The organism is Bacillus sp. z60-11 (assembly GCF_046464135.1).
Lineage (GTDB): Bacteria > Bacillota > Bacilli > Bacillales > Bacillaceae > Bacillus > Bacillus sonorensis_A.
Map to the genome: position 1 here is coordinate 1 of NZ_JBIYSN010000003.1, position 57,671 is coordinate 57,671.

Below are 57,671 nucleotides of genomic sequence, written 5' to 3' on the forward strand. Positions count from 1 at the left end.
ACTTTCGTCCATTGCGGAAGATTCCCTACTGCTGCCTCCCGTAGGAGTCTGGGCCGTGTCTCAGTCCCAGTGTGGCCGATCACCCTCTCAGGTCGGCTACGCATCGTCGCCTTGGTGAGCCATTACCTCACCAACTAGCTAATGCGCCGCGGGTCCATCTGTAAGTGATAGCCGAAGCCATCTTTTATGATTGAACCATGCGGTTCAATCAAGCATCCGGTATTAGCCCCGGTTTCCCGGAGTTATCCCAGTCTTACAGGCAGGTTACCCACGTGTTACTCACCCGTCCGCCGCTAACCTCAGGGAGCAAGCTCCCATCGGTCCGCTCGACTTGCATGTATTAGGCACGCCGCCAGCGTTCGTCCTGAGCCAGGATCAAACTCTCCATGAAAAGTTTGATAATGACTACGCACACTCGCATGTGCGATTTATAAAAATGAATTAACAGGTACGTTTTGTCTTGTTTAGTTTTCAAAGAACTTCGTTGCCTCTCTCAAGGCGACCACTTAAATATAACATTTAATAGACAAGCGGTCAACACTTTTTTTCGAAAAGTTTTTATTAGCTTTTATATAAGCGACCAAGAAGTATTATAACACATGATGCATTTATCGAAAAGACCTTATAACGAATAAGGCAATAAAAAAATGCAGCCCGCAGGCTGCATTTCATTTATGATTCATCCGCTTCATTTTCTTCTGATTCAGTCGCGGCTTCTTCTTCATCTTTTTCGACTAAGGCTACTGTCGCTACATGCTCCTGTTCACCCAATCTAATGAGGCGAACCCCCTGTGTTACACGGCCGGTAATGGAAATATCGTTAATATCCATCCGGATGATCACTCCGCTGGCGGTGATGATCATCAAATCTTCTTCTCCTCTCGTTGCTTTAACTGTCACAAGAGAACCGTTGTTTTCCGTGATTTTGCAGGTTTTCAGCCCTTTTCCTCCACGGCTTTGAGTTCTGTACTCAGAAGCAGGTGTCAGTTTTCCATACCCTTTTTCCGTGACGATCAATACATGAGAGTCTTCTTCTAAAATCTCCATACCGACAACCATATCATCATCTGTCAGTGTGATTCCTTTCACACCGGCTGCGGTTCTTCCCATCTGCCTTACATCGGTTTCAGGGAATCTGATGAGCAGACCGTTTTTCGTTCCGATAATGATTTGTTTATTCCCATCAGTCAGACGCACGGCCATCAATTCATCTTCATCGCGGAGACTTAAGGCAATCAAGCCGTTGTTGCGGATATTTGCGAATTGAGACAGCGGCGTGCGCTTGGAGATGCCGTGTTTTGTCGTAAAGAACAGGTATGACTCTTCATCAAACTCGGACACCGGGATAATCGCGTTGATCCATTCCCCTTTTTCTACTTCCAGCAGGTTAATGATCGGAATTCCCTTTGCCGTTCGGCCGAATTCAGGAATTTCATATCCCTTGGCACGGTATACCTTCCCTTTGTTTGAGAAGAAGAGAATCGTATCATGCGTAGATGTGGAGATCAGGTGCTCAACGAAGTCATCTTCGTTTGTCCCCATACCTTGAATTCCTTTTCCGCCCCGTTTCTGGCTGCGGTAAGTAGAAGAAGGAAGACGTTTGATGTATCCGTTATGAGTCAATGTGACAACGATGTTTTCTCTCGTAATGAGATCTTCGTCTTCAATGGTTTCAAGGCCTGATGTCACGATCTCTGTACGGCGTTCATCATTAAAACGCTCTTTAATTTCCGTCAGTTCCTCACGGATGATTTCAAGAACTTTTTCTTCGTCCGCTAAGATCCCTTTCAATTCTGCGATCAGTTTGATTAAGTCTTGGTATTCCTCTTCAATTTTTTCGCGCTCCAGTCCTGTTAACCGCTGAAGACGCATGTCCAAAATGGCTTGCGCTTGTTTTTCGGTCAATGAGAATTTCTCGATTAACCCGTTTTTCGCAATTTCAGCCGTTTGTGAATTTCTGATTAAGGAAATGACTTCATCAAGATGATCAAGAGCGACTCTTAAGCCTTCGAGAATATGGGCTCTTGCTTCGGCTTTGCGAAGTTCGAATGCCGTACGCCTTCTGATCACGACTTTTTGATGATCGAGATAATGCTCGAGACACTGCTTTAAACTCAAGACTTTCGGCTGTCCATCGACGAGCGCTAAAAGATTGATCCCAAATGATGTTTGAAGTGCCGTCTGCTTGTACAAATTATTTAACAGAACATTTGCATTTGCGTCTCGTCTCAGCTCGATGACGATCCTCATGCCGTTTCGGTCTGATTCATCACGGAGATCTGTTATCCCTTCGATTTTCTTATCGCGGACAAGATCGGCGATTTTTTCGATCAGTTTCGCTTTATTCACCTGATAAGGTATTTCCGTAATAATGATGACCTGTTTGCCGGAGGATGTTTCTTCGATTTGAGCCTTTGCCCGAATCGTGATCGAACCTCTTCCTGTTTCATAAGCTTTGCGGATTCCGCTTCTGCCCATGATCAGCCCTGCTGTCGGGAAATCCGGTCCCGGAATGATGTCCATCAACTCCGGAAGCGTGATTTCAGGGTTTTTACTGACGGCTAAAACCCCGTCAATAATCTCACCAAGCTGATGTGGCGGGATATTCGTCGCCATACCTACCGCAATCCCGGCAGCTCCGTTGACCAGCAGATTTGGAAATCTGGCAGGCATGACAACCGGTTCTTTTTCAGACCCGTCATAGTTGTCCTGATAATCGATCGTATCTTTATTAATGTCTCGCAGGATTTCCATGGATATTTTCGACATTCTTGCTTCTGTATAACGCATGGCCGCAGCGGAGTCGCCGTCGACAGAACCGAAGTTTCCATGGCCTTGAACAAGCATATACCGATAGTTAAAATCCTGCGCCATTCTGACCATGGCTTCATAAACGGCAGAGTCACCATGCGGGTGATATTTACCGATGACTTCGCCGACGATCCGCGCCGATTTTTTGTATGGCTTGTCACTTGTCATCCCAAGGTCGTTCATCGCGTACAATATTCTTCTATGCACCGGCTTCAGACCGTCCCTTACATCCGGAAGGGCCCGCGAAACAATAACACTCATGGCATAGTCTAAGAAAGACGTGCGCATTTCCTGACTGATATTGATTTCCTGGACTTGGGGCTTTTGTTGTTCACTCATTAAAAAACCTCCCTGGAGAATATACATGAGTTGTGTGGGAGTAGAATTGCATTTATACTCTTCAACGAATTAGGCTATTCTCCATTATATCAATAATCTTAATTTTATACACATTAAATTGCGGGAATGTTATAGGATCCGCCTGCTCATATTCTAGAAAAGACCTTATTTCAGGTTGAGTGAAAATAAGGTCTTATCTGCATTAGATATCCAAGTTCTTTACATAACGTGCATTTTCTTCAATGAAGTTCCGCCGCGGTTCCACTTTGTCTCCCATGAGCATTTCAAAGGTTTCATCAGCATCAATCGCGTCTTTTAGCGTCACTTGAAGCAATGTTCGCGTTTCAGGATCCATCGTCGTTTCCCACAGCTGTGTCGCGTTCATTTCTCCCAACCCTTTATAGCGCTGAAGTCCAGGCTTAGGGGTTTGCGGAAGCTCTTTTAAAATGTCTTCGAGCTGCTGGTCGTTATACGCATATTCGACGCGTTTGCCCTGCTGTATTTTGTAAAGCGGCGGCTGTGCGATGTAGACATATCCCTGCTCAATAATCTGCCGCATGTAGCGGTAGAAAAAGGTCAAGAGCAGCGTTCTGATGTGGGCGCCGTCGACATCGGCATCCGTCATGATGACGACCTTATGATAACGCGCTTTTTCAAGGTTGAAATCTTCGCCGATTCCCGTACCAAGCGCAGTGATCATTGACCGGACTTCATTGTTGGACAAAATTTTATCAAGACGGGCTTTTTCGACGTTTAAAATTTTACCTCTAAGCGGTAAAATCGCTTGGAAATGACGATCCCGGCCTTGTTTAGCTGAGCCGCCCGCCGAGTCACCCTCAACGATATAGAGCTCGGAAATCGACGGATCTTTAGAAGAACAGTCGGCCAGTTTACCAGGCAGATTGGAGACTTCCAGAGCGCTTTTTCGCCGCGTCAGTTCGCGCGCTTTTTTGGCCGCCATCCGCGCTCTTGCCGCCATGACCCCTTTTTCAACGATTTTTTTCGCCGAATCCGGGTTTTCCAGCAGGAATGTTTCCAATGCTTCTGAAAACAAGGCGTCTGTTATCGTGCGGGCTTCAGAATTGCCGAGCTTTGTTTTCGTTTGCCCTTCAAATTGCGGATCCGGATGTTTGATGGAAATGATCGCTGTCAACCCTTCACGGACATCTTCACCGCTTAAATTCGGATCGTTTTCTTTGAAAATCCCATTCTTTCTGGCGTAATCATTGATGACGCGGGTCAAGCCTGTTTTAAACCCGGCTTCATGCGTTCCGCCTTCATACGTATGAATGTTATTGGCAAATGAATAGATGTTGCTTGTGTAGCTGTCATTGTACTGGAGCGCTACTTCGATCGTGATGCCGTCTTTTGATCCTTCAATGTAGACAGGCTCCTCATGGATCACTTCCCGTGAGCGGTTTAAGTGCTCAACATAGCTTTTAATTCCGCCTTCATAGCAATACTCATTCTTCCGTTCTTTTCCTTCGCGCGTATCTTCAATCGTGATTTTGACGCCTTTTGTCAAAAAGGCAAGCTCACGAACGCGAGTGGCAAGTGTATCGTAGTCATATTCGATTGTTTCTGTGAATATTTCCGGATCAGGAGCGAAGTGTGTGGTCGTTCCCGTTTTATCGGTCTCGCCGATCACCTTCAAATCAGCTTTTGGAACGCCCCGTTCAAATTCTTGATAATGGATCTTTCCGTCCCTGTAAACCGTTACATCCAACTCGGTTGAAAGGGCGTTAACGACAGAAGCCCCCACGCCGTGCAAACCGCCGGAAACCTTATATCCGCTTCCGTCGAATTTACCTCCGGCGTGCAGGACCGTCATGATGACTTCGACAGCCGGACGGCCCATTTTTTCATGGATGCCGACCGGGATGCCCCGCCCGTTGTCTTTTACCGTGATGCTGTTATCTTTCTCAATGACAACATTGATTTCAGTGCAGTAACCGGCCAAAGCTTCATCGATGCTGTTATCGACGATTTCCCATACGAGATGGTGCAGACCTTTGCCGCTTGTTGACCCGATGTACATTCCCGGTCTTTTTCGAACGGCTTCCAATCCCTCTAGAACCTGTATCTGATTTTCATCATAATTGTTATGCTGTTCCATTGCCACGCACATTCACCTACACTTTTCTCAAAACTAATAAATTTATAGTAAAGATTCTTTAAGAATCGTTTTCCGGCTTGGATTGCGCCCGTTTTTTCAACGTGCCTGAGGCTAAAGGAGAAAAATAAATCGATTGCACTGTGACAACAATTGATTTCGGTGTTCCGTTGGAAGAGACAATCCGCTTTTTTTGTTTCGTCAAAAATTCATCAACAATCGGAGATGCCTTTGCCTTATAATCAAAAATTGCCACAATTTCACGTGTTGAGACCACAAAGTCATCACCTAAATGGATATACAATCCCTCACCCCATTTTTCTCAGTCCAATAGCGTGCCATTTTCTACACGAAAGATAGCTGCTTCATTTAAGGTTTTATGGTCAATTCCATCAACGCTTGTCGTTGTTACGAATGTTTGAACGCGGCCTTGAATGGTGTGGAGCAGGTGGGACTGCCGGTAGTCATCCAGCTCTGATAATACATCATCCAAAAGCAGAATCGGGTATTCCCCAATCTCTTCCTGAATCAAATCGATTTCCGCCAATTTGAGCGACAATGCGGTCGTCCGCTGCTGACCCTGTGAACCGTAAGTCTGCACATCCCGTCCATTGACATAAAAAAGAACATCATCCCTGTGAGGTCCTGAAAGGGATACTCCCCGGTCTATTTCTTTATCTCGCAATTTAGAAAACGCTTCTTGATAACTATTGATCATTTTCGACAAATCAGGCGAATCTGATACGTGAAGAGATGTATGATACTTCAAGGTCAGTTCCTCCAGCCCTCTTGAGATTCCGGAGTGGATGGGCTGCGCCCACTTTTCGAGCTGATCGACAAACTGAAGGCGTTTGATCACAACCTTTGCTGCAAATTCCGCAAGCTGTTCCGTCAGCACGTCAAGCATCGTTTGATCGGTTTGTTTTCGCGTTTGAAGCTGCTTCAAGAAATGATTTCGCTGTGAAAGGATTTTTTGGTAAAGGGAAAGGTCATGAAGATAGACTGGTGATACTTGGCCGATTTCCATATCGAGAAACCTTCTTCTGACCTGAGGGCTTCCTTTTACAAGGTTCAAATCCTCCGGTGCAAACATAATCGTGTTAACAGCCCCGACGTACTGGCTCAGCTTTTGCTGCTCAATATGATTGACCTTGCCTTTTTTTCCTTTTTTGGAAATCACGAGCTGGATGGGAACAGAACCGTTTTTTTTCATGACCCTGCCTTCTATTTTAGCATAGTCTTCATCCCATCGTATGAGTTCTTTGTCATTTGAAGTTCGATGGGATTTTGCCATCGCAAGCACATAGATCGCTTCCATCAAATTTGTTTTGCCCTGGGCGTTTTCTCCAATAATCACGTTCACTTTGTTTTCAAATTGGAGCTCAAGGCGCTCATAGTTACGGTAAGATGATAATGTAAGATTTTGGATATACAATCAATATCACCTGCTTTAGCCGCCGACTTGAAAAGAACCGAACCCTTCAATCGTCACGACATCTCCGACATATAATTTCCGGCCGCGGCGGTTATCGGGCTCACCATTGACAAGCACCTCATATTCCGACAAAAACCATTTTGCCATTCCGCCTGATTGAATGACATCAGCCAATTTCAGAAACTGACCGAGTGTAATCATGTTCGTATCAATAGCCACCGTCTTTGTCATGTTATCGACCTCTTTCATATCACTAATATCTAATTGTACTAAAAAACAGGGAAAGAAGGAAAGGGGAAACTTGCGGCATCAAAAACAGGGCGAGCGAGAACAGCTTTTCTCCCATGAAATAAGAGAAAAGCTGCCGGACATATCCGGCAACTTTCCCCAGTTTTCAAATTAATAGGTCCGGACTGGAAGAATTAACTGAACGATCGAATCATCGTTCGGAGTGCGGATCAGAAAAGGTCTCATCGCGCCTGTGAAGCTGACATGAATGTCCTCTCCTTCAAGAACTTTCAAGGCATCCAGCATATACTTCGGACTAAACGATATTTTTAAGTCTTCCCCTTCAATTTGCTCGGCATTCACCGTTTCGACAACCTTTCCGATTTCCGGAGAGTTTGAAGAGATTTCGATGGACTCATTGGCGGACGCGGAAAGTTTCACCACGTTATTCCTTCCTTCTCTCGCCAAGAGCGATGCTCTGTCGATCGCCTGGAGGAATTCCTTCGTATTGACCACAAGGTTTGTTTTACTTTCCTGCGGAATCAGGCGGTTTGTATCTGGATAATTTCCGTCAAGCAGCCTTGAGAAGAACAGCACGTTTTTCGTCTTAAACAGCACTTGTGTTTCAGTGATGACGATGTCGACAAGCTCCTGGTGATCATCGAGAATCTTGCTCAGCTCGGTCAAGCTTTTTCCCGGAATGACGACATTGTATGAACTGTCTTCACTGATATCGAGCTTCGCTTTTCTAAGTGCGAGACGGTGGCTATCCGTCGCAGTGCATATTAATTCACCGTCGGCAACGGTCCAGTTTACACCTGTCAAGATTGGGCGTGTTTCTGAGGTGGACACTGCAAAAACCGTTTGTCTGATCAAATTTTTTAGCAGGTCAGTCGGAATTTGAAAAGCATGGTGCTCCTCGATTTGCGGTAAAAGCGGATATTCGCTCGCATCCAGGCCGTTTAAGTTAAATTCCGCTTTTCCTGAACGGATGATCGTCAAATATTGATTTTGGACCTCGATTTCCACCGTTGACATTGGGAGTTTTTTAACGATTTCGCTGAAAAAACGCGCTTGAAGAACGATGCTTCCCGGCTGTTCGATTGTGACGATTTCCAAATCTCCGTCTTCTTTAGGGATGAACGATTCGATCGAGATATCCGAGTCGCTTCCTGTAAGGGAAACCCCTTCATCAGAGGCAACGATTTTAATACCGGTTAAAATCGGGATCGTTGTTCTTGAAGAAACGGCCTTTAACACATCTTGGACACTTTCGACTAAACGGTCTTTTTGAATTGTAAATTTCATAATCATCCTCCTTACGGAATCTATAATTATTATGTTTTTAAAAAATAGCAGAAGTACTAGTAGGGGCTGTGGATTTGTGGATAAGTGTTAAAAACGAACGGAAACACAGCCTATCCACATGTGGACAGACTGTGTAAGACCATGTTTGAGTTATTCACACTTTCCCACAGAACATTATCTGAGCTGCTCTTTAATTTCTTTAATCTGCTGCTGAAGCTGTTCATCCTCGTTCAGCAGTTTCGATATTTTTTCATGGGCATGGATGACCGTCGTATGGTCGCGCCCGCCAAATTCTTCGCCGATTTTAGGAAGCGAGGAATCTGTCATTTCTCTTGATAGATACATAGCGATCTGCCGCGGAAATGCCACGGATTTTGTCCGTTTTTTCGCCTTGAAATCTTCCAGCTTAATATTAAACTGCTGGCCGACAACCCTCTGAATGTCTTTGATCGTGATGACCTTCGGCTTTGAGGAAGGAATAATATCTTTCAAAGCTTCGGCAGCCAAATCGGCATTGATGTCTTTATTGATCAAAGAAGAGTATGCGACAACCCGGATTAAAGCCCCTTCAAGCTCTCTGATATTGCTGTCGATCTGATTGGCAATATAAAGCATGACTTCATTTGGGATGTCAAGTCCTTCTGCTTTCGCTTTCTTTCTTAAAATGGCGATTCTCGTTTCCAGGTCAGGAGGCGTAATATCTGTGATTAGTCCCCATTCAAAACGGGATCGCAAACGGTCTTCAAGCGTTGGGATCTCTTTAGGCGGCCGATCGCTCGAAATCACGATTTGCTTCGTTTCTTCATGCAGCGTATTGAACGTATGGAAAAATTCCTCTTGCGTCTGTTCTTTTCCAGCTAAAAACTGAATATCATCTATCAAAAGAACGTCGACATTTCTGTAGCGATTGCGAAAATCGACAGCCTTATTGTCACGAATCGAGTTGATAAATTCATTTGTGAATTTTTCAGAAGACAAATAGACGACTTTTGCAGACGGATTATGATCGATGACATAATGGCCGATCGCATGCATCAAGTGCGTTTTTCCAAGTCCGACTCCCCCATATATAAACAGCGGATTGTACGCTTTCGCAGGCGCTTCAGCAACGGCTAAAGACGCGGCGTGGGCAAATCGGTTTCCTGAACCGATAACGAAAGTGTCGAATGTGTATTTGGGATTCAGCATATTTTGCGGAAAGTCGGCAGGTTCTTCTTTCGACATTTTTTTGATAGGAGACTTTGGCATGAATTCTTCTTCATTTTGATTCTGAGGTATGACAAATTTGATGTTCAATTCTTCTCCGGTCAGATCGTAGATCGTCTCGGCAATCAAGTGAAGATAACGCGACTCGAGCCAGTCTCTTGCAAACTCGTTCGGAGCGGTGATGATCAGCGTGTCCCCCTGTAAGGAATGAGCCTTTGTCGACTTCATCCATGTTTCGAAACTGGGCTTGCTCAATTTCTTTTCGATCTGCCCAAGGGCTTGACTCCAAAGATCCGAAATGTTTTTCATAATGGCGGTTCGTCCCTCCTTTTCCGGCGGTATTTGCTCGTTCAGACTGTTATAGAACACAAAAAAAGAGCAAATGGATGGCTCCATTCGTGAATGAAATGTTGAAAACATATAATATAGTAGAAAAACGTCTTTTCGACACCATTCACAAGATGTGGACAATTTCCTTCACACCCTGTGAAAAATCTTTCCACAAGTTATCCACAGTTTGTGGATAATGGTATAGCAGCCAATTTGTTATCAAGAGTTAAAACACAAATATAATATCAGAATAAGCGAGACGTTGCAATGGTTGACAGGAACTTATCCACACTCTATACAAACTGTTGAAAAAAGTTTGTCCACAAGGGTTAGTTTTGTGAAGATGTTGTCGATAATGGTTGTGGATAGAAAAAATAAGGCGAAAGATATCCACATCGGTTATTTTTCGATGATCAAGTCGACATTTCCCGCTTCCAAAAAAATCTTTTAAGCTAAAAATGAGGAAAAATGAAAATAAGCTTTCGGAGTCGATCCATCTGTGTTATCCTATTATGGTGCAAAAAGAAATGTATGAGTGAAGTTGACAATGAACTGCTCATCCAAATATAATAAATTAGACTGTCTTTAACAGCTATTCCTCGAGGGAGGTGTCATACATGAAAAGAACATTTCAACCAAATAACCGTAAGCGCAGCAAAGTTCATGGCTTTCGCAGCCGCATGAGTTCTAAAAATGGACGTCTTGTATTAGCACGTCGCCGCCGCAAAGGAAGAAAAGTATTATCAGCTTAGGCCACTGAATAATGTCAGTGGTCTTTTTTACATAAAGGAATGACCAGGCCTTTTTTGCCAGCTTGTTATCGGAGTGAAGGAAGAGATGAAAAAGCGAAATCGATTAAAAAAAAATGAAGATTTTCAAAAGGTATTTAAAAAAGGCAAATCGATGGCAAACCGGCAGTATGTTTTATATGTGCTTCACCAGCCTGAAGCGAAGGAGTTTCGGGTCGGGCTGTCGGTCAGCAAAAAAATCGGGAACGCCGTCGTGCGCAACCGGGTAAAACGGCTGATTCGCCAGGTCATCCAAGAAGAGCGGGATCAATTAAAACAGGAAAATGACTATATCATTATTGCGAGAAAACCCGCTGCTGATTTGACATATGAAGAAACAAAGAAAAGTCTGCAGCATCTTTTCAGAAAGTCATTTGTGTACCGAAAACAATCGAATAAGCCATCATAACCCGATTATATAAGGGAGAGTTCAGACATTTTTAAGCGCTTCCTTTTGGTTGAAAAATGTCGGCGCCCATTTTAGGGGGAAAGATGATAAAATACGAGAAAGTATGTCTTTTTAATGTTCATAACCGAATGAAAAAAACGGTTGAAGAATGAAGATTTAGGAGGAAATGTTGTTGAAGAGGCGAATTTTATTATTATTCAGTATGATCGGCGTTCTCGTGCTGTTAGCTGGATGTACGCAAATCAACCAGCCGATCACTGCAGAGAGTGAAGGATTTTGGAACAGCTACATCGTTTATCCTTTGTCACAGCTGATTACGTATGTTGCCAATTTGATGAATGAAAATTTCGGGCTTGCAATTATCATCGTCACGCTCTTAATCAGACTTTTGATTTTGCCGCTGATGATCAAGCAGACAAGAAGCTCAAAAGCGATGCAGGCGCTGCAGCCTGAAATGCAAAAACTTCGCGAGAAATACAGCTCAAAAGATCAGAAAACACAGCAAAAACTTCAGCAGGAAACGATGGCTCTCATGCAGAAGCACGGCGTGAACCCGCTTGCGGGATGTTTCCCTATTTTAATTCAAATGCCGATCTTAATCGGATTCTATCATGCCATTATGAGAACGCGGGAGATCGCAGAGCACAGCTTTTTATGGTTTGACCTGGGAGAGCGTGATCCATATTTCATCCTGCCGATTCTGGCGGGGGTGTTCACTTTCATTCAGCAAAAGCTGATGATGGCCGGAAACGCTCAGCAAAATCCGCAAATGGCGATGATGCTTTGGCTGATGCCGATTATGATCGTCATATTTGCCATCAATTTCCCGGCGGCTCTTTCTCTGTATTGGGTAGTCGGAAACTTGTTTATGATTGCTCAAACCTTCTTTATCAAAGGACCTGATTTGAAGGCGGAGAGGCAGGAAGCGACAGCCGGAGGAAAAAAATCCGGAGGGAAGAAAAAGTGAAGGAACTGACTGCTACTGGACGTACCGTCGATGAAGCAGTGCAATCCGGGCTTAAACAGCTGGAACTCCAAGCAGACGATGCTGAAATCGCCATAATCGATGAAGGCAAAAAGGGATTATTCGGCATTTTCGGACATCAGCCTGCAGTTGTCAAAATTCGAGAAAAAATAGATCCTGTAAAAGAAGCGAAACAGTATTTGGAAAATGTTGTGAAGAACATGGGGATAGAAGCGCAGGTGACGGCGACAGTTGAGCCGAAAAAGGTCACCTTCCTGTTAAAAGGTGACAAAACGGCGCTTTTGATCGGAAAAAGAGGACAAACGTTAAACGCTCTTGAAACGTTGACACAGCTTGTCATCAACCGGCACTCCGACCGCTATATTCATGTGGTAGTCGATGCTGAAGGGTACCGTGCAAAGCGGAAGGAAACCTTGGCGCAGCTGGCCATGAAGCTGGCCGATCAGGCGAGAAGGCAGAAAAAAGACATTCATCTTGAACCGATGCCTTCCAGTGAGCGCAAAGTGATCCATGACACGCTTTCGGGCTATTCCAGTGAAATTGAAACGTATTCAACCGGTGAAGATCATAACCGTCACCTCGTCATCTCATATAAAAAATAACATGAAAACCGAAGTTCTGAAAAACGGGACTTCGGTTTTTTGTATTGTCAAAAATGATTTATGCTGCGCCTGTCGGTTTAAGTTCCTTATTTTTAGGTGTAAGCTGTTGATGAAAAACAAATTTAATTGTTATTCACATGTGGATAAGTTAAAGTAAGTAATGGTGGCTTTCTGCAGTTGTGGATAACGATTCAAGTCACTTTCACTTCAATTGAAACTATGTTATCTTTAAATTTTGATTACAATAAAAGTTTTTATCCATTTATGATGTTTGGAAGATGATCCGTCAAATGGGGATAATAGATAAAGGAATGAAAAAGAGAGGTGAAAGCCATGGATACAATCGCTGCGATTTCAACGCCGATGGGTGAAGGAGCGATTGCGATCGTACGGATGAGCGGCCCTGAAGCGATTTCGATTGCCGATAAAGTATATCAAGGCCCGAGCGGAAAACGTTTGCGCTCTGTTGATTCACATACCATTAATTACGGCCATATTGTCGATCCGGAAACGGAAAAGGTCGTTGAAGAAGTCATGGTTTCCGTATTAAAAGCGCCGAAAACTTTCACAAGAGAAGATATCGTGGAAATCAACTGCCACGGCGGAATCGTGACGGTCAATCAAGTGCTCCAGCTTGTCTTAAGAGAAGGAGCGAGACTTGCAGAGCCTGGAGAATTTACGAAAAGAGCCTTTTTAAACGGAAGAATCGACCTTTCCCAGGCTGAGGCTGTTATGGATCTGATCAGAGCCAAGACGGACCGCGCGATGAATGTCGCCATGAATCAGATGGAAGGAAGGCTTTCTTCACTGATCAAACGATTGAGAGCCGAGATTCTTGAGACATTGGCGCATGTTGAAGTAAATATTGACTACCCGGAATACGATGATGTTGAAGAAATGACGCACAACATGCTGATTGAAAAGGCGACAAAAGTCAAAAAAGAGATCGAAGCGCTCCTTACGACATCAGAACAGGGTAAAATATTAAGAGAAGGCATTTCAACGGTGATTATCGGGCGGCCGAATGTCGGCAAATCATCGCTGTTAAACAGCCTCGTCCATGAAACGAAGGCCATTGTAACGGACATCCCCGGTACGACGAGGGATGTCATTGAAGAATACGTGAATGTCAGAGGCGTGCCTCTGCGTCTTGTTGATACAGCGGGAATCCGTGAGACAGAGGATATCGTCGAGCGCATCGGTGTCGAACGCTCCAGACAGGTGTTAAAAGAAGCGGATCTGATCCTGCTCGTCCTCAATTACAGCGAGCCTTTGTCAGAAGAAGATGTCAAGCTTTTCGAAGCGACGAAGGGGATGGATTTGATCGTCATCGTCAATAAAACCGACCTCGAGCAACAGCTCGATCTCGACCGTGTCGCGGAATTGGCAAGCGGCCGTCCTGTCGTCACGACGTCGCTGTTGAAAGAAGAAGGAATTGACGAGCTTGAGGAAGCGATTCAATCGCTGTTTTTTACGGGGGCGATCGAGAGCGGCGACTTGACATATGTCAGCAACACAAGGCACATCTCGCTTTTGCATGAGGCAAAGCGCGCCATTACCGACGCACTTGAGGGAATTGAAAACGATGTCCCGATTGATATGGTGCAAATCGATTTAACAAAATGTTGGGAAGTACTAGGGGAGATCATTGGCGACGCTGTACACGAAAGCCTGATCGACCAGCTCTTTTCCCAATTTTGCTTAGGAAAATAAAGGAGGAACAAAGCATATGGGCTATGTAGCAGGCCAATATGATGTTATTGTCGTCGGCGCCGGACACGCCGGTGTTGAAGCGGCGCTGGCATCAGCCAGACAAGGCGCCAAAACGCTTGTCTTAACCATCAACCTTGATATGGTTGCTTTCATGCCGTGTAATCCGTCTGTCGGCGGCCCCGCGAAAGGGATTGTCGTCCGCGAAATCGACGCGTTGGGCGGAGAAATGGCTAAAAATATTGACAAAACCCACATTCAAATGAGGCTGTTAAATACGGGGAAAGGCCCGGCCGTAAGAGCCCTTCGTGCACAGGCCGACAAATTCCAATACCAGCATGAAATGAAAAAAACGCTTGAAAACGAACCGAATTTGACATTGCTGCAAGGGATGGCTGAACGCCTTTTGATTGAAGACGGCGAATGCCGCGGGATTATCACCCAAACCGGTGCGGAATACCGTTCCAAAACGGTTGTCCTGACGACAGGGACATTTTTGCGGGGAAAAATTATTCTCGGCGACCTGTCTTATTCAAGCGGACCGAACAACCAACAGCCCTCTATTAAGCTGTCTGAACATCTCGAAGAGCTCGGATTTGACCTAGTCCGCTTTAAAACAGGCACACCGCCGCGGGTTAACAGCCATTCAATCGACTACAGCAAAACGGAAATCCAGCCTGGTGATGAAGTGCCGCGGGCCTTTTCCTATGAGACGGTCGAATACATTACAGACCAGCTGCCTTGCTGGCTGACGTATACGAGCCCGGAAACACATGAGATCATCGATAACAATCTGCACCGTTCACCGATGTATTCCGGAATGATCAAAGGAACGGGGCCGAGATACTGCCCGTCCATTGAAGACAAAGTCGTCCGCTTTAACGACAAACCGAGACACCAAATTTTTCTCGAGCCGGAAGGACGCAACACACAGGAAGTCTATGTCCAGGGATTGTCAACAAGCCTTCCTGAAGATGTACAGAAAAAAATGCTGTCAACCATACCGGGACTTGAAAACGTGCAGATGATGCGTGCCGGGTATGCGATTGAATATGATGCGATCGTACCGACACAGCTTTGGCCGACACTGGAAACGAAAAAAATACCGGGACTGTTCACCGCGGGACAAATCAACGGCACGTCAGGATATGAAGAGGCGGCCGGACAGGGAATCATGGCCGGCATTAATGCGGGCCGCAAAGCGCTTGGCAAAGAGGAAGTCATTCTCAGCCGCTCTGATGCCTATATCGGCGTGCTGATTGACGACCTTGTCACCAAGGGAACGAACGAACCATACCGGCTGTTGACTTCCCGCGCGGAATACCGCCTGCTTCTGCGTCATGACAACGCCGACCTGCGCCTGACGGAGATCGGCTATAAAGTCGGTCTGATTTCTGAAGAGAGATATCAAAAGTTTCAGGAGAAAAAAGCGGCCATTGAAGCAGAGAAAAAACGCCTGCATTCTGTTATTATCAAACCGTCCAAGGAAAATCAGGAATACATTCGCTCACTTGGCGGAAGCGAGCTGAAGGACGGCATCCGCGCCACCGATCTCATCAAGCGGCCGGAAATGAATTACGAAACCGTTACAGCGCTTGCACCGGCGGAAGAAAAAGTCCCCGCCGACGTGGCCGAACAGGTTGAAATTCAAATTAAGTATGAAGGTTATATTGAAAAATCCTTACAGCAGGTCGAAAAGCTGAAGAAAATGGAGAACAAAAAGATTCCTGACAGAATCGACTATGATGCGATTAAAGGCATTGCGACCGAAGCGCGTCAAAAGCTAAAAGAGGTCAGACCGCTGTCAGTTGCACAAGCCTCAAGGATTTCCGGTGTAAACCCTGCTGATATTTCGATTCTGCTTGTTTACCTTGAACAGGGCCGGATCGCCAAGGTTGCGGAATAGAAAGGATGACGGCATGAACATTGAGCAATTTACAGCCAGCCTGAAGGAGAAAGGCATCTCCCTTTCCCCCTTCCAGCTGGAGCAGTTTGAAACCTATTATGAATGGCTTGTTGAATGGAATGAGAAGATGAACTTAACGTCCATTACTGCGAAAAAAGAAGTGTACTTAAAGCATTTTTACGACTCGATCACCGCTTCTTTTTATGTTGATTTCAACAAGCTGGACAGTTTGTGTGACGTTGGGGCGGGCGCCGGGTTTCCCAGCCTTCCGATCAAGATCTGTTTTCCTCACCTTCACGTGACAATCGTCGATTCATTAAACAAGCGTATTCAATTTTTAAACGAGCTTTCCGCTGCTTTAAAATTGGAAAGCACAGCTTTTTACCATGACCGTGCGGAAACATTCGGGAGATTGAAAGACAAGCGGGAAAGCTTTGACATTGTAACAGCCAGGGCGGTCGCACGGCTTTCCGTTCTCAGTGAGCTTTGCCTGCCGCTCGTCAAGAAAAACGGTTTATTCGTAGCCTTAAAAGCAGCTTCCGCCGAAGAGGAAATAAAGACGGGCAAAAAAGCCATAAAAGCGCTGGGCGGCCAAATTGAAGCCGTACATTCCTTTCAGCTGCCGATCGAAGAAAGCGACAGAAACATCATTGTCATTAAAAAACAGTCGCAGACACCGAAGAAATTTCCAAGAAAACCTGGAACACCTAATAAATCTCCTATTGAAGGTTAAAATATTCGTTTTCTTCAAAATTCGCGGTGACACAGAAGGAAAATTCATGAGAAAATAGAATTATAAAAATGGCAGTGTTTAAAGGTGGTGTAGGTACATGAAGCATTCATTCTCTCGTCTCTTCGGCATTGGTGAGAAGGAAGAAGAAGCAGAGATTAATGAACATGATACGAATAAAGAAGAAATTCAAGATATACCAGTAGGCGATATTATTCCTAACCGTTTTCAGCCGCGCACCATTTTCTCTGAAGAAAAAATTCAAGAATTAGCCGCAACCATTCATACACACGGCATCATTCAGCCGATTGTCGTCAGAAAAACAGAGCGTGAAGGACAATATGAACTGATTGCAGGAGAGCGGCGTTGGCGGGCGGTTCAAACGCTCAATTGGGAGAAGGTTCCCGCCATTATCAAAGATTTTTCAGATACAGAGACGGCTTCTGTCGCACTGATTGAAAACCTCCAACGGGAGGAATTGTCTTCGATTGAAGAAGCGCATGCATATGCAAGGCTGCTTGAGCTTCATGACTTGACCCAGGAAGCCCTCGCACAAAGGCTGGGCAAAGGGCAGTCCACGATCGCCAACAAACTCAGGCTGTTAAAGCTTCCGGAAGAGGTTCAGGAAGCGATTTTAAAAAAAGAAATTTCCGAGCGTCACGCCAGAGCGCTCATCCCGTTAAAACAGCCCGAACTCCAGGTTAAGCTGTTAAGCGAGGTCATTGAAAAGAATTTAAATGTTAAACAAACCGAAGACCGTGTCGTCAAAATGCTTGAACAGGGCAAACGAAAGCCTAAGCCAAAGAGAAAAGCGTTCAGCAGAGACGCGAGAATCGCGATGAATACGATCCGCCAGTCCCTGTCAATGGTCGAAGACAGCGGCGTCAAACTGAATACAGAAGAAGAGGAATTTGAAGAATACATTCAGTTTACGATCAGGATACCGAAATAAAAGCTCTAAAGGGAGCTTTTATTTTTTTTTTGAAAGAAAATATCCAGAAAGGGAGCAGCTATGGAATATTATCAAAAATATCGTTCATTGCTACTATCAATTGCTTATCGGATGATTGGAACATTTCAAGATGCCGAGGATATGGTGCATGATTTATTCGCTGACCTGCAGGAGAAAGATATCAGTCAAATGGATCATGTTCAGTCCTATTTGACAAAATCGATCACAAACCGCTGCATTAATTTTTTGAACTCAGCCCGGAACAAACGGGAAATGTATGTCGGAGAGTGGCTTCCTGAACCGCAGGTGACACTCTCTGAGGAGAACCCGGCTGTATTCATTGAAAAAGAAGAAATGGTTTCCTATGCGTTCATGGTGATGATGAGCCGGCTCAATCCTGTAGAAAGGGCGGTGTTCATGTTCAGGGATGTGTTTGGCTATCAGTATAAGGAAATATCGTCCATTATTGAAAAATCGGAAGCGAGCTGCCGGAAAATCTACAGCCGGCTGAAACATAAATTGGGCGGAGAAGTCTCTGTTTTATCCAAACCGAATAAAGAACAGGAGCTGGCAGAGCTGTTTATCCATTCAGCAAAAACAGGGAATTTTGCAGAGTTTTCAAGAAGAGTGGCAGAAGAGGCGATATTATTTACGGACGGCGGCGGAAAAGTGCGCAGCGCCTTAAGACCAATCTATGGCAGAAGTCGAATCTCTGCTTTCTTTACGGGAGTGGTCAAAAAAGGGAGCTTTTCAGGCCGTTTTATTTCCGCCGATATCAATGGACAAAACGGTGTGCTGATCACACGGAACAACCGCCCGGTTTACGCTCTATGTTTTGCCTGGGATCCTGAAGGGCATGCTGTCAAACATATTTATATCGTTTCCAATCCGGATAAACTAAAACGCATCATAATATAGTGTTTTTTGTCACAAACCGAACGCCTCATTTGTTATATAAATGAATCAGCAAAGGAGGAATTGATATGGAAACGAGATTTTTAATGGAAAAAGTAAATCCGGCGGGCTATGCCGGTATGGTTGAGCTTGAAAAAGCACAGGCCTCTTCAAGCCTTGATCCGGTGTTAAAAGAGCTTATCAAAATCCGCGCGTCACAATTAAACGGGTGCGCCTTCTGTCTGAATATGCATACGAAGGATGCGCGGCAAAACGGAGAGTCAGAACAGAGGATATACGCTCTCAACGCTTGGCGTGAAGCCCCTTTTTACACGGAAAAGGAGCGGGCCGTATTAGCCTTGACCGAAGCTGTAACAACAATTGCAGATGCCGGGCTGCCGGATGATATCTACAACGAAGTAAGGGCTCATTTCAGCGAAAGCGAAACGGCTGAAATTATCATGGCGGTCGTGACGATCAATGCTTGGAACCGCATCGCCATTGCCACCCGGAAGATGCCTGCAGCCGATTAAGCGACAGCCCCTGAAGCATGAGATGTTTCAGGGGTTTTTTTATCCTTTTTTAATTATATTAAAATAATTTTTATATTATTTTCATTTCGTCAAAATTCCCTTTTATTTTACATGGATGTCAACATATGCAGAATAGACAAAACAAAAATTCAAAAAAAGCAAACGTCTGATTCTTTTTTTGTTAAAATAGAGAAATGAGAGAAACTTGTTCAATGTGAAAGTAGGTGACATTGTGGGGAAAATTATTGCGATCACAAACCAAAAAGGGGGCGTTGGCAAAACAACAACCTCTGTTAACCTCGGAGCTTGCTTGGCTTATATCGGGAAAAGGGTTTTGCTAGTCGACATAGACCCGCAAGGAAACGCAACAAGCGGAATCGGCGTAGAAAAAGCTGATGTCGATCACTGTGTGTACGATATATTAGTAGATGATGCAGATGTCAAAGATGTCATCAAAACAACATCTGTAGAAAACTTGGATGTCATTCCTGCAACGATTCAGCTTGCAGGTGCAGAAATTGAACTGGTTCCGACCATTTCCCGGGAAGTGCGATTAAAGCGGGCTTTGGAATCCGTCAAACAAAATTATGATTTTATGATCATTGACTGTCCTCCTTCACTTGGATTGCTGACAATCAATGCACTGACGGCTTCAGATTCTGTCGTGATCCCTGTTCAATGTGAGTATTACGCTTTAGAAGGATTGAGCCAGCTGCTTAATTCGGTGCGGCTCGTCCAAAAACATTTAAATACCGATCTCATGATTGACGGCGTATTGCTGACAATGCTCGATGCAAGAACAAATTTAGGCATACAGGTCATTGAAGAAGTGAAAAAGTATTTCCGCGATAAAGTATACAAAACGGTGATTCCTCGGAACGTCAGACTTAGTGAAGCACCGAGTCATGGAAAGCCGATTATTTTATATGATCCGCGTTCCAGGGGAGCGGAAGTCTATTTAGATTTAGCAAAGGAAGTGGCTGCGAATGCCTAAAGGTCTCGGAAAAGGGATTAATGCACTGTTTTCAAATGTTGATTTATCCGAAGAGACGGTTGAGGAAATCAAGCTGCACGATTTGCGGCCCAATCCTTATCAGCCAAGAAAAACGTTTGATGACCAATCGTTAAAAGATTTAAAGGAGTCCATTTTACAGCATGGAGTATTGCAGCCCATTATCGTTCGAAAGTCTATCAAAGGCTATGACATTGTAGCCGGAGAACGCCGCTTTCGAGCTGCTGAAAAAGCCGGTTTAGAAACGATTCCTGCGATTGTCCGAGAGCTGTCAGAATCCCTGATGATGGAGATTGCCCTACTGGAAAATCTTCAGCGTGAAGACCTGTCTCCGCTTGAGGAAGCCAAAGCGTACGAATCTTTGCTAAAACATCTTGATATGACACAAGAACAGCTGGCGAAAAGGCTTGGAAAAAGCCGACCTCACATCGCCAACCATTTGCGATTGCTGACGCTGCCTGAAAAGGTTCAGAAGTTAATTGACAACGGTACATTATCAATGGGGCATGGACGAACGTTACTGGGGCTGAAAAATAAGAAAAAGCTCGAGCCATTGGTTCAAAAGGTTGTATCGGAACAGCTGAACGTCCGTCAGCTTGAAAAGTTGGTTCAACAGCTGAATGCTGATGTTCCACGTGAAACAAAGAAGCCGAAACAAGCAAAAGATGCCGTCATTAAAGAGCGGGAGTCATACTTGCAAAATTACTTTGGAACACCTGTCACCATTAAAAAGCAAAAGAAAAAGGGCCGAATTGAAATCGAATTTTATTCAAATGAAGATTTGGACCGCATTCTTGAACTTTTATCAGAAAAAGAGTCATAAAGTGCAAAAACCATCTGAATGGATACAGATGGTTTTTTTCGTGTTACATTCTTCCTGTCATCCGCTGAATCGGTGTGACATGGCGCTGATGCCACCCTCCTGCTTTCTCCAGATGTGATAAACCTTCGGCGAGAACAGTTGCCATACTCATGACAAGATTGAGACGGGTATTTTGCAAAACAAAATATTCCATAAAACCGCTGACATTGACTATCCCGTTGATGTGTATATCGCCGACTTCCGGCAAGCTTTTTTGGACGCCGGCTCCGGGCTTTAAAGGTCCTTTGCCGATTTGAAAAGAACCGACGCTTTTTGTCCGTCCCAGACAAGCATCAATGGCGATGATATAAGGGTTGTCATGCTCCAGGTAAATGTTCTCCAGCTTCTCATTTAAGTTGACGGCATGAACCGGATCAGCCAGTGTTCCATAAACGTGAAAACGAGCCGGCTGTTTGGCGGCAAGCTTCATGCCAACGAGAGGACCGAGAGAATCACCTGTTGAGCGGTCTGTGCCGATACAAACGACGACAATGGGCCGTCCGGCTGCCTCTTTTAAATAAACGCTAAGAACTTTCTCAATTTGTTTTACTGCCAACGGATCTGAATGAGAGATGTATTCTTTTATCGGTTCTTGAGAGAAAATCCCGCCTTTGCGATTCATAGGTTCACATCCTTGTCATCGTGGTAACAGCATTGCTTTGGTGTGTTTTTTAGTAATCAATGGTTGTTTACAGTATATCCAGCAGTCTCTTTTTTTATGCTTTGGATGTTTTGTTATATCAATATAATTAAAAGTCTCTTGCAAAAAAACACTTTCGGCGAATTCATGAATTTTTATCAAGTAAGGACAATATAGTGTCAGTGAATGCGTAAACAAGCATTAAAAACTGCTGCTGATGGGGTGAAAAATCGTGTGGAGAGCCGGAATGAAGTGGATGCTTCTCATTTTAGGAAGCTTAATAGGCGCAGGATATGCATCCGGCCAGGAGATATGGCAGTTTTTTGGTGATGAAAGCGGACTGGCTATCCTCCTGTTCACGATGATGTTCAGCCTGTCGACTTATATTGTCATGAGGATCAGTTATGAAGAAAAATCGGTGCATTTTCTGCCCGTTCTGGAAAAATTGATCGGACCGCTCCTGGCGAAAGTATATGATTTTTTGATCATCCTCTACTTGTTTACGACGACGATTGTGATGATTGCCGGCGGGGGTGTCACACTGCAAATATTCCATATTCCTTTTTGGGCCGGTGTCATCTTATTTTCACTGTGTGCCGGATTGCTTTTTCTATGGGGAATCAAAGGGATTTTATCGGTCAACAGCTACTTGATTCCGGTTTTGGTTGCGGGGCTTTTGTACGTGCTGATTTCCTTTCAAACAGCTCACCACCAGCCATGGCTTCTCAACCTAAACCAGCAGTATAACTGGCCCGCCGGCATCGCGTTCGCTTCCCTCAACATTTTATCCGTCGTGGCCGTGTTATCTGCGGTCGGAAAAGAAATCAAAGGAGTCGGTGAGGCAAGGATTGCAAGCATTTTAAGCGGTTTGATCTTCGGTGCAATATCGTATATGTACAATGAGACGCTCGTGGAGCTCGCCGGTGAATTATCCCATTATGAAATCCCTTTATTTGCGGTTTTGGAGGGAGCTCCTTTCCCTATCTTTTTATTCATGACAGCGGTGCTGTGCGTGGCGATTTATACGACGACGATTTCAAGCATCCTCGGTCTTTCAAGCCGTTTTCTGTCAGTTGTGAACTGGCCGAGATGGATCATGGTTTTCCTTCTTCTTTTCATCATGCTGCCTTTTACAACGTTTGGATTTTCCAATTTAATCGCCTTTTTATATCCTATTTATGGATTGTTAAACCTATATCTATTAGTCAATATTTTACTTTATCCGTTGTTGAGTAAATGGAAGACATAATATTTTTTATATTTAATTGGTATATAGTATATAAAAAGTTTTTTATTGAATAATTGCTCTTTCCATGTCGTTTTTTGTACAATAAGATCACGATAAAGGAAGCAAAGAGGTGAACGAGCTTGGCCGACAAAGAATTTGGCCTGAATGACGTGGTTGAAATGAAAAAGTCGCATCCATGCGGGACAAATCGCTGGAAGATCATTCGGATGGGAATGGACATCCGGATAAAATGTGAAGGTTGTTCTCACAGCGTCATGATTCCACGCAAAGATTTTCAAAGAAAGATGAAAAAAATCTTGGTCAAGCATGAGGAGTCCGATTCTTAATCCAAAGCGGACCCTCATGTTTTTTATCGTTCTAAGGGTAAAATTGGATTTTCACACTGCTTTTGTTATTGAAAAGCAAGTTTTGTCAGCTTGTCTTTTATTTTAATCATCCTTATAATTGTTGCAGGTTTACATTACGCGACTAAGACACGCATGTTTAATGATAGAGGAGATGAAAGAATGGCTTTAACAGCTGGGATTGTTGGTTTGCCAAACGTTGGGAAATCAACCTTGTTTAATGCGATTACACAGGCCGGGGCAGAATCGGCCAACTACCCGTTTTGTACGATTGATCCAAACGTCGGGATCGTTGAAGTGCCTGATGAGCGGCTGCAAAAATTGACAGAGCTCGTCAATCCGAAGAAGACGATTCCTACTGCATTTGAATTTACCGATATTGCCGGGATCGTAAAAGGAGCGTCCAAAGGTGAAGGACTCGGAAACAAGTTTCTTTCACATATTCGCCAAGTGGATGCCATTTGTCATGTTGTCCGCTGTTTTGCTGATGACAACATTACACATGTCTCCGGAAAGGTAGATCCGATCTCCGATATTGAGACGATCAACCTGGAGTTGATTTTGGCTGATCTGGAAACCGTTGAAAAGCGGATCGGACGCGTAGGTAAGATGGCGAAGCAGAAGGATAAGGAAGCAGTTTTTGAATTTGAGATTTTGACCAAGCTGAAAGAAGCGTTTGAACAGGAAAAGCCTGCCCGCTCCGTTGAATTTACGGAAGAGCAGCAAAAAGTGCTGAAGCAGCTTCACCTGTTGACGACAAAGCCTGTATTATATGTAGCGAATGTCAGTGAGGATGAAGTGGCTGATCCTTCAGGAAATGAATATGTCCAAAAGGTCAGGGAATTCGCCGCCGGCGAAAAAGCCGAGGTTATCGTCGTCTGCGCTAAAATTGAATCCGAAATTGCCGAGCTTGAAGGTGAGGAAAAGGCGATGTTCCTTGAAGAGCTTGGCATTGAAGAATCAGGTCTCGACCAGCTGATTAAAGCATCCTACTCTCTGCTCGGTCTTGCGACTTATTTTACGGCGGGAGAACAGGAAGTCAGAGCCTGGACGTTTAAAAAGGGAATGAAGGCTCCTGAATGTGCGGGCATCATCCATACCGATTTCGAACGCGGTTTTATCCGCGCGGAAACGGTGGCGTATGACGACCTGCTTGCAGCCGGAAACATGTCCGCTGCAAAAGAAGCGGGAAAAGTCCGCCTTGAAGGAAAAGAATACATCGTGAAAGACGGCGATGTCATTCATTTCCGTTTCAATGTATAACACAGTTGAAAAGGGACAAGAGCTTTGATATAATATAAAATTGTGAGTAATAGGATTATTGCTCCTTGCCCAGGTAATGGGCCGCTTAGTCCAAAAGGAGGTGCAAATACAAATGAGAAAGTACGAAATCATGTACATCATCCGCCCGGACGTTGATGATGAGTCTAAAAAGGCTATTGTTGAACGTTTCAACAACATTCTGACGACAAACGGTGCGGAGATCACTGAAACGAAGGATTGGGGAAAACGCCGTCTTGCTTACGAAATCAACGATTTCCGCGACGGATTCTACCAAATCGTATACGTTCAATCTGGAGCTGAAGCAGTTCAAGAATTTGACCGTTTAGCTAAAATCAGTGATGACATCATTCGCCACATCGTGGTTAAAGAAGAAGAATAAACAGAATTGATTGATATACTCTAAAGCAAAAGGATGGTCTCTCAATATGCTTAACCGAGTTGTTTTAGTCGGCAGACTGACAAAGGACCCAGAGCTTCGTTATACCCCAAGCGGTGCAGCTGTTGCGACCTTCACGCTCGCTGTGAATCGTACGTTTACGAATCAGCAGGGCGAACGTGAAGCGGATTTTATCAACTGTGTCGTTTGGAGAAGACAAGCCGAAAACGTAGCGAATTTCCTTAAAAAAGGAAGCCTTGCAGGTGTTGACGGACGTTTGCAAACGAGGAACTACGAAAACCAGCAGGGACAGCGTGTGTATGTCACAGAAGTTCAAGCTGAAAGTGTTCAATTCCTGGAGCCTAAAGGCGGCGGTTCTGGTTCCGGCGGTTACAGCGGAGGCCAGGGAGGCCAATACTTTGGCGGCGGACAAAACGAACCGAATCCATTCGGAGGCAGTCAGAACAACCAGAATCGCAATCAAGGCAACAGCTTTAATGATGATCCATTTGCCAATGATGGAAAGCCGATTGACATCTCAGACGACGACTTGCCATTTTAATGGATGACGGACGAATAAAACAGAACAGAAAGGAGGGAAATAACGATGGCAGGAGGACGCAGAGGCGGTCGTGCGAAACGCCGTAAAGTGTGTTATTTCACTTCTAACGGAATTACGCACATCGACTACAAAGATGTAGATCTTCTTAGAAAATTCATCTCTGAGCGCGGTAAAATCTTACCACGCCGTGTAACAGGAACAAGTGCGAAATACCAACGCAAATTGACTGTTGCAATCAAACGTGCTCGTCAAATGGCTTTACTTCCTTACGTAGCAGGCGAGTAAGCCGTGATTAGCAAAAGAACAAGAGCCTATGAGGTTCTTGTTCTTTTTTGTTTATTATGATGAGTTTTTAGGACCCATATTCTAAATAGCGGTACAGCGTAGTTTTGCTGATTCCCGTCTCCTCAGTGATTTGGGCAATGGTGTATTTTTTGCTTTGGTACATGTCTAATGCACGTCTAACATTATGGTCCGGCTTTCTTGGGCGGCCTCCGGTTTTTCCCTTCATTTTTGCTTCATATATCCCCGCTTTTGTACTTTCGCTTATGACATCATGTTGAAAATCCCCGACTTTTTCCATCAGATGAAAGAATATTTTCCCTTCCGCAGTTGAGGTGTCCACCCCGTCAGCTATTGAAACGAAGTCTACCCTTTGCTCCTGAAACTTTTGAATTAAGTCAATTAAATGCCGGGTAGAATCAGCGAGACTATACAGCTTATACACGACCACTAGATCTCCACTACTAAGGGTGTTTAGGAGACGTTCTAATTCCGGACGATTTTTCGCCGAGTCTGTTTGTTCTTTATAGATCTGGTCACATCCGTACTTTTCGATTAATTTCAATTGGTGTTTTAATTCCTTATCTTGGCTAAATGGACGTACATAACCAAAAATCAACGTTATCATCTCCAAAAAGAGCGCTTTGAGTCATTATATCAAAATATTGTTCATGCCTGTATGTTTTCTATACTTAGTACCAAAAACGATCTTTTTTGGTACTAAAAATCATAGACATTTAGTTGGTGATCTGTTAAATTTAAATATGTTGTAAACGGCCCCGACTTCTATGAGAGTTAGAAGTCATTCAAAAAAATAAAAATTAAGAGGTGTTTTTCAATTGTTGTTAACAAAACTAAATAATGAATGGTTTTCCAATGTGAAAGGGGACGTTTTAGCCGGAATAGTTGTTGCTCTCGCGCTTATACCCGAGGCGATTGCTTTCTCGGTCATAGCCGGTGTAGATCCGATGGTCGGCCTGTATGCGTCATTTTGTATTGCTGTTGTCATATCATTTATGGGCGGCCGTCCAGCGATGATTTCAGCTGCAACCGGGGCGATGGCTCTTTTAATGGTGACTTTGGTGAAAGATCACGGCATCCAGTATTTATTTGCGGCGACGATTTTGACTGGAATTCTCCAATTCATATTTGGGGCCCTGAAAATCGCGCGCTTTATGAAATTTATTCCACGGTCGGTCATGGTAGGTTTCGTAAATGCGCTGGCCATTTTAATCTTTATGGCCCAAGTGCCTCATTTTGTTGGAATTTCCAATATGACTTATGTCATTGTAGGAATTACGCTTGTGATTATTTATTTGCTGCCTCGCTTTACAAAAGCCGTACCTGCTCCGCTTGTCGCGATTGTGGTGATGACCGTTCTCGCGATATTCGGCCATTTTGATCTTCGGACTGTCGGAGATTTGGGGCAGATTTCAAGCTCTTTGCCTGCATTTATGATTCCGGATATTCCGTTTAACCTTGAAACGCTCTCGATTATTTTCCCGACCGCTTTGGCCTTGTCGATTGTCGGCCTGTTGGAGTCTCTCTTAACGGCCTCCATTGTCGATGATATGACAGATACGGAAAGCGACAAAAACAGGGAAAGCCGCGGACAAGGAATCGCCAATATTGTGGCCGGATTTTTCGGAGGCATGGCGGGTTGTGCGATGATCGGCCAATCTGTGATCAATGTGAAATCAGGCGGAAGAGGCCGCTTGTCCACGTTTGTAGCCGGAGTCTTTCTCATGTTTTTGATTATGGTGCTCGGCGATTGGGTCGTGCAAATACCGATGGCAGCCCTGGTCGGCGTCATGATTATGGTATCGATCGGTACATTTGATTGGTCATCCCTAAGAACGTTGAGAAAAGCGCCACTGACAGATTCGATTGTCATGATTGTCACAGTTGTGACGGTGGTAGCCACCCATGACTTATCAAAGGGAGTGTTTGCGGGGATTATCCTAAGCGCCATTTTCTTTGTCGCAAAAATATCGAAAGTCCGGGTGGAAGCTTCAAAGACTCCTTCAGACAGGGAAACCGTTTATGATATAAAAGGACAGATATTCTTTGCTTCAGTCCAGGACTTTATTCAATCATTTTCTTTCCATAACGCGGGAGAAAAAGTCGTGCTGAATTTTGCAGACGCACATATTTGGGATGATTCTGCTGTGGCTGCAATTGACAAAGTCGTTTTGAAATTCAAAGATCAAAATGTGGATGTAAAGCTGGCAGGCTTAAATGAGTCGAGCCATCAGCTTGTGAAAAGGCTGGCGACCTATGACCAGCCGAATGCAAAAGCGTCAAGCCACTAAAAGGGAGGAAGTATCTGATGTACAGAAAAATCCTGCTGGCCGTCGACGGATCGGCTCACTCAGAAAGATCGGCAGATCATGCTATAAAACTTGCTAAGCTTTCATCAGGAGCGGAAGTTGAGCTCATTTATGTACTCGATTATTCAAAATCAAAAAGTGAAGTTTTGCATAGTACAAGTTTGGAAGAATTAGAACATGCCAGAAGAAATAAACTGAAACATATAGAAGAAAAATTTAAAACAGCAGATATCTCTTATCAAGTCACAATGAAGCACGGTGAACCAGGCCCAACCATTGTTTCCTACGCTAATGATCACACATTTGATATTGTGATTGTTGGAAGCAGAGGGTTGAATAAACTCCAGGAAATGGTGCTGGGAAGCGTCAGCCACAAAGTGGCAAAACGTGTGAATTGTCCTGTGATGATCATTAAGTAGAGGCCTATAGAAAGAAAGCCGATTTTCCCGTAAAGCTGGGGAAAGTCGGTTTTTCGTTTTCTATATGAAGGAACAAGGGGGGAATTTTTCGTGGAAGCTAACATACAAAAGGCACCTTTTTATTATGGTTGGATGATCGTATTGATTTCCGCTTTGGGCGTGTTTTTTTCCGGTCCCGGTCAAACTTATTCCAATTCTATTTTTATTGACGAATACATACACCATTTTGGCTGGTCCCGGTCTGAAGTGTCGGGCATATATTCAGCCGCCACTTTATGTGCGGGCATCCTGATGATGTTTGTCGGCCGGTTTATAGATAAACTGGGTCAGCGCAACATGATGGTGATTGTCGGTTTGGCTCTTGGCGCGGCTTGTTTTTTTAACAGCTTTGCGGTGAATATATGGATGGTGGCCGTCGGGTTCTTTCTGATCCGTCTATTCGGACAGGGAAGCATGACACTCCTGCCCAACACGCTTGTTCCACAATGGTTTATTCGAAAAAGAGGCCGGGCGATGAGCTTTATGGCTGTCGGCAGTTTTGCGAGCACGGCTTTATTCCCTGTGCTGAATGCCTGGATGATCGAGAAATGGAATTGGCAGTTTACATGGCAGGTCTGGGGCTTTTTGCTGGTGTTTTTCTTTGCTCCAGTCGCATTTTTGATCGTCAGAAACCGGCCAGAGGATATTGGGCTGCTGCCGGATGGCGGTACGAAAGACGGCGAAGATGAAAAGGATATCGCCATGCGGTTGCATGCGCCGATTGCCGAAGAGGACTGGACATTAAAAGAAGCAATGAAAACCGGTTCATTTTGGTATGTCCTGATATGTGTCAGCATCCCAGCGTTAGTCAATACGGGGATCACTTTTCACTTGCTGTCGATTTTAGGGGAAAACAGCCTTTCACCGCAGGTTGCCGCCAACGTTCTCAGTTTAATGGCATTGATCGGATTTCCGATTACAATGGTTTCAGGTTTTTTATTAGAAAAAATAAAAACCAATTTGCTGCTTGCGTTTATTTTTATATTGGAATTGATATTGCTGCTTCTCCTTTTGGGGACAAACAGCATAGGAGCCGCTATTCTTTTCGGTGTTGTCTGGGGAGTGGCCAGCGGCCTTGAGAGAATTACGCTCAATATCATTTGGCCGAACTATTTTGGGCGCCGTTATATCGGCAGCATCAAAGGGATCGCGATGGCTGTAACTGTCGTCGGGTCCGCGTTTGGCCCGCTGCCGTTCGGTGTGGGATTTGACATCTTCCAAAGCTATACGCCCGTTTTAGTGATGCTGATGATTTTGCCCGGGGCGGGTTTTATTTGCGCCTTGCTTGCCCGAAAGCCTATCAAACAAGGAGAGCCGTCATAACGGCTCTTTTATTCATGTATCCTAATCTGAATCCGCTCAATGTCGCCAAGGACAACGAGATAAAATATCAGCCCCAGCAATAAAACAAAGCCCGCCGCTAAAAAGCTGAGCGTAAACGAGCCGGTGACATCCACCAAATAACCTGTCAACGATACCGCGATGATGCCGCCGAACAGGTTATTCGCCAAATTGACCATGGAGCTGAGGAGCGAGATTGAGCCCGCCGGTGCAATGTCCGCCGAGATGGACCAGCCGACGGGCGCCGTTGCGGAAATTCCGGCCAAACCGACGGAAATACAGATGACTGCGATGATGATATGGTCTGTGAAAACGGCGCCTAAAAAAGCAAAGCCGAGACTCATTCCGATGATGATAATCGTTTGATATACTTTTGTATTTGAATAGCCCTTTTTCATGAAGAAATCGACGAGCCATCCGCCGACGATGATCCCGGAAAGCGTCGAAATCAGCCAGGGAACGGCCGTAAACAGCCCTGAAGACATGATGTCCATCCCATAGGTTTCTTTAAAGAACGTCGGAAGCCATGTAAGCAGCAGGTTAAATGTATAGCCATAGCCCGTAAATCCGATCATCAGCCCCCACGCTTTTCGATTTGTCAGCATCGTTTTCAGAGCGGTTATTGTCCGTTCTGATATCTCTTCACTGGAAACGGCATTGTGTTTTTGAATATAATGAAGCTCTTCTTTTGATATCCGCTTATGCCGTTCAGGCTGTTCATAATACACCCAGAAAAAAACCGTAAATAGCACATTGATGATCCCGATCGTCAGAAAAGCAGCCCGCCAGTCAAACGTGGTAACTAAAAATGCAATGAGAGGAGCGCCGATCACGTTTGCGAATTTCGCAGCCGAATCAAACAGCGAGTTGGCAAGCCCCCGTTCATTTGCTGGAAACCATAAGGCCGTGGCTTTCGAAGCGGCTGGAAAAGCTGATGCACTTGTTAAACCGATTAAAAAGCGAACGATATATAAAAGCAGTTTTCCCTGCAAAAAAGCTAAAAAGATCGTTAAAACGCTCCAAACCGCCATTCCGATTCGTGTCACCCAGGCAACGCCGTACTTGTCCAAAAGACTGCCCACCGGAATCTGCATCAGCGTGTAGGAATACGTATAAATTGAAAAGACAACGCCTAATTGTGTTGCCGTCAATTGAAAGGAATCCTGTATCGCAGGAGCCGCAACTGAAATGGTGACACGGTCAAAGTAATTTAAAATAATCATGCTGCTTAATAAGGATGAAATATACCATCTCGTATGTCCCGGGCGTTTTTCGAGCTCTTGCGTCATGATGAAACCTCCTCTTCCACTTAGAATGGGCTCTTTTTGAAATTCCATTCTCTTTTAAGATGATGACCCTCACGCCAACAGATGTGGCAAAAAAACCTTATAGACATTTGTATACATGTTTGCTAAAGTGAAACATGTTAAAAACAGACGGCTTCTATGAGAGTTAGAAGCAAATATATCCAAACGAGGTGTTGATTCTTTGAGTGTTAAACAATTAAATAGTGAATGGTTTTCAAATGTGCGGGGGGATATCCTTTCGGGTATCGTCGTAGCGCTAGCTCTCATTCCCGAAGCCATTGCGTTTTCCATCATTGCGGGTGTCGACCCGATGGTTGGGTTGTACGCGTCATTTTGTATTGCCGTTGTGATTTCGTTTGCAGGAGGCCGTCCGGCGATGATATCAGCGGCAACAGGAGCGATGGCTCTCTTAATGGGTACATTGGTGAAGGATCACGGGATTGAGTATTTATTTGCAGCGACAATTTTGACCGGAATGATCCAATTGATATTTGGGGTACTGAAAATCGCACGCTTTATGAAATTTATTCCGCGGTCGGTTATGGTAGGTTTCGTAAATGCGCTGGCCATTTTAATTTTTATGGCCCAGGTTCCTCATTTTGTTGGAGTTTCGTATATGACGTATGTTGTGGTCGGTATAACATTGTTGATTATTTATATTCTCCCCCGTTTTACAAAAGCCGTTCCGTCCGCACTTGTTGCCATTATTGCGATGACGGCATTTGCGATTTTCGGCCATTTCGATCTGCGCACTGTCGGGGATTTGGGAGAAATAAAGCAATCATTACCTGCTTTTATGATTCCTGATATTCCTTTCAATTTTGAGACATTGTCGATCATTTTTCCGACAGCCTTTGCGCTTTCCATCGTCGGTCTGCTTGAGTCATTATTGACATCTTCGATTGTCGATGATATGACAGATACGGAAAGTGATAAAAACAGGGAAAGCCGCGGACAGGGAATCGCTAATATCGTCGCCGGGTTTTTCGGGGGCATGGCGGGTTGTGCGATGATCGGCCAATCGGTGATCAATGTCAAGTCAGGCGGAAGAGGTCGCTTGTCCACGTTGGTGGCCGGAGTCTTCCTCATGTTTCTCATCATGGTGCTCGGTGACTGGGTTGTGCAAATTCCGATGGCCGCTTTGGCCGGCGTGATGATTATGGTATCGATCGGCACATTTGACTGGTCCTCATTTAACATGTTAAGGAAGGTGCCGCTTACAGATTCGGTCGTGATGCTGGTGACCGTCATTACGGTTGTGGCTACACATGATTTGTCCAAAGGTGTATTTGCCGGAGTCATTTTAAGCGCAATCTTCTTTGTCGCGAAAATTTCCAAAGTGAAAATTGAGCAAACATCGACAGGAAACGAAATGAAGTATACGATCAAAGGGCAAGTCTTCTTTGCGTCTGTACAGGATTTCATCAATTCCTTCAATGTGGATGCAAATACGAAAAAGGTTGTCCTGGATTTTTCAGAAGCCCATATTTGGGATGATTCTGCTGTGGCGGCGATCGATAAAGTCGCTTTGAAGTTTAAGGATCAGGGAATTGATGTTGAGTTGTTCGGCTTGAATGAATCAAGCTTTCAGCTCGTCAAAAAATTGGCAACTTATGATCAGCCTCATCGTTCAGTATCAAATCACTAAGAAAACGGGTGATGAAGGGTGTACAAAAACATTTTGTTGGCTGCGGATGGATCGATTCATTCAGAAAGGGCGGCAGATGAAGCGATTCGTCTTGCTTCTCTCACAGATCAGGCGATGGTCGAGGTCATTTATGTATTGGACTATGATAAAGCGAAAAGCGAAGTGCTGCATAGTGAAAATCGCGCAAAACTGGAACGCGAGAGGCGCAGCAGGATCTTGGCAGTCGAAAGAAAATTGAAGCATTCAGCCGTTCCGTATAAAATGACGATGAAACACGGAGATCCGGGCCCGACAATTGTCGCATATGCAAACGATCATGATATTGATATCGTGATTGTAGGAAGCAGGGGGCTGAACACGTTGCAAGAAATGGTACTCGGAAGTGTCAGCCATAAAGTCGCCAAAAGGGTGAAATGCCCCGTTTTAATCGTGAAATAGCAGAACATGATGAGAAAGTCGGCAGGGATCAATCCTTGCCGGCTTTTTAACGCATCGAGATCGCTTTTTGCGCGTGCATGGCATCGCCTTTCAAGAGCTCCACAAGGTTGTAGGATGGGTACAATCCTTTATGGTACATATAATTAAATACTTGTTCATGCAGTTTGATGGCCGCGTTGATTTGTTTCACCAGCACTCTGCGCAGCTCAGGGGTTGCCGTTTCCGTAATGGCAATCGCATAGTTCCGAACGGTCGTTTTCGCTAAGACTAATAAATCTCCTGCTTCAAAATAGACGTCCGCCCGTTCTTCTTCCCGCTGAAAAGCCGGTGTCTTGGGCAAAAAGGGAAGCAGTTCTCTTAAATTCTGTTCCAGCGCTTTTGCAGATGTGCTGTATAGCTGTTTTAATTGGGGATCACTGATCTTTTTAAGGCTTTTCTTCAGCTTTACCAAGCCAACCGACTGGGCTGCAATCAATTCATGCAATTCCATTGTTTCATGCCAAGCCAATGTTTTTGTATTCATATCGATTCTCCTCCGCGTTTTTTCAAAGGTAACATATGCCCAAAGCGGGAAAATGGTTCGTGAAGCGGCAACGAGGTCCCAATATATTGGATGTTTCACATGGAACAACAGTGGGTATGACAGCAGACATCTGTGTCTTGGGATCGTTTTACTTGAGATTTGCCCTTATGTTAAAATAAAGAAACAGTGAGAGAAGGTCGAGTACCTGCTCATGCTTCGTTTGATTGAAAACGGAAATGCGACGTAAAAAAGAGCAGTCGTTTATGCTGCTCTTTTTGATTCATGAAAACAAAAAATACGAGGTGGACAAGTGAAACAAACAAGAGCTTTGGTAGAAGGCGCTATACTGCTCAGTCTTTTTGCCGTTTTGATGATGATCAGCCTCTATATTCCGTTAATCGGAACGTTTCTCTTATTTGCATTGCCGTTGCCTGTGATGATGCTGACGATCAGGCATGGGGTGAAGCCCGGCCTTTTCATGGGCCTTGTCAGTTTGCCGGTTTCTATGGTGGCCGGTTCTTTGAGCGGCCTGATTCTGGCATTTCCGGTCAGTGCTGCCGGAATTATGATGGGCTTTCACTATAGGAAAAAAGAGCCCGGATATGCGATTACTTCAGCAGCTGTTACATACATGGTTTCAATGGTTCTGCTGCTTTTCGTCAGCATTCAATTTTTCGGGTTAAACTTAATAGAAACGGCTAATCAAACATATAATGAAACATTCAACATGTTTGAATCGAGTTTAAAACAGTTTGGAAATGATAAAGAGACGGTAAAACAGATGGAGCAAATGAAGGAACAGTTGCAGCAGATGCGCTATTTATATCCGACGATGATTGTGATGTTTTCCGGCATTGCCGCTTTTTTGAATCATCTGATTGCAAAACCGATCCTTCGGCGTACCGCAGTGAAGATGCCGTCTTTAAAACCGTTTAGGGAGCTGAGGCTTCCGCAAAGCATCATCTGGGTCTACTTGCTGACGATTCTTCTTTCGCTCGCTCCTGCTGAAGAGGGAAGCGTGTTCTATTCCATTTTATTAAATGCGAGTATGCTCCTGGGATTCATCATGGCCATCCAAGGCTTTTCATTTGTGTTTTATTTTTGCCACGCGAAGAAGATGCCAACGGTTCTGCCGGTTATTTTTTTGATTATTGCGCTGTTTTCACCCTTGGTGTACCTTGTACGCATCTTAGGTATAATGGACATAGGTTTTAACTTGAGAGAGAAAATTAAAAAAAAGTAAATGTTCTCTCCATGGTGAGGAGTTGATTTGAGTGCCAAATTTTTATGAAAAACCGTTATTTCGATATCCCATTTATTCATTAATTATCGTCACAATCATTTCTGTCCTCATCAACCTTTATTTTAATTGGATGGCAGGAGCGGCCGGCATCTTGATTCTTGGCGTCATTTTATACTTTTTAAAACGCGCCGACTCTCAAATCAGAAAAGAGCTGGACGACTATATATCCACTTTGTCTTACCGGCTGAAAAAAGTCGGAGAAGAGGCGCTTCTGGAAATGCCGATCGGGATCATGCTCTTTAATGATCAATACTACATCGAATGGGCCAATCCGTTTATGGCGTCTTGTTTTAATGAAAGCACGCTTGTCGGGCGTTCTCTTTACGATACCTGCGAGTCTGTCGTTCCTTTGATTAAGCAGGAAGTGGATACAGAAACGATTACGCTGAATGACCGTAAATTCAACGTTGTCATCAAAAGAGAAGAAAAGCTGCTGTATTTCTTTGATGTCACAGAGCAAATACAGATTGAAAAGCAATATGAGAATGAAAGAACGGTTCTCGCCTACATATTTTTAGACAATTATGATGATGTGACACAAGGGCTTGATGATCAGACGAGAAGCACGATGAACAGTGAAGTGACATCCCTTCTGAATCAATGGGCTAAGCAGTACGGGATCTTCCTGAAAAGGGTATCTTCCGAGCGGTTTATCGGTGTTTTGAATGAGCATATTTTAAGCGAGCTGGAAGCATCGAAGTTTTCGATTCTGGATGAAGTCCGCGAAAAAACGTCCGTTCATACAATTTCACTGACACTGAGCATCGGGATTGGTGCATCTGTTGCATCTTTGAAGGAGCTTGGCGATTTAGCGCAATCAAGCCTTGACTTGGCGCTCGGACGCGGAGGGGACCAGGTGGCGATCAAACAGCCAAACGGAAAAGTGAAGTTTTATGGCGGGAAAACAAATCCGATGGAAAAACGCACGCGCGTCAGGGCCAGAGTCATTTCACACGCTCTCAAGGAAATCGTCTCTGAAAGCAGCAATGTGATCATCATGGGGCACCAGTTTCCCGATATGGATTCGATCGGTTCAGCCATCGGGATTTTAAAAGTCGCACAGGCCAATGGAAAAGACGGATTTGTCGTCATCGACCCCGGTCAGATAGGCGCCAGCGTCCAGCGTTTGATTGAGGAAATCAAAAAATACGAAGACCTCTGGTCACGCTTTATAACGCCGGAAGAGGCGCTGGAGATCGCTAACGATGACACGCTTCTTGTCGTTGTTGACACACATAGGCCTTCATTTGTCATCGAAGAAAGGCTGGTCAATAAAATTGAAAATGTCGTCGTGATCGATCATCATAGAAGAGGGGAAGAGTTTATTAAAGACCCGCTGCTTGTTTATATGGAGCCGTATGCTTCATCTACGGCAGAACTTGTGACAGAGCTTCTTGAATACCAGCCGAAGCGCCTGAAAATCAATATGATCGAAGCGACCGCGCTGCTGGCGGGAATTATTGTGGATACGAAAAGCTTCTCGCTGCGCACCGGTTCCCGTACATTCGATGCGGCGTCATACCTCCGTGCGAAGGGGGCTGACACCGTATTGGTGCAAAAGTTTTTAAAAGAAACAGCTGATCATTTTATTAAAAGGGCGAGGCTCATTCAGCACACGTCTTTTTATAAAAACGGCATCGCCATCGCGTCTCTGCCGAACGGTGAGGCGGACGAATATTTTGACCAGGTCATCATTGCGCAAGCCGCGGATTCCCTTCTTTCCATGAGTGATGTGGAAGCTTCCTTCGCTGTAGCGAGAAGGGATGACAGCACGGTATGCATCAGCGCCAGATCGCTTGGCGAAGTGAATGTTCAAATCATCATGGAGGCTCTTGAAGGCGGAGGGCATTTAACAAACGCCGCCACACAGCTGACGGATATCTCTGTTGAGGAGACGCTCAGCCGCCTCAAGGAAGCGATAGACGAGTATTTTGAAGGAGGCATTCAAAAATGAAGGTAATTTTCTTACAGGATGTTAAAGGCAAAGGGAAAAAAGGCGAAGTGAAAAATGTAGCGGATGGTTACGCTCATAATTTTCTGATCAAAAAAGGGCTTGCTGTTGAGGCGACATCTTCTAATATCAGCGCGCTTGAAGGACAGAAGAAAAAAGAGAAAAAAGAAGCGGCTGAAGAATTAAAGCAAGCGCAGGAGCTGAAGAAAAAGCTTGAAACCATTACGGTGGAGCTTTCCGCAAAATCCGGGGAAGGCGGCCGTCTCTTCGGTTCTGTCACAAGCAAACAAATTGCCGATGCGCTCCAAAAGGCCCATCAATTAAAAATAGACAAACGTAAAATTGAATTGAACGATGCGATTCGTTCGTTAGGATATACAAATGTTCCGGTGAAGCTGCATCCGGAAGTTCAAGCGACACTGAAAGTTCATGTGAAAGAGCAATCGTAAAAAAGAATCCCCTTCTAGTGAAGGGGATTCTCTTTTATTCCGTATGTTTTCTCATTTCATTTGCCAAAAACTCGACATCTGTGCCGACGATGACCTGGAGCTCGTGCTGGTTGAGCTTCACGATGCCTTTGGCGCCCAGCGCTTTCAATGTTTGTTCATCCAATTTGGATGCGTCGCGGATCTTAAGGCGCAGCCGGGTGACGCAATTGTTCAATGTGTCGATGTTTTCTTTTCCGCCCAGCGCTTCAAGGTATTGGACCGCAAGCGATTCGTATTTGGAAGACCCCGTTTCCACGCTCACCGGCGCGGCCTCCTGCTCGGTTTCATCTTCTCGTCCCGGTGTTTTCAAATTCAGCTTTGTAATTAAGAAGTAAAAGATGATGAAATAGATGATACCGTACACCAGTCCGACCGGAAGCAGCAATAGCGGTTTTGTGGCGATTCCATAGTTTAAGAGATAATCGATCGTTCCCGCTGAAAAGGTAAAGCCGTGATGGATGCCGAGCATGTTGGTCACGGTCATCGCGCTAGCCGTTAAAATGGCGTGAATACCGAAAAGGAGCGGTGACAGGAACATGAATGTAAACTCAATTGGCTCTGTTATCCCTGTTAAAAACGATGTAAACGCGAGTCCGATTAATAAACCGGCCGTTGCTTTACGGCGGTGTTTTTTAGCGGCGGCGATCATCGCAAGACACGCCGCTGGCAGACCGAACATCATGATCGGGAAGAAACCGGTCATAAATGCGCCCGCATTCGGATCTCCGGCAAAGAAGCGGTTCATATCACCCGTTTTGCCGGCGAATTCGCCAAAGACCATCCAAACCATGTTGTTTAAAATATGATGGAGACCGAGCGGAAGCAACAGCCTGTTCAAAAGACCGAATATTCCGACTCCTAATGCCCCAGCATGAATGATCCAGGTGCCGACGGCGTCGATTGCTTGCTGTGCGTATATCCAGACAAACCCGAAAATGCCCGCGAGGATGATGGAAGAAAAGGCCGTCATGATCGGAACGCAGCGTTTTCCGCCAAAAAATCCAAGCCAGTCCGGCAGTTTTGCATCTTTAAAGCGGTTATACATGACGGCGGCGACGACGCCTGAGATGATCCCGCCGAGAACCCCCATATTGAGGTCTTCATTAATGGCTGCAAGGCCGCCTGTCAGCACAAAATAGCCGATGGCTCCGGATAGGGCGGCGGCGCCGTGTCCGTCCTTTGACAGGCCGATGGCGACACCTATCGCAAAGATGATCGGCAATTGATCGAGAATCGACTGACCTGAAGCGGCAATGAATGGAATGTTAAACAGGTCTTCCCTTCCTAAGGCAAGGAGCAGTCCCGCGGCAGGAAGAACGGCGATCGGCAGCATCAGGGCGCGGCCGATGTTTTGAAGAAATCCCAACATTGTTAAAACCCCTTTCGATAATAGTGAATTGCTTTTTTTAAATGGCCGTTTACATGGGCTAAACAGCGTCCGGCATCTTCCGAAGATCCGTTTGTCAGCACGATAAAGATCGCAGCCTTAATGTCGAAGCTGCTTTCTTTTAAAGCCTGCAAAGCTTCCTCCCGCGAGACGCCGGTTGTATTCATTAATATGCTGATGGCCCGGTTGGACAGCTTTTGATTGAGCAATTTCATATTGACCATCTCGTTTTGATAAACGTGCCCGAGCCGCACCATTGCAGCGGTTGACAGCATATTCAGAATCATTTTTTGCGCGGTTCCGGCTTTGAGGCGGGTTGAGCCGCGGATGATTTCAGGTCCCGTTTGCACCTCAATCGCGATTGCGCTGTTTTTGCCTGCTTCTGTCCCTGTATTGCAGCTGATCGATACCGAGACGGCCCCCATCTCTTTGGCATAGGATAAGGCGCCAAGGACATAGGGAGTTGAACCGCTGGCCGTCACGCCGATGAACAGATCGTCTTTTGAAAACGAATGCGCCTGCAATTCGGCGACGACCTTTTCCGGGTCATCTTCATTTTCTTCAAGCGGCTTCCACATTGCTTCATGTCCCCCCGCGATAAGGCCGACCCACTGATTTTCATCGATGGAGAATGTCGGCGGCAATTCCGCGGCGTCAAGGACAGCTATTCTGCCGCTTGTACCGGCTCCGGCTGTAAACACCCTTCCGCCGTTCTGCAGGCAGCTGACAATTTCGTCGGCGGCATCGGCAATTTGGGGGAGGTGAGGCTTGATGGCGCCCGGAAGCGAACGGTCTTCTTCATTCATCAAAGTGACGATTTCCAACGCGCTCATCTCATCGAGCGCTCTGCTTTTTTCATTGGTTTCCTCTGTCTTCTTCATGTTTCTTTCCTCTTCATATCGATGACGAATTTGTAGCGGTCGCCTCTGTAGACGGATTTCACCATTTCAAACGGTCTGCCGTCTTCCAAATAGCTGCATCGCTCAATCAAAAGAACGGGCGCGCCCACATCAATGTCGAGCGGTTCGCTTTCTGCCTGGGTCGCGATAGACGGCTCCAATGTCTGTGCCGCGCGGTCGATGGTGAGAGACAGCGTGTTTTCAACATAGTCGTACAGTGAGGCGCTCATAATATCCTCTGTCAGACCTTTTATCAAATCGGCCGGCAAATATGAGATTTCGTATGCCATGGGAATTTCGTCGGCAAGGCGGATCCGTTTCACTTCGTAGACGGGTGAGCCTTCCGCGATCTCCAATTTGTGCGCCGTTCGCTGATCACAAGCGATAATGCCGAATCCGAGCATGTTCGTGCCGGGTGTCATGCCTCTTGATTTCATGTCTTCAGAAAAACTTGTCAACCCTTTGAGAGGCTGCTCAATCTTCGGCTTGGCAATGAATGTTCCTTTCCCCCGCTTCCGTACGAGGATGCCTTCGTTGACAAGGTTGTTGACCGCTTGCCGGACGGTCATTCTGCTTACTTCATATTTCTCGGCAAACTCCCTTTCCGAAGGAATCAAGTCCCCGAGCTTTAAGTCTTTTGTTTCGACCATCTTTTTGATTTCAGTTTCAATCTGGTAGTAGATGGGGATGTGGGAATCTTTTTTTATCAATCGATCATACCCCTTTCTTTCACAATCGATAGCGCATCACTGTCAGCGATGATGACGACATCCTGGTGTTTTTTTAATATGGAAGCGGGGATGTCTTCACTCGGTTCTTCACTGAGCAGTTTGGCCAGAATGCCGGCTTTTTTCGCCCCTGAAACGAGCAGCAGAATCTGTTTGCTTTTCATGATTGTCGAAATACCCATAGTCACAGCCTGGGACGGGACGGACGAAAGATCATCGAAATAGCGGGCATTGGCTTTTCGCGTTGATTCTGTCAGTGTGACGACATGTGTTTGAGACGAAAACGGTGTCCCCGGTTCATTAAAGCCGATGTGACCGTTTAAGCCGAGGCCGAGCAATTGCAGGTCAACACCTCCCAGCCGCTCGATCAACTGCTCATAGCGTCTGCATTCGACGGCCAAATCTTCCGCCATGCCATCAGGCAAATAGGTATGGCTTAGGGGAACGTCGATATGGTCGAACAGCTGGTTTTTCATATAGCGCGTATAGCTGTTCTCATCATCAGGTGAAATCCCGACATACTCATCCAGGTTCACAGTGTATACATGCTTATAGGACGTTCCATTTCGCACGAAATTTTCCCTCAAGGTTTGATACGTCCCAAGAGGCGTTCCTCCTGTCGCAAGGCCAAGCACGGGTGCAGAGAAGCGATTCACTTTGTCGATGATGAATCGGGCGGCTTTTTGACTCATATCCTGATAATCTTTAGCTTCAATGATATTCATGGTTAAACCTCCCTTTTGTTGAACGCGATAACCCCTTTGCACAGCGTCATCACAACTTCGCTTTTTTCGTTCAAAACGATCAAATCGGCATCCTTTCCATTTTTGATGCTGCCTTTGCGGTCGAAGATCTGAAGCTGTTTGGCAGGGTTCACCGCTGTCATATGGACGATGTCTTCCAGTGTACATTCAGAGAATTCCATCATGTTCCGGGCAGCCTGATCCATCTTCAAAATACTGCCGGCCAATGTGCCGTTCTGAAGCACGGCTTTCTCATCCTTTACAAACACCTCCTGGCCGCCTAATGTATAAGTTCCATTCTTAAGACACTTTGCGCGCATCGCATCGGTGATTAAAATGATGCCCTCTTTCTGTTTTTGCCGGAAGGCCAGTTTCATGACGGCTGGGTGGACGTGAATCCCGTCTGCTATCAGCTCAGCGATCAATTCACGATGTAAAAGGGCGCTGCCCGCTACCCCGGGCTCCCGGTGGTGCAGACCCCGCATGCCGTTGAACAAATGGGTGACATGTGATAAGCCCGCTTCGATCCCTGCCTCCATTTCCTTTAACCCTGCATCAGAATGGCCGGCTGAAGCGACAACACCGGTTTTATTCAAATAAGAGATGAGCTCTAAAGAGCCTTCCAGCTCAGGCGCGATCGTCACCTGTTTAATATGGTTCCCTGAAAGCTCCTGCCATGCTTTGAATAAAGATAAGTCAGGCGGAATGATGGCATCGGGCGGCTGGGCCCCGCACCGCTTTTCTGAAATAAAAGGGCCTTCCAAATGAATCCCTAAAACTTCGGCAGTGCCCGGACGAATGTCTGACTCCATATAGCGTTTGACATTTGCCAAGGCTTGTTCGATGCTGGCTGCATCCTGGGTCATCGTTGTTGCGAGAAAGCTTGTCGTCCCTTCTTTCGGAAGGGCTTCAGCCATCGTGTTTAAAGCTTCGGGCGTTCCATCCATGACATCCGCGCCGTTTGCACCGTGAATATGAACGTCAATCATCCCGGGGAGCACTTTAAAGTTTTCCGGAAATGTCAGCGGCTCAGCGGTCTGTGCAGCTTCGGGAAGCTCTGACATTGATCCGCAAGCCTCAATTGTTTCTCCATTTGTCAGGACAAATCCATTTTCTATCATTCCATTTTCACTGTAAATACGAAGATGTTTTAAAATATAGCGTTTAGTTTGGTTAGTTTTCACAGCCAAAAGTCCTTTCTTGAAAACGTTATCATCAGTATAGAACATTATAGTTCTAGTTGTCTAGACCATTAACAAAAATATTTTTCTTCTATCCAATCATACATCATGACACACCGTTTGCCGGCTTTTTTGTCAGGTTATATCCACATCGCAAAAAAAATCAAAAAAGGCGATGCGGAATCCAGTATTCTAGAGGTGAAAGGAGACTGCGGCCAACATGCATTATGAAAGGGCGGTTCAAAAAACGATCGATTGGCTTGAATCACATTTGCACGAGCAGATTTCAATCGAGGATATTGCCGGTGTGTCGGGATTTTCCAAATTTCATTTTCATCGTATTTTTCAAGCGGAAGTCGGGATGTCAGCCGCTTCCTATATTCGTATGAGGCGTCTTGCCCATGCTGCTACAGACCTGCTTTATACAGATCACCGTATCATCGATATTGCGCTGCACTATCAGTTCGAGTCACAAGAAGCGTTTACAAGGGCGTTTAAAAAGCTGTATCACATGCCGCCGGGCGCATACCGGACATTGATGAGGCCGATCGCTTCAAAAAAGGAGGAATCTTGGATGGAGAAAAACATGAAAGGCTGGGTACTAAGCGGAAGCCACCCGTTTCAATTCGAAATGGGGATAGATCGGGAACATGTACTTCACGGCAAAGCTTCAGGCTATTTAAAATCAATCATGGTTCAGGATATCGGTGAGTTTGCCACGATGATGCAGCAGTTTAAGGCTGACCGCTACCGCGGGAAAAGGCTGCGTCTGTCCTGCTTTATCAAAACGAAAGGAGTGCAGCATTTTTCTTCTCTTTGGATGCGGGTCGACAGTGCGGCGGAGGATGTGCTTCAATTTGATAATATGAGCAATAGGCCGATTACGGGAACGACGAATTGGAATCGTTACGCCGTAGTATTAGATGTGCCTGAAAACAGCGCGGTCATTTCATTTGGGATTCAGCTATCCGGCCCCGGTCATGTGTGGATCGATCATGTCACATTTGAAGAGGTTGACGAAAGTGTTCCGTCAACGAATATGGAAATACACGGTGAACTCTTAGAAGAACCGGTTAATTTATCATTTGAGGAAGAGTTATAAAGGGAAAAAAGCTGCCGGGAAATCCCGGCAGCTTTTTTTATGCTGGTTTGGCGTAGATATACTGATTTCTGCCCGCGCCAAGCCCTGCACCAATGAGAGCGACAAGCGCGGCGACGAAAAGCAGGATCGGTCCGTTCCATGAATGCATATGATCATATAAAAATCCGACAAAACTAGGGCCGATCGCCGCCAGCAAATAACCCGCGGATTGCGACATTCCTGATAAAGCTGCCGCCTGATCGGCGTTCTCGCTTCTCAGTCCGATGAGAGCCAGCGCCAAGCTGATGCTTGAACCTTGTCCAATTCCGATCAGAATCACCCAGAAAGTCAGCATGGCCGTACTGCCTCCGTATAAAAGGCCTGACATCCCGGCTAAGTAAAGAATGCCGAGAGCAAGGACGATGCTTCTCTGATTTCGGAAACGACCGGCGAGCACCGGTGTTAAAAATGTCGACGGAAGGCTGGCAAATTGCATCAGCGACAGCATCCAGCCGGCAAGCGACATGCTCATCCCGTGGGAGCGGAGGATTTCAGGCAGCCAGGCGATCGTACAATAAAACAAGAAAGACTGAATGCCCATAAAGAAGGTGACCTGCCAGGCGATTTTGGAACGCCAGACGGTTTGTCCCTCCGTTTTGACGCGGACGGTGCTGTTGGCCGTGTCATGATAGCGCAGCTGCGGAACCCAGAGCAAAATGGCGATAAACGCCAATCCCGCCCATACCATCAGTGAAGCGCTCCATCCCCACTGCAAGCCGTGAGCAAGCGGAATGCTGATTCCGGAAGCGAGCGCCGCAAATATCGACATGGACGTTGTATACAAACTTGTCATGATGCCCGCTTTATCGGGATATTTGTGTTTGATGAGGCTTGGCAGCAGCACATTGCAGATGGCGATCCCGACTCCGATCAGAGCGGTTCCTGTAAGCAATGTAAAACGATCCCCATAGGAACGCAGCAAAATGCCGATCAACAGAACGACCAATCCCACCCAAAGGGTTCTTTCATTGCCCAGTTTCTGTCCGAGCTTTGGAGCGATTGGAGAAAGAAACGCGAAAGACAATAGCGGCAAAGTCGTCAAAAAACCTGCCATCCCGTTTGTCATGACCAAGTCGGAGCGGATCGAACTGATCAATGGTCCGACTGATGTAATGGCGGGTCTTAAATTAAAAGCGATAAAAATAATTCCGGCAATCAATAAGATATTGTGTATACGGGTGCGTCGAGCGTCATTGTATTGCATGCTGTATTCTCCTTTGCTTTCAGGTGAAAAAGTGACATGAAAAAGAAACCCGGAACGCGGTCCAAGGTTACTTTTGGCGATCCTGCTTCTGTATGACGGCAAGTTTTCAAGCGGAATATGCTGCGGCATATGGCATGGTTTGTTCGGACAGGAAGATTTAAGGATTCCGAAAGGTTTTGCGCCGCTTCGGCTCATATTATAAAGACTTCTTCTTTTCCTCCATTTTCTATTGTACCCGAGCGTCCTAGGGACGCAACAGTAAATATGAGTGACAACATTTATTGTAACATCATATAACAAATGAGTTGGAAGAAAAAGAGAAAGAGACTATAAATGAAATAGGAGGTGCTGCGCATGAATACGACATTATCGGCATTGAAAAAGAAATTGTATGACCTTCAGGTCAGATCAAAAGGCCTTTACACATTTGAAGAATACAAAGATATGCGCAATGTGCTGCAAACGCTGAGGATGAGGTTTGCAGCTTATGAGGAATGGGATTTATATCAACATGCGACCGATCTGATGGTCAGCATGCTGTTTAAAAACAATTGGAACGGCAGGCTGGACTGAAGGTCAAACACCTTTAAGCTTGTCGTTTTTACCACCTGCGGCTGTGCGGCCGCCCCCGTTATACCCGTCACTCCTTTTTCTCCTGTACAGGTCAACACTTCCTTTCCGCGAAGCTTTCTATGAAAATATTTCCGAATAAAGGGTTTCTTCCAGAGTCTATTTTTTTTCTGTGAAAATGGTAAAATAGACGTTGGGTTATTTTTTATGGGAGGACGGTGCTTAACATGACAGATCTTCTGAATGACAGGCTGCCGCCGCAAAATATTGAAGCTGAGCAGGCCGTGTTAGGTGCTGTTTTTTTAGAACCATCGGCATTAACTTTGGCGTCAGAAGTCTTGATTCCAGATGATTTTTACAGAATGTCGCACCAAAAAATATTTAACGCCATGCTTGTTCTCGGGGACCGCGGCGAGCCTGTAGATTTGGTGACAGTCACATCAGAGCTTGCGAATACGGATCTTCTGGAAGAGGTCGGCGGAATTTCTTATTTGACGGATATTGCAAATTCTGTGCCGACTGCGGCTAATATAGAATATTACGCAAAGATTGTAGAAGAAAAATCGATTCTGCGCCGCTTGATCCGTACGGCAACGACGATTGCCCAAGACGGATATACGCGGGAAGATGAGGTCGAGGATCTTTTAAGCGAAGCGGAAAAAACGATTATGGAAGTCGCCCAGCGCAAAAATACAGGGGCCTTCCAAAATATTAAAGATGTTCTTGTGCAAACCTATGACAATATCGAACAGCTTCACAACCGCAAAGGGGATATTACCGGAATTCCGACCGGTTTTACGGAGCTTGACAGAATGACAGCCGGCTTTCAGAGAAATGATTTGATCATCGTTGCCGCGCGTCCATCTGTGGGGAAAACCGCTTTTGCTCTGAACATCGCTCAAAATGTGGCGACGAAAACGGACGAAAGCGTCGCGATCTTCAGTCTTGAGATGGGAGCCGAACAGCTTGTCATGCGGATGCTTTGTGCAGAAGGCAACATCAACGCACAAAATCTCCGTACCGGAAATTTGACGGAAGAAGACTGGGGCAAGCTGACGATGGCGATGGGAAGCCTGTCAAACAGCGGCATTTTCATTGATGATACACCCGGCATCCGCGTCAGCGAAATCCGTTCAAAATGCAGACGTTTGAAGCAGGAAAACGGACTCGGCATGATTTTAATCGACTATTTGCAGCTCATCCAGGGAAGCGGCCGTTCATCGGACAACCGCCAGCAGGAAGTATCGGAAATTTCCCGTGCGCTGAAAGCGCTGGCGAGGGAGCTTGAAGTTCCGGTCATCGCCCTTTCCCAGCTTTCCCGCGGCGTCGAGCAGCGCCAGGATAAGCGCCCGATGATGTCAGACATCCGGGAATCGGGAAGTATCGAGCAGGATGCCGATATTGTCGCTTTCTTATATCGCGATGATTACTATGACAAAGAATCGGAGAATAAAAACATTATCGAAATTATTATCGCAAAACAGCGGAACGGCCCGGTCGGCACCGTTTCACTCGCATTTGTCAAGGAATACAATAAATTCGTGAACCTGGAGCGCCGCTTTGATGACGCGGGTGTTCCGCCTGGTGCATAAATCCCTAAGACATGTTCTTAGGGATTTTTTGCGTTCTTACCTGTCTGCGAAGCTATGGGGCGGAATAGGCGCCTTGATTGTCCACATATGTGCCGTTGTCCAAAAATTTGCATGTTCGCTAGTTTTTGAGTTTTTAAGTGAAAAACCGTTTCTCAAAAAGGAAAATTGTAAAATTAATTTTATAATAACGAACGAAAATGTTACGTTGTAAAATTAATGTTCGGATTTACAATTGACTTTAAAGCGTGACACTGATAAACTGATTATGTTTGATATTGATATCGTTTGAAAAGGTTAACGGAGGTGGACGGATATGTCTTCAGTAGTTGTTGTCGGTACCCAGTGGGGTGACGAAGGAAAAGGAAAAATTACCGATTTCCTTTCAGAAAACGCGGAAGTGATCGCACGGTACCAAGGCGGAAATAACGCAGGACATACGATTAAATTTAACGGGGTTACGTACAAGCTGCACTTGATTCCATCCGGTATTTTTTATAAGGATAAAATATGTGTGATCGGCAACGGAATGGTCGTTGATCCGAAGGCATTGGTGACAGAGCTTGCCTATCTACATGAACGCAATGTCACAACTGAAAACTTGAGAATTTCCAACAGAGCCCATGTCATTCTTCCGTATCATTTAAAGCTTGACGCGGTGGAAGAAGAACGGAAAGGGGCAAACAAAATCGGCACGACGAAAAAAGGAATCGGCCCGGCCTACATGGATAAAGCGGCACGCGTCGGCATCCGCATCGCCGATCTTTTGGACCGTGACGTTTTTGAAGAAAAACTCGCCCGCAATCTGGAAGAAAAAAACCGTCTGCTTGAAAAAATGTATGAAGCGGAAGGATTTAAAATAGAAGATATTTTGGATGAATATTATGAGTACGGTCAACAAATTAAACAATACGTCTGCGACACGTCGGTCGTCTTAAACGACGCGCTTGACGACGGACGCCGCGTCCTGTTCGAAGGGGCGCAAGGGGTCATGCTTGACATCGATCAGGGGACATATCCGTTTGTCACGTCTTCAAACCCTGTCGCGGGGGGCGTTACGATTGGATCTGGTGTCGGCCCTACAAAAATCCAGCATGTCGTCGGCGTCTCAAAAGCGTATACGACACGTGTCGGAGACGGCCCTTTCCCGACGGAACTTGAAAATGAGATCGGAGATCAAATCCGCGAGGTCGGCCGCGAATACGGCACAACGACCGGCCGCCCGCGCCGCGTCGGCTGGTTTGACAGCGTCGTTGTCCGCCATGCCCGCCGCGTCAGCGGAATTACGGATCTTTCTCTCAATTCAATCGATGTATTGACCGGAATTGAAACGCTGAAAATCTGTGTCGCATACAAATACCGCGGAGAAATTCTTGAGGAGTTTCCGGCAAGCTTAAAAGCGTTGTCCGAATGTGAGCCGGTCTATGAAGAAATGCCGGGCTGGACTGAAGACATCACAGGAGCGAAAAACTTGAGCGATCTGCCTGAAAATGCGCGCCATTACCTTGAGCGGGTTTCCCAGCTGACAGGCATTCCGCTGTCCATTTTCTCCGTCGGCCCTGACAGATCTCAGACAAATGTGATCAGAAGCGTGTACCGTCCGAACTAACTGATCCAAGCCTCTGCCGTTGTTGCAGAGGCTTTCTTTATCAAAAGGAGGCAAACAAATGAAACGAGTTGATGTCGTCTATTCATTCGCAGAAGAAAACGGGCAAGTCCTGATGGTGAAAAACAGAAAAAATCAATCATGGACGCTGCCGGGCGGCAAGGTTGAAGCGGGAGAGTCCCTGCCGGAAGCGGCCTCAAGGGAAATGAAGGAAGAAACGGGCTGCGGCATTGAACCCCTCGGGATTTTAGCATTAAATGAAGCGGTGATCGGTGACGAGCACGTCTATTTTATCGTGTTCAAAGCAACGGTGACAGACCGTCCTGACACTCTCACATTCGATGAGAACATTCTTGAAGCGAAGTGGATGCCCATAGATGAGGCGAATCGGCTGTTGTCGGTATTTCACCCGCACGGAATCATGCACTGGGTAAACACCGAAGGAGCGGAGTATTTTCATGAAGGGGAAAAATAAATAGAAAGAATATAAAAAATATATTGCCACCTCTGTTCGTTCTATGATAATATAAATCTCGTTGTTGCGAAAAAGAATTTGCATCGCTAGAGCCATTAGCTCAGTTGACAGAGCACGCCCGAATACGCTTCGGAGAATTCGCTTCAGCGTACACATCGAGAGGCATCTTGAAAAAGCTTTCTGAGATGTGGACGTCGTTATGCTAGATTAAATCTAAGGGTGTCATTTAATTTTGAGCCATTAGCTCAGTTGGTAGAGCATCTGACTTTTAATCAGAGGGTCGAAGGTTCGAGTCCTTCATGGCTCACCATTTTCTCTATGGCCCGTTGGTCAAGCGGTTAAGACACCGCCCTTTCACGGCGGTAACACGGGTTCGAATCCCGTACGGGTCATTGATTTACTTTAGCGTTATTGCTAAATCCCCGCTTGCTTCGGAAGGACCACGATTCCTTCCCGAAGCAGGTACTGTAAAATAGAGGTCCGGTAGTTCAGTTGGTTAGAATGCCTGCCTGTCACGCAGGAGGTCGCGGGTTCGAGTCCCGTCCGGACCGCCATTTTAAAATATGAATATTTGGCTCGGTAGCTCAGTTGGTAGAGCAACGGACTGAAAATCCGTGTGTCGGCGGTTCGATTCCGTCCCGAGCCACTTTAATAAAGCGCGTCTGTTAATGGAACAGATGCGTTTTATTTATAGGTTGAAATATAGAATAAACGAGAAAGGGAACAAGAAAGGAAAAAAAGGGAGGCCGGAGGACCCGGCCGAAGAAGAAGACGTTACTATATAGACGTGTTCATCATGAAAGATGTTTCATTTTTCAGTAAAAAAAGTAATGAAAATTTAATGAAGGGGTCCGAGTCAGCGCCATTCTATTCGGATGACATTTCCAAAACTTTTCCCTTGAACTATTTTTTTAATTTTTGTCTCATTAACGTTATAATGTATAAGAAATCTATTTTCATGAATGAGCTTTTTATGACGACTTGATATAAAACGCAAACAGCTCTCTCCCTGAGCGCTGTACGATAACTCTGAACCAGGAGGAATGGATAATGGAAAAAAAGATACTTGTTGTAGATGATGAACAGCCGATCGCTGATATTTTAGAATTCAATCTGAAAAAAGAGGGCTATGAAGTCCATTGCGCATATGACGGCATTGAAGCGCTGCAAATGGTCGAGGAGCTGAATCCCGATTTAGTCCTGCTCGACATCATGCTTCCAAATAAAGACGGTGTCGAGGTGTGCCGCGAAGTCCGTAAAAAATACGACATGCCGATCATTATGCTGACCGCAAAGGATTCAGAAATCGATAAAGTCATCGGTCTGGAACTCGGTGCCGACGACTATGTGACAAAGCCGTTCAGCACGCGCGAACTGCTGGCCAGGGTGAAAGCCAACCTGAGAAGACAGAACACAGCGGTGCCGGCCGAAGAAGAAACATCTTCAAACGAAATACAAATCGGGTCGCTCGTTATTTTTCCGGATGCCTATGTCGTTTCCAAACGCGATGAAACAATCGAACTGACACACCGGGAGTTTGAGCTTCTGCACTACCTTGCAAAACACATCGGACAAGTCATGACCCGCGAGCATTTGCTGCAGACCGTGTGGGGATATGACTACTTTGGAGACGTCCGCACAGTTGACGTAACCGTAAGGCGCCTTCGCGAAAAGATTGAGGATAATCCGAGCCATCCAAGCTGGATCGTCACAAGACGAGGCGTCGGCTATTACTTGAGAAACCCAGAACAGGAATAATGCCCAAATGAATAAAGTCGGTTTTTTTCGCTCCATACATTTTAAGTTTACTTTAATATACATCCTGCTGATCATCGTCGCCATGCAGATCATCGGTGTCTACTTTGTCAGGGAGATGGAGGAGTCCCTTCTGAACTCTTACAAAGATTCACTTGACCAGCGGGTGAACAACCTCTCCTACTATCTTGAGCAGGAGATGACGAAAGACAGAAGCACCGATTCTTCAACTACTTTGAAAGACGATGCAGAGCGGATTTTGAATGATTTTAGCAAGGAAGGCGAAATCCTTGAAGTCAGCTTGATTGATAAAAGCTATGAAGTCATCGCAACTTCCAACCCGTACAATCGGGAAGTAGCCGGTAAAAAGACAACAGAGGGCATCATCAAACGAACATTGCTAGTCGGTATCCCGTACGGAAACAATTTTTTTGATCCGGAACGGGACAGCAGGGTGCGGATTTCCGTCACACCGATTAAAAAATCCAATCAAGAGACGATCGGGGCCATCTATGTCGTCGCCTCGATGGATGATGTCTATACGCAAATCCGGACGATCAATACGATTTTAGCGTCCGGAACACTTATCGCTCTCGGGATCACGGCTTTCCTCGGCATTTTTGTCGCGCGGACGATCACACATCCGCTTTCAGATATGCGAAAGCAGGCCATTGAGCTGGCAAAAGGGAATTTCTCGAGAAAAGTCAGGAAGTATGGAAACGACGAGATCGGTCAATTGGCCACGACTTTTAATTATTTAACAAGAGAGCTGAAAGAAGCTCAATCGATGACAGAAGGAGAACGGAAAAAGTTATCTTCTGTTATCGCCTATATGACGGACGGAGTAATCGCGACAAACCGCAACGGCGCCATTATATTATTAAATTCACCGGCTTTAGAGCTTTTAAATGTTTCACGTGAAACGGCTTTGGAAATGCCGATTACCAAATTGCTCGGTATTGAAGATGAATACTCGTTTGAAGACTTGGTCGAGCAGCAGGACTCTCTCCTTCTGGAGATTGACCAGGAAGAACGGACATCTGTGCTTCGCGTCAATTTCTCGGTGATTCAAAAAGAGCACGGGAAAATTGACGGGTTAATCGCGGTTATTTACGATGTCACAGAACAGGAGCAGATTGATCAAGAGCGCAGAGAGTTTGTCGCAAATGTTTCACACGAGCTCAGAACGCCGCTGACGACGATGCGAAGCTATTTAGAAGCGCTTGCGGAAGGCGCCTGGGAAGATCCAAATATTGCGCCGCGGTTCTTGAATGTGACGCAGAATGAAACAGAGCGCATGATCAGGCTTGTCAACGACTTGCTGCAGCTTTCAAAGTTTGACAGCAAGGACTATCAATTCAACAAGGAATGGGTTCATTTCATCCGCTTCTTTTCACTTATCATTGAGCGCTTTGAAATGACAAAGGAGCAGCACGTTGATTTTATCACCCATCTGCCTGACAGAAATTTATATGTTGAAATAGATCCGGACAAAATTACACAAGTGCTGGACAATATTATTTCAAACGCGCTGAAATATTCGCCTGAAGGCGGCCACATCACCTTCTCCGTTGATGTCAATGAGGAGGAAGAACTCCTTTATATCAGCGTAAAAGATGAGGGTGTCGGCATTCCGAGAAAAGATGTGGAAAAGATTTTCGAGCGTTTTTACCGGGTGGACAAAGCGAGAACAAGAAAGCTAGGCGGAACCGGCCTGGGTCTTGCGATTGCAAAAGAAATGGTACAGGCCCACGGCGGAGATATCTGGGCCGACAGTATCGAAGGCAAAGGAACGACGATCACATTTACCCTGCCATATAAAGAGGAGCAAGAGGATGATTGGGATGAAGCGTGAGACAATGAAAACGATAATACTGTCCTTACTGATTGTGATCAGTCTCCTTTTCACCTTCAATATTTGGGGATTTCAGGGGAATTACGAAAGAGTTGAAGATTCTCAGGCGCAGGTCAGCGACAAGCAGCCGATTACAAACCAGACAAAGCTGTTAAATGAAGCCGTAAAGCCGCAGCAGATGTTTATTCATGACAATGGGAAACATTATTTGCTGAATGATATGACGCTCTATTCACAGCTCTGGGATGATATGAGCCACTGGGAAGTCAAGTCGTTGAGAGACATCTCAGACGAATTTGATAAGCAGAAGTTCAAAAACTGGCTGTACGCGAAAAACAAATTCGCCTCCAAATTGGATCTCGTTTTTAGCGACAATATTCCAATCGATGTGCTGCAGCCGCTGTTTAAATGGTCAGCCAATTCGTATGAGTATAACTCATTTGACCGGGTCATTCTTCCTTTCAATGGAGGAAGCGGCACGAAAAAAATTTATTTTGTCTCCTTCAGCAAAGAGACGGTTGTTGAAGCGGAAATCGAATCGGCTAATTACCGGAACATCCTCTCAGATATTGAGAAAGAAAAATCGCAGATGCCGCTTTATAAGGATTATGAAATTAATGCAAGAAGAGATGTGCTGCTGCCGGTTAATAAGCTGAAGATGTTTGAAAAAGAGTATTTCACCGAAACAATCAGCCCGACGCGTTTTAAAAATGCCCTGTTTGATGACCCTCAAACCGTGCGGCAGGAAACGAACTTAAACAGGCCGGTATATTCGGATGGAACAAGCCTTTTAGAGGTTTACTCAAACAATAGAGAAGTGAAGTTCCAGCATCGAAATTTAGAGCCGAGTTCTTCCTACCAAAATGGAGAACTGATCAATAAAAGCTTTAAATATTTAAATGATACGGGAAGCTGGACGGACGATTATCAGTTTTTCGGCTTGAATGAAAACCAGCAGGTCACTTTTAATTTATTCATGGATCAGATGCCGGTCGTCAACAGCCAGAGCCAGCCTTTTGGAACGACATCCATTGAGCTTCGCTGGGCGAACAATGACATTTTGGATTATAAACACCCGACATATGTCTTAGGAGCGAATGCAAATCCGGTCAGCAAAAAAGAGAAAGAAATCATGAGCGGACAAGAGCTGATTCAATATTTGAAGGACAATGAAGAATACAACTTTGACAAGATTGAACAAATTTTCCCCGCTTATGAAATGGTTTCAGTATCAGCGGAACAAGACCCGCTTGTTAAACTTGTGCCGACATGGTGCATTAAAATAAACGGGAAGGTGCAGCCGGTTTCCGAAAAGGATGCAGTGGTCAAGGAGGGCGTTGAAAGTGGAGTGGAATAGAACAAAAACAATCTTCATCATCGTCTTCCTGATCCTTGATATCTTCTTGGCGTATCAATACTTTGATAAACGGAAAATCAACCAGTTCCCGATTTTAGAAAAGTCGACACTGCAGGAAGATATGAAAGCAGACCATATTTCCTACGGCAACTTGTCGAAGGAGACATCAAAAGGCTCTTCAATCTCCGCGCAAAAAAGGATCTTTAAACCGAGCGAAATTAAATCGTTAAAAGGGCAAAAGCCGAAAACAGATCTGTCGAAAACAGACCCCTTAACAGAAATCAAAATGGTATTTGATGATCCCATTGTGCTGCCGAAAACGGATATGAAAACAAAAGCAAGGGAAATCGTCGATGAGGAAATCATTGACGGCAGCAAGTATAAGTTCTGGAAGATCGACAAGTCTCAAAAGCAGATCATCTTCTTCCAAACGTACAAAGGAAGCTACATTTTTCAGGATCGACAGGATAATACCAACAATGAAATGGGAGAAGTCGTTCTTTATTTCAATGATAAAAACGAAGTCGTTTCTTATAAACAGTCGATGCTGCAGGACATAAAAGAGGTCAAAACGGAAAATCTGATTTCGGCGGTTGGTGCGGTTGAAGCGTTATACTATCCGGATTTTCTGAAGAAATACAGCAAAGTCAAATCGGCTGAACTTGGATATTTCACACAGTATCCTTTGGCAAGCGCCCAGATTTTCGTACCGGTCTGGAGAATCGAAGTAGAACGCAAAACGGACGACAAAACGATAAAAGAAGAATTTATCGTGGATGCACGGGACGGCGCTGTTCTTCAATCACAGGAGAAAAAGGAAAAATCGTAATGGAGTGAGAAACCATGAGCCTGCAATTTAGCGTACTTGCGAGCGGGAGTACCGGAAATGCATTTTATTTGGAAACGGATGACCGCGCTTTTCTTGTTGACGCAGGGCTTAGCGGGAAGGCAATCGAAGGTCTGATGTCGCAAATTGACCGGAGTTTGGACCAGCTGGACGGAATTTTTGTCACTCATGAACACAGTGATCATATTAAAGGTCTCGGTGTTCTGGCAAGAAAATATGAGCTTCCCGTTTATGCCAATGAAAAAACGTGGAAGGCGATGGAAGGCCATATCGGCAAAATAGACAACGGTCAGAAGTTCGTGTTTCCGATGGAATCGGTAAAGTCGTTCGGTTCTCTTGATGTTGAATCTTTTGGCGTCTCTCATGATGCTGCAGAACCGATGTTTTACGTTTTTCACTATAATGGACGAAAGCTTGCGCTGATTACGGATACCGGCTATGTCAGCGACAGAATGAAAGGCATTATCCGCTCGGCCAACGTCTTTATTTTTGAAAGCAACCACGACGTCGGGATGCTGCAGATGGGCCGCTATCCATGGAATATTAAGAGGCGGATTTTGAGCGACATCGGCCACGTTTCAAATGAAGATGCCGCATTGGCGATGAAAGATGTCATCGGAGACGAGACATCAAGAATTTACTTGGCTCATTTAAGCCAGGACAACAATATGAAGGAGCTGGCGAGAATGTCGGTTCAGCAAACCCTTGCCGCCAAGGGATTGCTGGCCGGAGAAGCCTTTGATTTATTCGATACGGATCCCAAAAAGCCAACACCTCTTGCAGCCGTATAAATTTTTCTTGTTCAATGATTAATCTTAAAGGATATGATCCACACTATATACATATATCGTTCCTTGAAAGGATTTGAATATAGTGGATTTTAATCATGATGAGGAAAAGTACGTTCGTCAAAAGCCGGAAAGAAATTGGAGAAGCTTTTTGTTTTCCAGCTTGATCGGTGCCGTGATCGGCGCTTTGCTGACAGTCTTTGCGCTGCCGTATCTTTCCGAACAGGGGCTCTTGCCGTACAACCTCCAGGTCACTGAATCGAACGGGGGACGGACGGCAACCGGACAAACCGGAACGGTGCGCAATGTCTCAGTCAATGTCAATAATGAGGTTACACAAGTCGTTTCTAAAGTATCCGATGCCGTGGTCGGCGTCATCAATATCCAAAAAACAGGGGTATGGGATGAAGACGGTGAAGCGGGAACCGGATCAGGTGTTATTTATAAAAAGAACGGCAACACATCACACATTGTGACAAACCATCATGTGATTGAAGGAGCGACGCAAATTGAAGTCAGCTTGAATAACGGGACAAGACTTCCGGCAAAACTGATCGGCAGCGACAGGCTGATGGATCTTGCCGTTCTTCAAGTCAACAGCAATAAAATAAAAGCGGCTGCCGAGTTTGGAAATTCCGATAAGGTCAAGACAGGCGAGCCTGTGATTGCAATCGGAAACCCTCTCGGCCTGCAGTTCTCAGGTTCTGTCACACAGGGCATCATTTCTGGAACAGAGCGGGCTGTTCCAGTTGATTCGAATGGAGATGGACAGCCGGACTGGAATGCCGAGGTATTGCAGACAGATGCCGCCATTAACCCGGGAAACAGCGGCGGCGGACTGTTTAATATCGACGGCAAAGTGATCGGCATCAATTCGATGAAGATCGCAGAATCAGCCGTAGAAGGGATTGGACTGAGCATTCCGGCAAACCTCGCGATCCCTGTTATTAATGATTTGGAGAAATACGGTGAAGTGAGACGCCCGTATCTCGGAATCGAGATGAAGTCCCTTGGCGATATCGCCAGCTACCATTGGCAGGAAACGCTTAAACTGCCGGACAATGTCACTTCAGGCGTTGTTGTCATGGGCGTTGCCCCAATGTCGCCTGCAGGAAGAGCGGATCTGAATGAACTTGATGTCATCATTGAGTTCAACGGCGAGCGGGTATACGACATCGTCGACCTGCGCAAAGAGCTTTATACGAAACATGTTGGCGACACAGTGAAATTGAAATATATGCGCGGCGGAAAAGAAAAAACAACAGAAGTGAAACTGTCGCGGTCCAAATTGGGCAATTAATCAGGAACAGTCTGGCGAATCGAGCCAGGCTGTTTTTGCATGCCTTTATGATGAAGGAGATAAAAATTTTCGTCAAAGCGTTAATTTTTAATTTTAGCAATAAAATCAACGGTAGAAGAACCGAAAAGAACATTTTTGACCTAAGCAATTTTCTTATATTGATTGATAAAAACCGATTCTACGGAAAAAACGGACAAGGGCTCGTATTGCGTTTCATTTCGCCGTGCTGTATGATTTTGACAAGGAAACGGAGATGGGATGAGTCAGCATGCGCTTGTATTGCAATCGGATTTTGGCATTGACGACGGGGCGGTCAAATTCGGTTGACAGTTCAATCCGGATTTTCGATTTAACACACAACATTCTCGTGTTTCACATTTGGGAGGCCTCATACCGCCTGCTGCAAACCGTTTCTTATTGGCCTGAAGGAACGGTATTTGTGACCGTCGTCGATCCCGGTGTCGGCTCAAAACGGCGAAGCATTGCCGTAAAGATCGCCACAAATCAATATATCATCACACCGGATAACGGGACGCTCACCCATATCAGCAGGAAAATTGGAATCGCCG

54 protein-coding genes, 4 tRNA genes, 1 rRNA gene and 1 pseudogene (1 of these 60 running past the window's edge) are annotated in these 57,671 nt (G+C 45.4%); 42 read left to right on the forward strand and 18 right to left on the reverse strand.

Going from position 1 to position 57,671, the window contains the following annotated elements:
• The 8 genes from ACINLD_RS09930 to dnaA form a co-directional block, all read right to left on the reverse strand.
• A 16S ribosomal RNA gene (locus tag ACINLD_RS09930) occupies positions 1-391 on the reverse strand; the annotation flags it as partial.
• Positions 392-672: 281 nt separating this feature from the next.
• Positions 673-3,150 (reverse strand): DNA gyrase subunit A, encoded by a 2,478-nt coding sequence (gyrA, locus tag ACINLD_RS09935; RefSeq protein ID WP_026589497.1) that lies wholly within the window; start codon positions 3,148-3,150, stop codon positions 673-675.
• A gap of 202 nt (positions 3,151-3,352) precedes the next feature.
• Positions 3,353-5,266: a DNA topoisomerase (ATP-hydrolyzing) subunit B gene (gyrB, locus tag ACINLD_RS09940; RefSeq protein WP_035428614.1), complete on the reverse strand. Its 1,914-nt coding sequence runs from the start codon at positions 5,264-5,266 to the stop codon at positions 3,353-3,355.
• Between the two features lie 58 nt (positions 5,267-5,324).
• Positions 5,325-5,567 carry an extracellular matrix regulator RemB gene (gene remB, locus ACINLD_RS09945; RefSeq protein ID WP_026589495.1) on the reverse strand — a complete coding sequence of 81 codons (243 nt, stop codon included), beginning with the start codon at positions 5,565-5,567 and terminating at the stop codon, positions 5,325-5,327.
• Positions 5,568-5,585: 18 nt separating this feature from the next.
• On the reverse strand, positions 5,586-6,698 hold the full coding sequence (gene recF, locus ACINLD_RS09950; protein ID WP_026589494.1) for a DNA replication/repair protein RecF: 1,113 nt from the start codon (positions 6,696-6,698) through the stop codon (positions 5,586-5,588).
• 15 nt (positions 6,699-6,713) lie between these two features.
• The gene (gene yaaA, locus ACINLD_RS09955) at positions 6,714-6,929 is read right to left on the reverse strand and encodes a S4 domain-containing protein YaaA (protein WP_026589493.1); all 216 of its coding nucleotides are present in this window, start codon (positions 6,927-6,929) and stop codon (positions 6,714-6,716) included.
• A 168-nt stretch (positions 6,930-7,097) separates the two neighbouring features.
• Positions 7,098-8,234 (reverse strand): DNA polymerase III subunit beta, encoded by a 1,137-nt coding sequence (dnaN, locus tag ACINLD_RS09960; protein ID WP_026589492.1) that lies wholly within the window; start codon positions 8,232-8,234, stop codon positions 7,098-7,100.
• A 174-nt stretch (positions 8,235-8,408) separates the two neighbouring features.
• A complete protein-coding gene (gene dnaA, locus ACINLD_RS09965) occupies positions 8,409-9,749 on the reverse strand; it encodes a chromosomal replication initiator protein DnaA (protein ID WP_026589491.1) in 1,341 nt (446 codons plus the stop codon).
• A gap of 638 nt (positions 9,750-10,387) precedes the next feature.
• Here dnaA and rpmH point away from each other — a divergent pair.
• The 12 genes from rpmH (at position 10,388) to ACINLD_RS10025 (ending at position 21,114) form a co-directional block, all read left to right on the forward strand.
• The gene (gene rpmH / locus ACINLD_RS09970) at positions 10,388-10,522 is read left to right on the forward strand and encodes a 50S ribosomal protein L34 (RefSeq protein ID WP_003178075.1); all 135 of its coding nucleotides are present in this window, start codon (positions 10,388-10,390) and stop codon (positions 10,520-10,522) included.
• 85 nt (positions 10,523-10,607) lie between these two features.
• Positions 10,608-10,967 (forward strand): ribonuclease P protein component, encoded by a 360-nt coding sequence (rnpA, locus tag ACINLD_RS09975; RefSeq protein ID WP_026589490.1) that lies wholly within the window; start codon positions 10,608-10,610, stop codon positions 10,965-10,967.
• 166 nt (positions 10,968-11,133) lie between these two features.
• Positions 11,134-11,934, forward strand: coding sequence for a YidC family membrane integrase SpoIIIJ (gene spoIIIJ, locus ACINLD_RS09980; protein WP_077735872.1), 801 nt, complete (start codon positions 11,134-11,136; stop codon positions 11,932-11,934).
• A complete protein-coding gene (gene jag, locus ACINLD_RS09985) occupies positions 11,931-12,554 on the forward strand; it encodes an RNA-binding cell elongation regulator Jag/EloR (protein WP_026589488.1) in 624 nt (207 codons plus the stop codon). Before spoIIIJ ends, jag begins: the two co-directional genes overlap by 4 nt.
• Positions 12,555-12,887: 333 nt before the next feature.
• Complete coding sequence (gene mnmE, locus ACINLD_RS09990) at positions 12,888-14,267, forward strand: tRNA uridine-5-carboxymethylaminomethyl(34) synthesis GTPase MnmE (protein ID WP_026589487.1); 1,380 nt, start codon at positions 12,888-12,890, stop codon at positions 14,265-14,267.
• Between the two features lie 16 nt (positions 14,268-14,283).
• Positions 14,284-16,170 carry a tRNA uridine-5-carboxymethylaminomethyl(34) synthesis enzyme MnmG gene (mnmG, locus tag ACINLD_RS09995; RefSeq protein WP_026589486.1) on the forward strand — a complete coding sequence of 629 codons (1,887 nt, stop codon included), beginning with the start codon at positions 14,284-14,286 and terminating at the stop codon, positions 16,168-16,170.
• 13 nt (positions 16,171-16,183) lie between these two features.
• A complete protein-coding gene (gene rsmG / locus ACINLD_RS10000) occupies positions 16,184-16,903 on the forward strand; it encodes a 16S rRNA (guanine(527)-N(7))-methyltransferase RsmG (RefSeq protein ID WP_077735874.1) in 720 nt (239 codons plus the stop codon).
• A gap of 97 nt (positions 16,904-17,000) precedes the next feature.
• Positions 17,001-17,852: a nucleoid occlusion protein gene (gene noc, locus ACINLD_RS10005; protein ID WP_026589484.1), complete on the forward strand. Its 852-nt coding sequence runs from the start codon at positions 17,001-17,003 to the stop codon at positions 17,850-17,852.
• Positions 17,853-17,912: 60 nt separating this feature from the next.
• Positions 17,913-18,770: an RNA polymerase sigma-70 factor gene (locus tag ACINLD_RS10010; protein WP_077735875.1), complete on the forward strand. Its 858-nt coding sequence runs from the start codon at positions 17,913-17,915 to the stop codon at positions 18,768-18,770.
• A gap of 65 nt (positions 18,771-18,835) precedes the next feature.
• Positions 18,836-19,279 (forward strand): carboxymuconolactone decarboxylase family protein, encoded by a 444-nt coding sequence (locus ACINLD_RS10015; RefSeq protein WP_026589482.1) that lies wholly within the window; start codon positions 18,836-18,838, stop codon positions 19,277-19,279.
• A 232-nt stretch (positions 19,280-19,511) separates the two neighbouring features.
• Positions 19,512-20,273, forward strand: coding sequence for a sporulation initiation inhibitor protein Soj (gene soj / locus ACINLD_RS10020; RefSeq protein ID WP_026589481.1), 762 nt, complete (start codon positions 19,512-19,514; stop codon positions 20,271-20,273).
• Complete coding sequence (locus ACINLD_RS10025) at positions 20,266-21,114, forward strand: ParB/RepB/Spo0J family partition protein (RefSeq protein ID WP_026589480.1); 849 nt, start codon at positions 20,266-20,268, stop codon at positions 21,112-21,114. The genes soj and ACINLD_RS10025 overlap by 8 nt, the downstream gene beginning before the upstream one ends.
• Before the next feature lie 43 nt (positions 21,115-21,157).
• On the opposite strand, the gene yyaC is transcribed toward ACINLD_RS10025, so the two are convergent.
• Positions 21,158-21,775, reverse strand: coding sequence for a spore protease YyaC (gene yyaC, locus ACINLD_RS10030; RefSeq protein ID WP_026589479.1), 618 nt, complete (start codon positions 21,773-21,775; stop codon positions 21,158-21,160).
• 250 nt (positions 21,776-22,025) lie between these two features.
• Here yyaC and ACINLD_RS10035 point away from each other — a divergent pair, with 250 nt between their 5' ends.
• From ACINLD_RS10035 to rpsR, 6 genes are all read left to right on the forward strand, one after another.
• Positions 22,026-23,042: a membrane protein gene (locus tag ACINLD_RS10035; RefSeq protein ID WP_026589478.1), complete on the forward strand. Its 1,017-nt coding sequence runs from the start codon at positions 22,026-22,028 to the stop codon at positions 23,040-23,042.
• A 119-nt stretch (positions 23,043-23,161) separates the two neighbouring features.
• A complete protein-coding gene (locus tag ACINLD_RS10040; protein WP_410206981.1) occupies positions 23,162-23,368 on the forward strand; it encodes a DUF951 domain-containing protein in 207 nt (68 codons plus the stop codon).
• Between the two features lie 180 nt (positions 23,369-23,548).
• Entirely contained in the window at positions 23,549-24,649 is a 1,101-nt protein-coding gene (ychF, locus tag ACINLD_RS10045) for a redox-regulated ATPase YchF (protein WP_026589476.1), read from the forward strand.
• 112 nt (positions 24,650-24,761) lie between these two features.
• Positions 24,762-25,049, forward strand: coding sequence for a 30S ribosomal protein S6 (gene rpsF / locus ACINLD_RS10050; protein ID WP_026589475.1), 288 nt, complete (start codon positions 24,762-24,764; stop codon positions 25,047-25,049).
• A gap of 46 nt (positions 25,050-25,095) precedes the next feature.
• Positions 25,096-25,608: a single-stranded DNA-binding protein SsbA gene (ssbA, locus tag ACINLD_RS10055; protein WP_026589474.1), complete on the forward strand. Its 513-nt coding sequence runs from the start codon at positions 25,096-25,098 to the stop codon at positions 25,606-25,608.
• A gap of 45 nt (positions 25,609-25,653) precedes the next feature.
• A complete protein-coding gene (rpsR, locus tag ACINLD_RS10060) occupies positions 25,654-25,893 on the forward strand; it encodes a 30S ribosomal protein S18 (RefSeq protein WP_003178022.1) in 240 nt (79 codons plus the stop codon).
• Between the two features lie 67 nt (positions 25,894-25,960).
• Here rpsR and ACINLD_RS10065 read toward each other — a convergent pair whose 3' ends face one another.
• Complete coding sequence (locus ACINLD_RS10065) at positions 25,961-26,509, reverse strand: recombinase family protein (RefSeq protein ID WP_026589473.1); 549 nt, start codon at positions 26,507-26,509, stop codon at positions 25,961-25,963.
• 223 nt (positions 26,510-26,732) lie between these two features.
• Here ACINLD_RS10065 and ACINLD_RS10070 point away from each other — a divergent pair, with 223 nt between their 5' ends.
• The 3 genes from ACINLD_RS10070 to ACINLD_RS10080 all read left to right on the forward strand — a co-directional run bounded on the left by ACINLD_RS10070 (position 26,733) and on the right by ACINLD_RS10080 (position 30,001).
• Complete coding sequence (locus ACINLD_RS10070; protein WP_410206982.1) at positions 26,733-28,202, forward strand: SulP family inorganic anion transporter; 1,470 nt, start codon at positions 26,733-26,735, stop codon at positions 28,200-28,202.
• A 17-nt stretch (positions 28,203-28,219) separates the two neighbouring features.
• The gene (locus ACINLD_RS10075) at positions 28,220-28,639 is read left to right on the forward strand and encodes a universal stress protein (protein ID WP_026589471.1); all 420 of its coding nucleotides are present in this window, start codon (positions 28,220-28,222) and stop codon (positions 28,637-28,639) included.
• A 90-nt stretch (positions 28,640-28,729) separates the two neighbouring features.
• Entirely contained in the window at positions 28,730-30,001 is a 1,272-nt protein-coding gene (locus tag ACINLD_RS10080; protein WP_410206983.1) for an MFS transporter, read from the forward strand.
• Between the two features lie 8 nt (positions 30,002-30,009).
• Here the strand turns inward: ACINLD_RS10080 and ACINLD_RS10085 are convergent, their stop codons facing one another.
• The gene (locus ACINLD_RS10085; RefSeq protein ID WP_179115675.1) at positions 30,010-31,356 is read right to left on the reverse strand and encodes an MFS transporter; all 1,347 of its coding nucleotides are present in this window, start codon (positions 31,354-31,356) and stop codon (positions 30,010-30,012) included.
• A gap of 151 nt (positions 31,357-31,507) precedes the next feature.
• On the opposite strand from ACINLD_RS10085, the gene ACINLD_RS10090 reads away from it, so the two are divergent.
• Both ACINLD_RS10090 and ACINLD_RS10095 read left to right on the forward strand, forming a co-directional pair.
• A complete protein-coding gene (locus ACINLD_RS10090) occupies positions 31,508-32,974 on the forward strand; it encodes a SulP family inorganic anion transporter (RefSeq protein WP_026589468.1) in 1,467 nt (488 codons plus the stop codon).
• 18 nt (positions 32,975-32,992) lie between these two features.
• Complete coding sequence (locus tag ACINLD_RS10095) at positions 32,993-33,412, forward strand: universal stress protein (protein WP_077735879.1); 420 nt, start codon at positions 32,993-32,995, stop codon at positions 33,410-33,412.
• Between the two features lie 46 nt (positions 33,413-33,458).
• On the opposite strand, the gene ACINLD_RS10100 is transcribed toward ACINLD_RS10095, so the two are convergent.
• Positions 33,459-33,935 (reverse strand): spore coat protein, encoded by a 477-nt coding sequence (locus tag ACINLD_RS10100; RefSeq protein ID WP_035428589.1) that lies wholly within the window; start codon positions 33,933-33,935, stop codon positions 33,459-33,461.
• Positions 33,936-34,245: 310 nt separating this feature from the next.
• On the opposite strand from ACINLD_RS10100, the gene ACINLD_RS10105 reads away from it, so the two are divergent.
• Genes ACINLD_RS10105 through rplI form a run of 3 tightly spaced genes read left to right on the forward strand, consistent with a single transcriptional unit; the run spans position 34,246 to position 37,638 of the window.
• Positions 34,246-35,178 (forward strand): YybS family protein, encoded by a 933-nt coding sequence (locus ACINLD_RS10105; RefSeq protein ID WP_077735880.1) that lies wholly within the window; start codon positions 34,246-34,248, stop codon positions 35,176-35,178.
• Between the two features lie 31 nt (positions 35,179-35,209).
• On the forward strand, positions 35,210-37,192 hold the full coding sequence (locus ACINLD_RS10110) for a DHH family phosphoesterase (RefSeq protein ID WP_077735881.1): 1,983 nt from the start codon (positions 35,210-35,212) through the stop codon (positions 37,190-37,192).
• Positions 37,189-37,638 carry a 50S ribosomal protein L9 gene (rplI, locus tag ACINLD_RS10115; protein ID WP_026589463.1) on the forward strand — a complete coding sequence of 150 codons (450 nt, stop codon included), beginning with the start codon at positions 37,189-37,191 and terminating at the stop codon, positions 37,636-37,638. Before ACINLD_RS10110 ends, rplI begins: the two co-directional genes overlap by 4 nt.
• A 34-nt stretch (positions 37,639-37,672) precedes the next feature.
• On the opposite strand, the gene nagE is transcribed toward rplI, so the two are convergent.
• The 5 genes from nagE to nagA are packed head-to-tail and all read right to left on the reverse strand — an operon-like array spanning position 37,673 to position 42,663.
• Positions 37,673-39,046, reverse strand: coding sequence for an N-acetylglucosamine-specific PTS transporter subunit IIBC (gene nagE, locus ACINLD_RS10120; protein WP_026589462.1), 1,374 nt, complete (start codon positions 39,044-39,046; stop codon positions 37,673-37,675).
• A gap of 2 nt (positions 39,047-39,048) precedes the next feature.
• Positions 39,049-39,945, reverse strand: coding sequence for an N-acetylmuramic acid 6-phosphate etherase (gene murQ, locus ACINLD_RS10125; protein ID WP_077735882.1), 897 nt, complete (start codon positions 39,943-39,945; stop codon positions 39,049-39,051).
• The gene (locus ACINLD_RS10130) at positions 39,942-40,673 is read right to left on the reverse strand and encodes a GntR family transcriptional regulator (RefSeq protein WP_077735883.1); all 732 of its coding nucleotides are present in this window, start codon (positions 40,671-40,673) and stop codon (positions 39,942-39,944) included. Before ACINLD_RS10130 ends, murQ begins: the two co-directional genes overlap by 4 nt.
• Positions 40,670-41,416 carry a glucosamine-6-phosphate deaminase gene (nagB, locus tag ACINLD_RS10135; protein ID WP_077735884.1) on the reverse strand — a complete coding sequence of 249 codons (747 nt, stop codon included), beginning with the start codon at positions 41,414-41,416 and terminating at the stop codon, positions 40,670-40,672. The genes ACINLD_RS10130 and nagB overlap by 4 nt, the downstream gene beginning before the upstream one ends.
• 2 nt (positions 41,417-41,418) lie before the next feature.
• Positions 41,419-42,663 (reverse strand): N-acetylglucosamine-6-phosphate deacetylase, encoded by a 1,245-nt coding sequence (gene nagA, locus ACINLD_RS10140; protein WP_077735885.1) that lies wholly within the window; start codon positions 42,661-42,663, stop codon positions 41,419-41,421.
• 172 nt (positions 42,664-42,835) lie between these two features.
• Between nagA and ACINLD_RS10145 the strand changes: the two genes are divergently transcribed.
• Positions 42,836-43,717, forward strand: coding sequence for a helix-turn-helix transcriptional regulator (locus ACINLD_RS10145; RefSeq protein WP_077735886.1), 882 nt, complete (start codon positions 42,836-42,838; stop codon positions 43,715-43,717).
• A gap of 37 nt (positions 43,718-43,754) precedes the next feature.
• Here the strand turns inward: ACINLD_RS10145 and ACINLD_RS10150 are convergent, their stop codons facing one another.
• Positions 43,755-44,960, reverse strand: a complete 1,206-nt coding sequence (locus ACINLD_RS10150; protein WP_026589457.1) for a CynX/NimT family MFS transporter — start codon at positions 44,958-44,960, stop codon at positions 43,755-43,757.
• A 354-nt stretch (positions 44,961-45,314) separates the two neighbouring features.
• On the opposite strand from ACINLD_RS10150, the gene ACINLD_RS10155 reads away from it, so the two are divergent.
• From ACINLD_RS10155 to ACINLD_RS10225, 15 genes and pseudogenes are all read left to right on the forward strand, one after another.
• Positions 45,315-45,533 carry a hypothetical protein gene (locus ACINLD_RS10155; RefSeq protein ID WP_077735887.1) on the forward strand — a complete coding sequence of 73 codons (219 nt, stop codon included), beginning with the start codon at positions 45,315-45,317 and terminating at the stop codon, positions 45,531-45,533.
• A 224-nt stretch (positions 45,534-45,757) separates the two neighbouring features.
• Positions 45,758-47,122, forward strand: a complete 1,365-nt coding sequence (gene dnaB, locus ACINLD_RS10160; protein ID WP_026589455.1) for a replicative DNA helicase — start codon at positions 45,758-45,760, stop codon at positions 47,120-47,122.
• Between the two features lie 313 nt (positions 47,123-47,435).
• Positions 47,436-48,728, forward strand: a complete 1,293-nt coding sequence (locus ACINLD_RS10165; RefSeq protein ID WP_026589454.1) for an adenylosuccinate synthase — start codon at positions 47,436-47,438, stop codon at positions 48,726-48,728.
• 58 nt (positions 48,729-48,786) lie between these two features.
• Positions 48,787-49,200, forward strand: coding sequence for an NUDIX domain-containing protein (locus tag ACINLD_RS10170; RefSeq protein WP_026589453.1), 414 nt, complete (start codon positions 48,787-48,789; stop codon positions 49,198-49,200).
• A gap of 234 nt (positions 49,201-49,434) precedes the next feature.
• A tRNA-Lys gene (locus tag ACINLD_RS10175) sits at positions 49,435-49,510 on the forward strand.
• Positions 49,511-49,520: 10 nt separating this feature from the next.
• A tRNA-Glu gene (locus tag ACINLD_RS10180) sits at positions 49,521-49,592 on the forward strand.
• A gap of 85 nt (positions 49,593-49,677) precedes the next feature.
• Positions 49,678-49,754: transfer RNA gene (locus tag ACINLD_RS10185), tRNA-Asp, on the forward strand.
• A 19-nt stretch (positions 49,755-49,773) separates the two neighbouring features.
• Positions 49,774-49,846, forward strand: a tRNA-Phe gene (locus ACINLD_RS10190).
• A 404-nt stretch (positions 49,847-50,250) separates the two neighbouring features.
• Positions 50,251-50,958 carry a response regulator YycF gene (gene yycF / locus ACINLD_RS10195; protein WP_026589451.1) on the forward strand — a complete coding sequence of 236 codons (708 nt, stop codon included), beginning with the start codon at positions 50,251-50,253 and terminating at the stop codon, positions 50,956-50,958.
• Positions 50,959-50,965: 7 nt separating this feature from the next.
• Positions 50,966-52,810: a cell wall metabolism sensor histidine kinase WalK gene (gene walK, locus ACINLD_RS10200; RefSeq protein WP_026589450.1), complete on the forward strand. Its 1,845-nt coding sequence runs from the start codon at positions 50,966-50,968 to the stop codon at positions 52,808-52,810.
• A complete protein-coding gene (locus ACINLD_RS10205; protein WP_077735888.1) occupies positions 52,800-54,167 on the forward strand; it encodes a YycH family regulatory protein in 1,368 nt (455 codons plus the stop codon). The genes walK and ACINLD_RS10205 overlap by 11 nt, the downstream gene beginning before the upstream one ends.
• Entirely contained in the window at positions 54,154-54,996 is an 843-nt protein-coding gene (locus ACINLD_RS10210; protein WP_026589448.1) for a two-component system regulatory protein YycI, read from the forward strand. Before ACINLD_RS10205 ends, ACINLD_RS10210 begins: the two co-directional genes overlap by 14 nt.
• Before the next feature lie 14 nt (positions 54,997-55,010).
• Positions 55,011-55,805, forward strand: coding sequence for an MBL fold metallo-hydrolase (locus ACINLD_RS10215; RefSeq protein ID WP_077735889.1), 795 nt, complete (start codon positions 55,011-55,013; stop codon positions 55,803-55,805).
• An 82-nt stretch (positions 55,806-55,887) separates the two neighbouring features.
• Positions 55,888-57,102, forward strand: coding sequence for a S1C family serine protease (locus ACINLD_RS10220; RefSeq protein ID WP_077735890.1), 1,215 nt, complete (start codon positions 55,888-55,890; stop codon positions 57,100-57,102).
• A 258-nt stretch (positions 57,103-57,360) separates the two neighbouring features.
• Positions 57,361-57,671, forward strand: a pseudogene (locus ACINLD_RS10225) (S-adenosyl-l-methionine hydroxide adenosyltransferase family protein) (it continues 524 nt past the right edge of the window).

Excerpts from the sequence above, each read along its gene's own strand:
- gyrA (WP_026589497.1), bottom strand. The coding sequence starts at position 3,150 with ATGAGTGAACAACAAAAGCCCCAAGTCCAGGAAATCAATATCAGTCAG.
- gyrB (WP_035428614.1), bottom strand. The coding sequence starts at position 5,266 with ATGGAACAGCATAACAATTATGATGAAAATCAGATACAGGTTCTAGAG.
- yaaA (WP_026589493.1), bottom strand. The coding sequence starts at position 6,929 with ATGACAAAGACGGTGGCTATTGATACGAACATGATTACACTCGGTCAG.
- dnaN (WP_026589492.1), bottom strand. The coding sequence starts at position 8,234 with ATGAAATTTACAATTCAAAAAGACCGTTTAGTCGAAAGTGTCCAAGAT.
- dnaA (WP_026589491.1), bottom strand. The coding sequence starts at position 9,749 with ATGAAAAACATTTCGGATCTTTGGAGTCAAGCCCTTGGGCAGATCGAA.
- rpmH (WP_003178075.1), top strand. The coding sequence starts at position 10,388 with ATGAAAAGAACATTTCAACCAAATAACCGTAAGCGCAGCAAAGTTCAT.
- rnpA (WP_026589490.1), top strand. The coding sequence starts at position 10,608 with ATGAAAAAGCGAAATCGATTAAAAAAAAATGAAGATTTTCAAAAGGTA.
- spoIIIJ (WP_077735872.1), top strand. The coding sequence starts at position 11,134 with ATGTTGTTGAAGAGGCGAATTTTATTATTATTCAGTATGATCGGCGTT.
- mnmE (WP_026589487.1), top strand. The coding sequence starts at position 12,888 with ATGGATACAATCGCTGCGATTTCAACGCCGATGGGTGAAGGAGCGATT.
- mnmG (WP_026589486.1), top strand. The coding sequence starts at position 14,284 with ATGGGCTATGTAGCAGGCCAATATGATGTTATTGTCGTCGGCGCCGGA.
- rsmG (WP_077735874.1), top strand. The coding sequence starts at position 16,184 with ATGAACATTGAGCAATTTACAGCCAGCCTGAAGGAGAAAGGCATCTCC.
- noc (WP_026589484.1), top strand. The coding sequence starts at position 17,001 with ATGAAGCATTCATTCTCTCGTCTCTTCGGCATTGGTGAGAAGGAAGAA.
- ACINLD_RS10010 (WP_077735875.1), top strand. The coding sequence starts at position 17,913 with ATGGAATATTATCAAAAATATCGTTCATTGCTACTATCAATTGCTTAT.
- ACINLD_RS10015 (WP_026589482.1), top strand. The coding sequence starts at position 18,836 with ATGGAAACGAGATTTTTAATGGAAAAAGTAAATCCGGCGGGCTATGCC.
- ACINLD_RS10025 (WP_026589480.1), top strand. The coding sequence starts at position 20,266 with ATGCCTAAAGGTCTCGGAAAAGGGATTAATGCACTGTTTTCAAATGTT.
- yyaC (WP_026589479.1), bottom strand. The coding sequence starts at position 21,775 with ATGAATCGCAAAGGCGGGATTTTCTCTCAAGAACCGATAAAAGAATAC.
- ychF (WP_026589476.1), top strand. The coding sequence starts at position 23,549 with ATGGCTTTAACAGCTGGGATTGTTGGTTTGCCAAACGTTGGGAAATCA.
- rpsF (WP_026589475.1), top strand. The coding sequence starts at position 24,762 with ATGAGAAAGTACGAAATCATGTACATCATCCGCCCGGACGTTGATGAT.
- ssbA (WP_026589474.1), top strand. The coding sequence starts at position 25,096 with ATGCTTAACCGAGTTGTTTTAGTCGGCAGACTGACAAAGGACCCAGAG.
- rpsR (WP_003178022.1), top strand. The coding sequence starts at position 25,654 with ATGGCAGGAGGACGCAGAGGCGGTCGTGCGAAACGCCGTAAAGTGTGT.
- ACINLD_RS10075 (WP_026589471.1), top strand. The coding sequence starts at position 28,220 with ATGTACAGAAAAATCCTGCTGGCCGTCGACGGATCGGCTCACTCAGAA.
- ACINLD_RS10085 (WP_179115675.1), bottom strand. The coding sequence starts at position 31,356 with ATGGAATTTCAAAAAGAGCCCATTCTAAGTGGAAGAGGAGGTTTCATC.
- ACINLD_RS10100 (WP_035428589.1), bottom strand. The coding sequence starts at position 33,935 with ATGAATACAAAAACATTGGCTTGGCATGAAACAATGGAATTGCATGAA.
- rplI (WP_026589463.1), top strand. The coding sequence starts at position 37,189 with ATGAAGGTAATTTTCTTACAGGATGTTAAAGGCAAAGGGAAAAAAGGC.
- nagE (WP_026589462.1), bottom strand. The coding sequence starts at position 39,046 with ATGTTGGGATTTCTTCAAAACATCGGCCGCGCCCTGATGCTGCCGATC.
- murQ (WP_077735882.1), bottom strand. The coding sequence starts at position 39,945 with ATGAAGAAGACAGAGGAAACCAATGAAAAAAGCAGAGCGCTCGATGAG.
- nagB (WP_077735884.1), bottom strand. The coding sequence starts at position 41,416 with ATGAATATCATTGAAGCTAAAGATTATCAGGATATGAGTCAAAAAGCC.
- nagA (WP_077735885.1), bottom strand. The coding sequence starts at position 42,663 with ATGTTCTATACTGATGATAACGTTTTCAAGAAAGGACTTTTGGCTGTG.
- ACINLD_RS10145 (WP_077735886.1), top strand. The coding sequence starts at position 42,836 with ATGCATTATGAAAGGGCGGTTCAAAAAACGATCGATTGGCTTGAATCA.
- ACINLD_RS10150 (WP_026589457.1), bottom strand. The coding sequence starts at position 44,960 with ATGCAATACAATGACGCTCGACGCACCCGTATACACAATATCTTATTG.
- ACINLD_RS10155 (WP_077735887.1), top strand. The coding sequence starts at position 45,315 with ATGAATACGACATTATCGGCATTGAAAAAGAAATTGTATGACCTTCAG.
- dnaB (WP_026589455.1), top strand. The coding sequence starts at position 45,758 with ATGACAGATCTTCTGAATGACAGGCTGCCGCCGCAAAATATTGAAGCT.
- ACINLD_RS10165 (WP_026589454.1), top strand. The coding sequence starts at position 47,436 with ATGTCTTCAGTAGTTGTTGTCGGTACCCAGTGGGGTGACGAAGGAAAA.
- ACINLD_RS10170 (WP_026589453.1), top strand. The coding sequence starts at position 48,787 with ATGAAACGAGTTGATGTCGTCTATTCATTCGCAGAAGAAAACGGGCAA.
- yycF (WP_026589451.1), top strand. The coding sequence starts at position 50,251 with ATGGAAAAAAAGATACTTGTTGTAGATGATGAACAGCCGATCGCTGAT.
- walK (WP_026589450.1), top strand. The coding sequence starts at position 50,966 with ATGAATAAAGTCGGTTTTTTTCGCTCCATACATTTTAAGTTTACTTTA.
- ACINLD_RS10205 (WP_077735888.1), top strand. The coding sequence starts at position 52,800 with ATGAAGCGTGAGACAATGAAAACGATAATACTGTCCTTACTGATTGTG.
- ACINLD_RS10215 (WP_077735889.1), top strand. The coding sequence starts at position 55,011 with ATGAGCCTGCAATTTAGCGTACTTGCGAGCGGGAGTACCGGAAATGCA.